At 67.7% G+C, this 57671-nt stretch carries 48 protein-coding genes (2 of these 48 only partly in view); 28 read left to right on the top strand and 20 right to left on the bottom strand.

Translation table 11 applies throughout. The features are described 5' to 3' along the window. The 5 genes in view from FHT98_RS23200 to FHT98_RS23180 are tightly spaced (at most 47 nt apart) and all read left to right on the top strand, a layout consistent with a single transcriptional unit that may run on beyond the window. Nucleotides 1-423, top strand: the 3' portion of a protein-coding gene (locus tag FHT98_RS23200; RefSeq protein ID WP_142115443.1) for a DUF4350 domain-containing protein. It extends 813 nt beyond the left edge of the window; the window shows 423 of its 1236 coding nt (coding positions 814-1236); the start codon falls outside the window, past its left edge; it ends in the stop codon at nt 421-423. Further along, the gene (locus FHT98_RS23195; RefSeq protein ID WP_142115442.1) at nt 392-1348 is read left to right on the top strand and encodes an AAA family ATPase; all 957 of its coding nucleotides are present in this window, start codon (nt 392-394) and stop codon (nt 1346-1348) included. The genes FHT98_RS23200 and FHT98_RS23195 overlap by 32 nt, the downstream gene beginning before the upstream one ends. Further along, the gene (locus FHT98_RS23190) at nt 1345-2658 is read left to right on the top strand and encodes a DUF58 domain-containing protein (protein ID WP_142115441.1); all 1314 of its coding nucleotides are present in this window, start codon (nt 1345-1347) and stop codon (nt 2656-2658) included. The genes FHT98_RS23195 and FHT98_RS23190 overlap by 4 nt, the downstream gene beginning before the upstream one ends. Before the next feature lie 47 nt (nt 2659-2705). Continuing rightward, nucleotides 2706-3692, top strand: coding sequence for a stage II sporulation protein M (locus tag FHT98_RS23185; protein ID WP_248309286.1), 987 nt, complete (start codon nt 2706-2708; stop codon nt 3690-3692). Between the two features lie 3 nt (nt 3693-3695). Further along, nucleotides 3696-4601, top strand: coding sequence for an RDD family protein (locus FHT98_RS23180; protein ID WP_091858988.1), 906 nt, complete (start codon nt 3696-3698; stop codon nt 4599-4601). Nucleotides 4602-4629: 28 nt separating this feature from the next. Here the strand turns inward: FHT98_RS23180 and FHT98_RS23175 are convergent, their stop codons facing one another. The 7 genes from FHT98_RS23175 to FHT98_RS23145 form a co-directional block, all read right to left on the bottom strand. Further along, nucleotides 4630-5376, bottom strand: coding sequence for a hypothetical protein (locus FHT98_RS23175; protein ID WP_142115440.1), 747 nt, complete (start codon nt 5374-5376; stop codon nt 4630-4632). 72 nt (nt 5377-5448) lie between these two features. After that, nucleotides 5449-6531 carry a hypothetical protein gene (locus tag FHT98_RS23170; RefSeq protein WP_142115439.1) on the bottom strand — a complete coding sequence of 361 codons (1083 nt, stop codon included), beginning with the start codon at nt 6529-6531 and terminating at the stop codon, nt 5449-5451. A gap of 1 nt (nt 6532) precedes the next feature. Next, nucleotides 6533-8062, bottom strand: a complete 1530-nt coding sequence (locus FHT98_RS23165; RefSeq protein ID WP_142115438.1) for a class I adenylate-forming enzyme family protein — start codon at nt 8060-8062, stop codon at nt 6533-6535. Nucleotides 8063-8084: 22 nt separating this feature from the next. Next, nucleotides 8085-9845, bottom strand: a complete 1761-nt coding sequence (locus FHT98_RS23160; RefSeq protein ID WP_142115437.1) for an ABC transporter permease subunit — start codon at nt 9843-9845, stop codon at nt 8085-8087. Beyond that, on the bottom strand, nt 9842-10900 hold the full coding sequence (locus FHT98_RS23155) for an ABC transporter ATP-binding protein (RefSeq protein WP_061968204.1): 1059 nt from the start codon (nt 10898-10900) through the stop codon (nt 9842-9844). The genes FHT98_RS23160 and FHT98_RS23155 overlap by 4 nt, the downstream gene beginning before the upstream one ends. A 23-nt stretch (nt 10901-10923) precedes the next feature. Beyond that, a complete protein-coding gene (locus tag FHT98_RS23150; RefSeq protein WP_142115436.1) occupies nt 10924-11991 on the bottom strand; it encodes an ABC transporter substrate-binding protein in 1068 nt (355 codons plus the stop codon). Nucleotides 11992-12045: 54 nt separating this feature from the next. Continuing rightward, the gene (locus FHT98_RS23145) at nt 12046-12819 is read right to left on the bottom strand and encodes an enoyl-CoA hydratase/isomerase family protein (protein WP_113584991.1); all 774 of its coding nucleotides are present in this window, start codon (nt 12817-12819) and stop codon (nt 12046-12048) included. A gap of 121 nt (nt 12820-12940) precedes the next feature. Between FHT98_RS23145 and FHT98_RS23140 the strand changes: the two genes are divergently transcribed. From FHT98_RS23140 to FHT98_RS23095, 10 genes are all read left to right on the top strand, one after another. Further along, nucleotides 12941-13765 (top strand): IclR family transcriptional regulator, encoded by an 825-nt coding sequence (locus FHT98_RS23140; protein ID WP_248309285.1) that lies wholly within the window; start codon nt 12941-12943, stop codon nt 13763-13765. A 142-nt stretch (nt 13766-13907) separates the two neighbouring features. Continuing rightward, nucleotides 13908-14168 carry a (2Fe-2S)-binding protein gene (locus FHT98_RS23135; protein ID WP_320409877.1) on the top strand — a complete coding sequence of 87 codons (261 nt, stop codon included), beginning with the start codon at nt 13908-13910 and terminating at the stop codon, nt 14166-14168. Further along, the gene (locus tag FHT98_RS23130) at nt 14161-15525 is read left to right on the top strand and encodes an FAD/NAD(P)-dependent oxidoreductase (protein WP_113584990.1); all 1365 of its coding nucleotides are present in this window, start codon (nt 14161-14163) and stop codon (nt 15523-15525) included. Before FHT98_RS23135 ends, FHT98_RS23130 begins: the two co-directional genes overlap by 8 nt. Further along, complete coding sequence (locus tag FHT98_RS23125) at nt 15522-16676, top strand: NAD(P)/FAD-dependent oxidoreductase (RefSeq protein WP_142115435.1); 1155 nt, start codon at nt 15522-15524, stop codon at nt 16674-16676. The genes FHT98_RS23130 and FHT98_RS23125 overlap by 4 nt, the downstream gene beginning before the upstream one ends. A gap of 47 nt (nt 16677-16723) precedes the next feature. After that, the gene (locus tag FHT98_RS23120) at nt 16724-18100 is read left to right on the top strand and encodes an ABC transporter substrate-binding protein (RefSeq protein WP_248309284.1); all 1377 of its coding nucleotides are present in this window, start codon (nt 16724-16726) and stop codon (nt 18098-18100) included. Next, nucleotides 18097-20040 carry an ATP-binding protein gene (locus tag FHT98_RS23115; protein ID WP_142115434.1) on the top strand — a complete coding sequence of 648 codons (1944 nt, stop codon included), beginning with the start codon at nt 18097-18099 and terminating at the stop codon, nt 20038-20040. Before FHT98_RS23120 ends, FHT98_RS23115 begins: the two co-directional genes overlap by 4 nt. Beyond that, nucleotides 20037-21392 (top strand): sigma-54-dependent transcriptional regulator, encoded by a 1356-nt coding sequence (locus FHT98_RS23110; protein WP_142115433.1) that lies wholly within the window; start codon nt 20037-20039, stop codon nt 21390-21392. The genes FHT98_RS23115 and FHT98_RS23110 overlap by 4 nt, the downstream gene beginning before the upstream one ends. A 191-nt stretch (nt 21393-21583) precedes the next feature. Next, entirely contained in the window at nt 21584-22921 is a 1338-nt protein-coding gene (locus tag FHT98_RS23105) for an ABC transporter substrate-binding protein (protein ID WP_142115432.1), read from the top strand. Nucleotides 22922-23087: 166 nt separating this feature from the next. Next, nucleotides 23088-24803 (top strand): ABC transporter permease, encoded by a 1716-nt coding sequence (locus FHT98_RS23100; protein ID WP_061968221.1) that lies wholly within the window; start codon nt 23088-23090, stop codon nt 24801-24803. 2 nt (nt 24804-24805) lie between these two features. Continuing rightward, nucleotides 24806-25903 (top strand): ABC transporter ATP-binding protein, encoded by a 1098-nt coding sequence (locus tag FHT98_RS23095; RefSeq protein ID WP_142115431.1) that lies wholly within the window; start codon nt 24806-24808, stop codon nt 25901-25903. 39 nt (nt 25904-25942) lie between these two features. Here FHT98_RS23095 and FHT98_RS23090 read toward each other — a convergent pair whose 3' ends face one another. Beyond that, nucleotides 25943-27547 carry a hydantoinase B/oxoprolinase family protein gene (locus FHT98_RS23090; protein WP_142115430.1) on the bottom strand — a complete coding sequence of 535 codons (1605 nt, stop codon included), beginning with the start codon at nt 27545-27547 and terminating at the stop codon, nt 25943-25945. Beyond that, nucleotides 27547-29598, bottom strand: a complete 2052-nt coding sequence (locus FHT98_RS23085; protein WP_142115429.1) for a hydantoinase/oxoprolinase family protein — start codon at nt 29596-29598, stop codon at nt 27547-27549. Before FHT98_RS23085 ends, FHT98_RS23090 begins: the two co-directional genes overlap by 1 nt. Before the next feature lie 227 nt (nt 29599-29825). Here FHT98_RS23085 and FHT98_RS23080 point away from each other — a divergent pair, with 227 nt between their 5' ends. Beyond that, the gene (locus FHT98_RS23080; RefSeq protein WP_465246939.1) at nt 29826-31151 is read left to right on the top strand and encodes an NAD(P)/FAD-dependent oxidoreductase; all 1326 of its coding nucleotides are present in this window, start codon (nt 29826-29828) and stop codon (nt 31149-31151) included. A 9-nt stretch (nt 31152-31160) separates the two neighbouring features. On the opposite strand, the gene FHT98_RS23075 is transcribed toward FHT98_RS23080, so the two are convergent. After that, nucleotides 31161-32687, bottom strand: a complete 1527-nt coding sequence (locus FHT98_RS23075; RefSeq protein WP_142115428.1) for an ABC transporter substrate-binding protein — start codon at nt 32685-32687, stop codon at nt 31161-31163. Nucleotides 32688-32957: 270 nt separating this feature from the next. On the opposite strand from FHT98_RS23075, the gene FHT98_RS23070 reads away from it, so the two are divergent. From FHT98_RS23070 to FHT98_RS23040, 7 genes are all read left to right on the top strand, one after another. After that, nucleotides 32958-33830 carry a transporter substrate-binding domain-containing protein gene (locus FHT98_RS23070; RefSeq protein WP_061968231.1) on the top strand — a complete coding sequence of 291 codons (873 nt, stop codon included), beginning with the start codon at nt 32958-32960 and terminating at the stop codon, nt 33828-33830. A 72-nt stretch (nt 33831-33902) separates the two neighbouring features. After that, nucleotides 33903-34571, top strand: a complete 669-nt coding sequence (locus FHT98_RS23065; RefSeq protein WP_061968233.1) for an amino acid ABC transporter permease — start codon at nt 33903-33905, stop codon at nt 34569-34571. Nucleotides 34572-34575: 4 nt separating this feature from the next. Continuing rightward, on the top strand, nt 34576-35211 hold the full coding sequence (locus tag FHT98_RS23060; protein ID WP_061968234.1) for an amino acid ABC transporter permease: 636 nt from the start codon (nt 34576-34578) through the stop codon (nt 35209-35211). Between the two features lie 12 nt (nt 35212-35223). Next, complete coding sequence (locus tag FHT98_RS23055) at nt 35224-36036, top strand: amino acid ABC transporter ATP-binding protein (RefSeq protein WP_142115427.1); 813 nt, start codon at nt 35224-35226, stop codon at nt 36034-36036. A gap of 7 nt (nt 36037-36043) precedes the next feature. Further along, nucleotides 36044-36532: a RidA family protein gene (locus FHT98_RS23050; protein WP_142115426.1), complete on the top strand. Its 489-nt coding sequence runs from the start codon at nt 36044-36046 to the stop codon at nt 36530-36532. Between the two features lie 59 nt (nt 36533-36591). Then, complete coding sequence (locus tag FHT98_RS23045; protein WP_142115425.1) at nt 36592-37791, top strand: aminotransferase class V-fold PLP-dependent enzyme; 1200 nt, start codon at nt 36592-36594, stop codon at nt 37789-37791. A gap of 214 nt (nt 37792-38005) precedes the next feature. Beyond that, the gene (locus tag FHT98_RS23040) at nt 38006-38848 is read left to right on the top strand and encodes an IclR family transcriptional regulator (RefSeq protein WP_142115424.1); all 843 of its coding nucleotides are present in this window, start codon (nt 38006-38008) and stop codon (nt 38846-38848) included. A gap of 41 nt (nt 38849-38889) precedes the next feature. On the opposite strand, the gene FHT98_RS23035 is transcribed toward FHT98_RS23040, so the two are convergent. Next, complete coding sequence (locus tag FHT98_RS23035; protein WP_142115423.1) at nt 38890-40200, bottom strand: amidase family protein; 1311 nt, start codon at nt 40198-40200, stop codon at nt 38890-38892. A gap of 299 nt (nt 40201-40499) precedes the next feature. Here FHT98_RS23035 and FHT98_RS23030 point away from each other — a divergent pair, with 299 nt between their 5' ends. The 3 genes from FHT98_RS23030 to FHT98_RS23020 all read left to right on the top strand — a co-directional run bounded on the left by FHT98_RS23030 (nt 40500) and on the right by FHT98_RS23020 (nt 45237). Then, nucleotides 40500-41960, top strand: coding sequence for an NAD-dependent succinate-semialdehyde dehydrogenase (locus FHT98_RS23030; RefSeq protein WP_142115422.1), 1461 nt, complete (start codon nt 40500-40502; stop codon nt 41958-41960). A 14-nt stretch (nt 41961-41974) separates the two neighbouring features. After that, on the top strand, nt 41975-42745 hold the full coding sequence (locus FHT98_RS23025) for a DeoR/GlpR family DNA-binding transcription regulator (RefSeq protein WP_142115421.1): 771 nt from the start codon (nt 41975-41977) through the stop codon (nt 42743-42745). A 74-nt stretch (nt 42746-42819) separates the two neighbouring features. Beyond that, complete coding sequence (locus tag FHT98_RS23020) at nt 42820-45237, top strand: GcvT family protein (protein ID WP_142115420.1); 2418 nt, start codon at nt 42820-42822, stop codon at nt 45235-45237. Between the two features lie 29 nt (nt 45238-45266). Here the strand turns inward: FHT98_RS23020 and FHT98_RS23015 are convergent, their stop codons facing one another. Together FHT98_RS23015 and pbfA are read right to left on the bottom strand one after the other, a co-directional pair. Next, the gene (locus FHT98_RS23015) at nt 45267-46280 is read right to left on the bottom strand and encodes an NAD(P)-dependent oxidoreductase (protein WP_248309283.1); all 1014 of its coding nucleotides are present in this window, start codon (nt 46278-46280) and stop codon (nt 45267-45269) included. A gap of 7 nt (nt 46281-46287) precedes the next feature. Beyond that, nucleotides 46288-47649, bottom strand: coding sequence for a (R)-1-hydroxy-2-aminoethylphosphonate ammonia-lyase (pbfA, locus tag FHT98_RS23010; protein WP_142115419.1), 1362 nt, complete (start codon nt 47647-47649; stop codon nt 46288-46290). 141 nt (nt 47650-47790) lie between these two features. Here pbfA and FHT98_RS23005 point away from each other — a divergent pair, with 141 nt between their 5' ends. Next, nucleotides 47791-48660, top strand: a complete 870-nt coding sequence (locus FHT98_RS23005) for a LysR substrate-binding domain-containing protein (protein ID WP_091858907.1) — start codon at nt 47791-47793, stop codon at nt 48658-48660. Nucleotides 48661-48665: 5 nt separating this feature from the next. Here FHT98_RS23005 and FHT98_RS23000 read toward each other — a convergent pair whose 3' ends face one another. From FHT98_RS23000 to FHT98_RS22970, 7 genes are all read right to left on the bottom strand, one after another. Continuing rightward, complete coding sequence (locus FHT98_RS23000) at nt 48666-49397, bottom strand: metallophosphoesterase family protein (RefSeq protein ID WP_170843450.1); 732 nt, start codon at nt 49395-49397, stop codon at nt 48666-48668. Nucleotides 49398-49407: 10 nt separating this feature from the next. Continuing rightward, nucleotides 49408-51123 carry a putative 2-aminoethylphosphonate ABC transporter permease subunit gene (locus tag FHT98_RS22995; RefSeq protein WP_091858901.1) on the bottom strand — a complete coding sequence of 572 codons (1716 nt, stop codon included), beginning with the start codon at nt 51121-51123 and terminating at the stop codon, nt 49408-49410. Next, the gene (locus FHT98_RS22990; protein WP_091859701.1) at nt 51120-52211 is read right to left on the bottom strand and encodes a putative 2-aminoethylphosphonate ABC transporter ATP-binding protein; all 1092 of its coding nucleotides are present in this window, start codon (nt 52209-52211) and stop codon (nt 51120-51122) included. The genes FHT98_RS22995 and FHT98_RS22990 overlap by 4 nt, the downstream gene beginning before the upstream one ends. A 120-nt stretch (nt 52212-52331) precedes the next feature. After that, the gene (locus tag FHT98_RS22985; RefSeq protein WP_091858899.1) at nt 52332-53351 is read right to left on the bottom strand and encodes a putative 2-aminoethylphosphonate ABC transporter substrate-binding protein; all 1020 of its coding nucleotides are present in this window, start codon (nt 53349-53351) and stop codon (nt 52332-52334) included. A gap of 108 nt (nt 53352-53459) precedes the next feature. After that, entirely contained in the window at nt 53460-54911 is a 1452-nt protein-coding gene (gene phnY / locus FHT98_RS22980) for a phosphonoacetaldehyde dehydrogenase (protein ID WP_142113989.1), read from the bottom strand. Between the two features lies 1 nt (nt 54912). Beyond that, on the bottom strand, nt 54913-56160 hold the full coding sequence (gene phnA / locus FHT98_RS22975; protein ID WP_142115855.1) for a phosphonoacetate hydrolase: 1248 nt from the start codon (nt 56158-56160) through the stop codon (nt 54913-54915). Between the two features lie 17 nt (nt 56161-56177). After that, nucleotides 56178-57323, bottom strand: coding sequence for a 2-aminoethylphosphonate--pyruvate transaminase (locus FHT98_RS22970; RefSeq protein WP_091855321.1), 1146 nt, complete (start codon nt 57321-57323; stop codon nt 56178-56180). 108 nt (nt 57324-57431) lie between these two features. On the opposite strand from FHT98_RS22970, the gene FHT98_RS22965 reads away from it, so the two are divergent. Next, nucleotides 57432-57671 carry the beginning of a LysR substrate-binding domain-containing protein gene (locus FHT98_RS22965; protein WP_061963444.1) on the top strand. 639 nt of this gene lie beyond the right edge of the window, so the window shows 240 of its 879 coding nt (coding positions 1-240); it begins with the start codon at nt 57432-57434; the stop codon falls past the right edge of the window.

Genomic DNA, 57671 nt, shown 5'->3' with positions numbered 1-57671 from the left:
CTCGTCCAGATCCTGGTCGCGGTCGCGCTATTGCTCTGGGCGGCGATGGGGCGTTTCGGCGCGCCGCTGCCGGCGCCGCGCCGGCTCGATGCCGGCCGGCATGCTCTGATCGGCAATGCCGCGGCGCTGGTCGACTATGCCGGGCACCATGCCGCGATCCTGCAGCGCTATATCGCGATGACGCTTCAGGACGCGGCGCGGGCGTTGCGAGCGCCGGCCGGGCTCGAAGGCGCCGCGCTCACCGAGTGGCTCGCGCGGGCCTCCGAGGCGCGCGGCATCGACCCGAAACCCCTCTCAGGGCTGGGCGACAGCCCTGCGGCCGGCCCCCGCAATCTCGCCTCGCTGCTTGCCGCGGCGCAGGCCCTCCATCACTGGCGCAAGGATCTGCCGCATGGAACTCCGCGACGTCTCGACGATCACTGAAGCGCTTCGCGGCGAGATCCGCAAAGCCGTCGTCGGCCAGGACGAGGTCGTCGAGCTGATGCTCGTCAGCCTGCTCTGCGGCGGGCATGTGCTGCTGGAAGGCGTGCCGGGCACGGCCAAGACGCTGCTGGCGCAGTCCTTCGCCGCCGGGCTGTCGCTGCGCTTCGGGCGTATCCAGTTCACGCCGGACATGATGCCGGGTGACCTGCTCGGCACCAATCTCTTCGATTTCCGCACCAGCAGCTTCAACCTGACGCGCGGCCCGATCTTCACCGACATCCTGCTCGCCGACGAGATCAACCGCACGCCGCCCAAGACGCAGGCCGCACTGCTGCAGGCGATGAATGAGCGCAACGTCACCATCGACGGCACGACCCATCCGCTGGGCGAGGCCTTCATGGTGGTGGCGACGCAGAACCCGATCGAGCAGCAGGGCACCTATCCGCTGCCCGAGGCGCAGCTCGACCGCTTCCTGTTCAAGATCAACCTCGCCTATCCGAGCCGCGAGGAGGAGTTCGCCATCGTCGCGCGGCACGGGCACCGCGCCGCCATGCCGAAGCTCGCGGAGTTCGGCCTTGCCTCTATCGTCTCTGAGCAGGACCTGCTGGCGGCGCGGGCGCTGGTCGGCGGGATCGCTCTCGGCGAGCCTCTGGTCGGCTATGTCGTCGACCTGATCCGCGCGACCCGCAACCATCCGGCGATCGAGACCGGCGCCTCGCCCCGCGCCGCGACGATGCTGGCCTCGGCCAGCCGGGCACGGGCCGCGACGCAGGGGCGCGACTTCGTCATCCCCGACGACGTCAAGGGCATCGCCCTGCCGCTGCTGCGGCACCGGATCGTGCTCGCCCCTAATGCCGAGATCGACGGGCTGGTCAGCGACAAGGTCATCGTGGAACTGATCGACCAGGTCGCCGTGCCGCGATGATCAGGCCGACACCGCGCGCCGTTCTGCTCTTCGGGGCGACCGTGCCGGTCGCCATTGGATTGCTGATCCATGACCAGACGCTCTGGCCGATCGCGCTCGATCTCGGCCTGTTCGTGCTGGCGCTGATCGGGCTCGACGCCCTGCTCTGCGCCCGGCCGTCGCGGCTTTCGCTGACGGTCGATGCGCCACCGCGCTTGTATATCGGCAGCGACGGCCAATTGAGCGTCAGCGGCGCCATCGAAGGCGCATCACGGGCCGTGTCCATCCAGGTCCTGCCGGAGCAGAGCGGCGATGCAGCCCCGCCCGAACCAGCCCGGCTCGATGTCCCGCCGGAGGCTGTCGGATCGGTCACGCTGCCGATCCGGCCACTGCGGCGCGGGCGGATCACGATCGAGGCGTTGTGGCTGCACTGGCGCGGGCCGCTGGGTCTCGCCGGCCGGAGCGAGCGCCGGCCGCAGGCGCTGACGATCGACGTCGTGCCCGATATCCGCGGCATCGCCTCGGCCGCCGTGCAGTTCTTCAGCCGCGATGCCGTCGACGGCATCAAGGTCCAACGCCAGAAGGGCGAAGGCACCGAGTTCGAAGCGCTGCGCGACCATGTCCAGGGCCTCGACAACCGCTTCATCGACTGGAAGCACTCGGCCAAGCATCTCAAGCTGCTGTCGAAGGAATTCCGGATCGAGCGCAACCACCAGATCGTGCTCGCCTTCGACACCGGCTACCTGATGGCCGAGCCGATCGACGGCCTGCCGCGGCTCGATCACGCCATCCATGCCGGCTTGCTGCTGGGCTGGGTCGCGCTGCGCAGCGGCGACCATGTCGGCTCGTTCGGCTTCGATTCACGCATCCGGCAATATCTCCAGCCTTCGCCCGGCCGAAACGCCTTCGCCAGGCTCCAGAATGCGTCCGGCCAGCTCGGCTACCGTGCCGAAGAGACCAATTTCACCCTCGGCCTCGCCGAGCTGAACAGCCGCCTGAAGCGCCGGGCGCTGGTGGTGCTGTTCACCGAGTTCATCGACACGACGACAGCGGGACTGCTGCTCGAAAGCCTGCAACGCATGGCCAACCGCCATGCCGTGATCTTCGTCACCCTGCGCGATCCGCTGCTCGCCGATATCGTCGATGCCGAGCCCGCCGGCTTCGGGCCGGTCGCCGAGGCGGTCATCGCGCGCGACCTGCAGCGCGAGCGCGCCGTCGTGCTGGAGCGGCTGGCGCGGATGGGCGTGCATTGCCTGGAAATCCCGCCGCGCGGCCTCGCCGTCGGCCTCGTCAACCGCTACCTCACGATCAAGCAGAGGGGGCTGCTATAGAACCGCTTCGCCCTTCCGCCGCTCCCCCACCGGCCCCGGTCGCGACCGTGACGCTGCGCAGCGCCGAATTCCGCCGCAGCCGCGAGACGGCCTGGCGGATGCTCGACGGTCTCGTCTCACGTGTCGAGAAGAAGGGCCTGTCGCGCCTCTCCGCCGAGGAGTTGCAGGAACTGCCCTTGCTCTATCGGACCGCGGCCTCTTCGCTTTCCGTCGCCCGCTCGATCGCGCTCGACCGCAACCTCATCCTCTATCTCGAAGGGCTGGTGCTGCGCGCTTTCTTCGTCGTCTACGGGCCGCGCATCGGCATCCTCGAAGCGCTCGGCGGCTTCCTGAAGCGCGGTTTCCCGGCTGCCGTCCGCGCGGCCGGCTGGCACATCCTGCTGGCGACGCTCGCCATCGCCGCCGGAATCGCCATCGGCTACCTGATGGTGCTGCCCAACGAAGCCTGGTTCGGCATGCTCGTGCCCGAGAGCATGGCCGGCGGGCGCGGGGCTGCAAGCACCGCCGACCAATTGCGCCGGACCGAAATCTTCGCGCCCTGGCCCGGTTTCGTCGATTCTTTCGTCGTCTTCGCCAATTTCCTGTTCCGGCACAACGCGACGATTGGAATCATGACCTTCGGGCTCGGCGTGCTCGGCGGCGTGCCGACATTGCTGCTGCTCGGCTATCAGGGTCTCATACTCGGCGCTTTCCTCGCCCTGCACTACAATCGCGGGCTGCTCGTCGATTTCATCGGCTGGATCTCGATCCATGGCGTGACCGAGATCGGCGCATTGATCCTGTGCGGCGCCGGCGGGCTCGTCATCGCCGAGAAGATCCTGTTTCCGGGTCGCTACAGCCGCCTCGACAGCCTGGCCATGGCCGGCAAGGCGGCGGCCGGGCTCGCCGGCGGAGCTGTGCTGATGCTCTTCGTCGCGGGGATCATCGAGGGGGGCTTACGCCAACTCATCGCCTCGACGCCCTGGCGGCTGGCGATCGGTGCGGCGACCGGCGCCCTGTGGACCGCCTATTTCCTCCTGAGCGGCAGGCGCTGAAGCATGGCCCAGCGACTTGACCGCATCAACCGCCTGCTCGACGGCACCACCCGCAACCGGCGCGAGATCAGCACGCCGGAGGGCGTGACGCTGGAGGTCGACATCGCCAACCATGGCGAGCGGCTCGTCGCCTTCCTGATCGACTTCCTGTTCTGGATGCTGGCGACCGCCCTGCTCTTCCTCGTGCTGGGCCTGACCCTGCTCCACGGCGTCACCGGCTCGGTGACGGTCACGGTCGTGCTGTTTCTGTCCTTCCTGCTCCGGAACCTCTACTTCATCCATTTCGAGCTGCAGAGCCAGGGCGCGACGCCGGGCAAGCGCATCGTCAACCTGAAGGTGATCGACCGCAGCGGCGGCCCGCTGCTGCCCGGCGCGATCGTCGCCCGCAACCTGACGCGCGAGGTCGAGATCTTCCTGCCGCTCGGGCTGTTCTTCGCCGTGCCGAAGATCGGGGCCGGCGCGGAATTCTGGACGGCGGCGAGCTATTTCGGCTGGGCGGTCGCCCTCTCGGCCCTGCCCTTCTTCAACCGCGACCACCTGCGGGCCGGCGACCTGATCGGCGGGACCATGGTCATCTCGGTGCCGCGGCGGGCCCTGCTGGCCGAACTCGCGGAGGCGCAGAGCCGCTTCGTCTTCAGCCGCAAGCAGCTCGACGCCTATGGCGCCTTCGAATTGCAGGTTCTGGAGGAGCTGCTGCGCCGCCCGTCCTCACCCGACACGCACAGCATGCAGCGTCAGGTCTGCGAGAAGATCCGCCGCAAGATCGGCTGGACGGAAGAGGTTCCGCCAGTCGAGACGCTCGATTTCCTCAGGGCCTTCTACACGGCCGAGCGGGCGCATCTCGAAGGCGAGCAGCAATTCGGCCGCTACCGCGCCGACAAGCACGAGCCGGCTGCGACCGGCCCGTGAGGGCCTGCCGCAGTTCGGCAAGCGTGCGTCAGTCGAAGACGCTCGCCAGCGTATCGAGGTCGATACCTTCCTTGGCCATGCGCAGATCGTGATAGATCACGGCCGAGAGCACGGCACCGAAAGCGGTCGAGACGACCTGCCAGGCAAAGCCGAGAATATCCCCGATCAGGCCGCCGCCACCGATCCGCGCCAGCACGAGAGCGCCGACCAGGGCGATGACGATGACCAGCAGGAAGAGCCCGAAGATCTGCCAGCGATAGCCCTTGGTCAGCGCGACGCTGCGGCTCATGCTCGCCGTCACCCCGGTCTTCTCGATGACGCAGGCGGGGATCGCGACATAGAGCATGCAGCCGATGATGGCGCCCGGCACGACGAAGAGCAGGAAGCCTAGACCGGTCGCGAGACCGACGAGGATGCCGACACCGATGACGGGAACGGCACGTGCGAGCCCGATCCGCAGGGAGTCGCCGATGGTGAAGGGCTGCTGGCGCATCTCCTGGAAGGCACCGTAAAGGCTCGTCGCCTGCGCCACGGTCTGGAGCACGAAGGTCAGGAGCCCGGTCAGCACCGCACCGAAGGCGATGCCCGACGGCGAGGGGGCACCCGACGACAGCGCGCCCAGCGTCAGCAGGAAGATCGGGATCATCGGCACAAGCGCCAGCAGGGCGAACTTGCCGAACTGACGTCCGAGGATCGCGAAAGTCTTGTTCATGACCGAGCCGATGCGAAACTGCCCGGGCGCGGCGGTAAATCCGCCGGTCGATGTGTTGCTCATAAGGAACCCCGCCGCGAATGAGGCGGAATAGTGGCACGCCCCGTATAGCGGCACAATCCGCGGCAACGCGGGCTACGCGCTTCGCATCAAGGTCTCGCGCAAGCCGAGAAGCGTTTCGCACACGGCTTCCAGCTCGCGGATGTCGAACCCATCCCGCAGCTCCGGAATGTGACCCGCGACCCTGCCGCCGAGGATGCCGGTAAAGCTCGCCCTCCCCTCGGACGACACGACGAGGCCGTTGGCTGCCTCGAAGGACGCGTTCCAGGCGATGGCGTCCTCGCGCTTCAGCCCCGGCGGCAGATCGAGTTCGAGCCTGCCGCCCGCGAGCCGGACCGGATAGCCTCCGGGCAAGCCATCCGGGCCGGGCACATGCCCCTGCCAGGGCCGGCCCGCCGCCATGGCGAGCAGCATCGGCACGCCGCTCGCGCCGGAAATCTCGATCACCGGCTCGGGCGTGAGCTGGATATCGGCGAAGCGGGCATAGACGTCGGCGACCTCCTCGCCATCCAGCCAGACGCGCGGGGCACGTCCGTCGCGTTCCTCGGGACGGCGCCGCCAGGCTGAAAGGTTCTGGTAATGCGCGAGGACCTTGACCTCGGTGCCGGCAGGCACTGCGGCCGAGCCGGCGAAGACGTTGGACAGGATCGCGACATTTCCCATGCCGCAGGCGACCTCGTGCCCCATCGCGCGGATCATGCCGTTGACCACATCGGGGAAGCTGCAATTGACCAGGGTCACCGGCTTGCGGCTGCGCGTGATGGCGGCAGCGACGCGGGCGCTGATCAGCGCCTGAAAGACGGCCGTCGCGCTCAGGCCGCCCTCCGCGACGAGGCGCGTCCAGGCATTGCCGCTCTGGGCGATCACCTGCGAGGTCTGGATCGAGGCGGCCTGCACGACGATGCGCGGGCCGGTCGCCGCGAGCAGCGTGTCTGAGGCGTCCGGAGCAAGCAGATCGATCGCATGGGTGGTGAAGCGCGCCTTCGCTCCGAAGAGCGCGGCGCGGGCATTGGCGGCCGTGCGCAGCCAGTTCAGCCGTTCGAGATTGCGACCGGCAATGACCACATCGACCGGCTCGCGGGCCGTGGCGGCGATGTCGAAGGCGATCCGTGCGGCGAAACCGCCGGTGCCCGAAATGAGGATGTCGCAGCCGGCCATGTCAGCGCCCCGTCCCGGCCCGGTCCCAGCAATCGTCGAGCCGGGGCGAGAGCCTGTGCTTCATGATGCGCTGGCTCGCCGTGCGCTCGAACTCGTCGACCAAGGCGATGTAGCGCGGGTTCTGGTAGGGCGCGAGCCGCTGGCCGAGCCAGCCGGACAAGGCCTGCGGATCAATGATCGCGCCATGACGCGGCTTGACGAAGAGCTTGATGTCCTGCTCGCCGATATCGGCGGCAACGCCGATCATGGCGCAATCCTCGACCGCGTCGTGCTCGGCGGCGACATGCTCGACCTCCCAGGCCGAGACGTTCTCGCCGCGGCAGCGCACGCTGTCGGTCATGCGGCCGTGAAAATAGAGATTGCCATCGGCGTCGAAGGAGCCGAGGTCGCCGGTATGGAGGGCGCCGTTGCGCAGGGCCTTCGCGGTCGCTTCGGGGTTGTCGAGATAGCCGGGGAAGATCGCGCCGGGGATGCTGGTCTCGACGACGATCTCGCCGCGCTCGCCCGCCGCGACGGGCTTGCCCTCGCCATCGAGCAGCCTGACGGCGAACCAGGGCATCGGGCGCCCGACCGAGCCGACCACGCCGCTGGTATTGCAGGTGGTCAGGCTGGAGGCTTCGGTCATGCCGTAGCATTCGCGAATCTCGGTGCCGAAGCGATCGCGGAACTGCGGCCAGATATCGGCCGGGCAGCCGCCGCCCCAGGCGATGCGCACGCCGTGCTCGCGATCTCCAGCGGAAGGCGGCTGCTTCAACAGGATCTGCAGGATGCCGCCGAGATAGTGGATATGGGTCGCGCCCTCCTCCCGGACCTGCGCCCAGAAGCGGCTGGCGCTGAAGCGCTCGACCATGGCCAGCGTCACGTCGCGGATCATCGGCAGCGGCAGAAGCTGGGCGCCGCCGATGTGATAGAGCGGCTCCCAGACGAAGAAGACATCGCCCGGCTTTGCATCGGACAGGCGGACGACGCTTTCGGCCGCCAGCCGCAGCATGCGGTGCGAGACGATCACGCCTTTCGGCCGCCCGGTCGTGCCGGAGGTGTACATGATCGCGAACACGGCATCGGCTGCCGGTGCCGGTTCGTCGAAACGCGCGGGCGTGGCGAGCACGGCGTCGAGCGCGCCGTCCGGCGCATGGAGCAGCACCGGCAGGGTCGCATCCGGCCCCATCGCCTCGGCGATCTGCGGCGCGAGCTCGGCATCGGCCACGACGAGGCGCGGGCTCGAATGCGTCAGGAGATAGTTCAGCCCCTCGCCGCGCTGCTGGGCATTGACCGGCACCCAGGCGACGCCGGCCCTTGCGAGACCGAAGACCACGGCGATGGTCGCGATGGAATTGCGCATCATCACCGCGACGCGGTCGCCCGCGACGATGCCCTGCGCCCGCAGATGCGCCGCGAAGGCGGCCGAGCGCCGCTCGATCTCGCCATAGCTCACCGGCTCTCCGCCGAAGCGGGCATAGATGCGGTCCGGCTCGGCGGCTGCGCGCGCGGTCAGGAGGCCTACGAAGCCGTCTTGGTCTGGGGAGGTCATGGTTGCGCTTCGGTCGACAGGATCAGGAAGAAGAGGAGGAGCGGAAGCGTTCGGCCAGGAGCAGCATCACCGTCACCACCACGAAGACGACGACCGAAACCGCGGCAAGCGTCGGGTTGAGCTGCAGGATCATGTCGTCCCACATCTGCTTCGGCAGGGTCGTCTTAACGCCGCCCGAGATGAAGATCGCGATGGTCAGTTCGTCGAAGGAGGTGATGAAGGCGAAGAGGAAGGCCGCGACGAGGCCGCCCTTCACCAGCGGGATCGTCACGCCCGTGAGGGTGCGGACACGGTTGGCCCCGAGGGTCGCTGCCGCCTGGTCGAGCCGCTGGTCATAGGTCTTGAGCACGGCGGCGATGGTGACGAGCGTGAACGGGATCGCGAGCACCGTATGGCCGATGATCAGGCCGAGATCGGTGGCGACGAGACCGATGCGGGCGAAGAGATAGAACAGCCCGACCGCAATGACGATGCGCGGCACGATCATCGGCGCGAGGAAGAAGGCGAAGATCAGCCCGCTCCAGCGCGTGCGGCTATGGGCCAGCGCCAGCGCCGCGAAGCCGCCGATCGCGGTCGCAGCCAGCGCCGTGGCGAAGGCGACCATGAAGGAACGGATCGTCGCCTGAATCCAGAGCGGCGATTCGAAATAGGTGCGGAACCAGCCGATTCCGTAGCCCGGCGGCGGGAATTCGAGGAATTGCGAGGAGGTGAAGGCGAGCGGGATCACCAAAAGCGTCGGCAGCACGAGGAAGCCGATGACGAGCCAGCAGAAGCCCGGCAGCAGCGCGGCACAGACGCGCTTGCCTAGTACGCGCTGTGCTAAGGCGGCGGCGCGCCCGGCAATGTTGCCCACGACCCCGAGAATGGCGAGGCCGAGATCGCGGATGCGCCCGGCTCCGGCCTGCGCTGAGCCGCCGGCAATCGTCGAGATGCCGAAGAGCCGGTCGTAGATCCAGCAGGAGACCAGCGCCGCCGCCAGCATCATCGCGGCCAGCGCCCCGGCGAAGGACCAGTTCAGCAGCTCCTGGACCTGGGTGATGATGAGCTGCGCCAGCATCGTCTCCTGCCGTCCGCCGAGGAAGGCCGGCACGATGAAGAAGCCGAGCGAGGAGATGAAGACGAGCAGGCCCGCCGCGGCGACGCCCGGCAGCGAGAGCTTGAAATAGACCAGCCAGAAGGCTCGCGCCGGCGCGGCGCCCAGCGTCTGCGCGGCCTGGACGAGGCGGCGGTCGATGCCGGTCATCACCGGCAGCATGGTCATCACGGCGAGCGGCACCATGGCATGGACCATGCCGACCATCACGCCGAACATGTTGTGCAATAGCGGCAGGGGCTGGTCGACGAGGCCGGAGCCCGTCGCCAGCGAATTGATGATGCCGCTGCGGCCGAGCACGATCATCCAGGCGAAGGTCTTGACGAGATAGCTCGTCCAGAACGGCACCATGACGAAGAGCAGCATGCGACCGCGGAACATGTCCGGCAAACGCGCCAGCCAATAGGCCAGCGGATAGCCGATCAGGAGCGACCAGAGCGCAGTCCAGCCGGCGATGCGGAAGGTGATGCCGAGCACGCGCAGATAGACGTCGGTCGCGGCGATGCGCCGATAGGACTCGGTCGACAAACCGCCATTCTCGGGATCGACGACGCTGAGGCCGAGCAATTGCGCCACCGGCCAGGCGAAGAAGACCGCGAGGAAGAGGAGCCCGGGGACCGCGAGCCACAATGGGCCGAACCGGAACCCGCTCCGGCGCGCCGGAGCCGCTCGTGCCGCGACCGCGCTCATGCGACCAGCACCGCCTTGTCGCGGGCCCAGCCGGCGACGATGGCCTGATCGATGGCGGGCACCGGATCGTCCGGCCCGAGCCGCAGCACGAGCGGGCTGCCATCGCCGAGCGCGGCGATCACGCGCGTCTCCGAGCCGGCATAGACGATCTCGCTGACCCGGCCGCTGACGGCGTTGCCGTCGCGCTCGCCGAGATGGAGGTTCTCGGGCCGGATGACCAGCGCCGCATCCTTGCTCTGGCAATGGGCGCCACGCGGCAGGGCGAAGCGGCCATGCGGGGTATCGAGCGCGCCGTTGCCGTCCCAGCTGCCGCGGAAGATGTTGGAGATGCCGATGAAATCGGCGGCGAAGGCCGTGCGCGGGCGCTCGTAGATCTCGCGCGGCGTGCCGAGCTGCTCGATCTTCGCGTGGTTCATCAGGCAGATGCGGTCGGACATCGCGAGCGCCTCTTCCTGATCGTGCGTGACGTAGACGATGGTGGCGCCGCTCTCGCGGTGCAAACGCTTGATCTCGATCTGCATGTGCTCGCGCAGCTTCTTGTCGAGGGCGCCGAGCGGCTCGTCCATCAGGATGATCGAAGGCTGGTAGACGAAGCAGCGCGCCAGCGCGACGCGCTGCTGCTGGCCCCCGGACAATTCGCGCGGGAAGCGCCCGGCGAGATGGCCGAGATGGACCATGTCGAGCGTGGACGCGACCCGGCCGGCGATCTCGGCCGAGGGACGCCCACGCATCTTGAGCGGAAAGGCGATGTTCTCCGCCACGGTCAGGTGCGGGAACAGAGCGTAGTGCTGGAAGACGAGGCCGATATCGCGCTGGTGGACCGGCATGTTCGACTGGTCGCGCCCGTCGATCACCACTCGGCCCTCGCTGGCCTCGACGAGGCCGCAGATGAGCTGGAGCAGCGTCGTCTTGCCGGAGCCCGAAGGCCCCAGCAAGGTGAGGAACTCGCCCTCGGCAACGCTGAGCGAGCTGGGCTCGAGGGCCGTGGTCGCGCCATAGCGCTTGCCAAGTCCTTCGATGACCAGCTTGCCCGTGTTCGGCTCGCGCACAGCCATCCCGGCCCCCGCCCCCGTCACCATCAGGCCAGCAGCCAGGCGTTGAAGCGCTCGGTGACCTTGGAGCGGTTGGCACTCCACCAATCCTCGTTGGCGATCGCCATCTGCTTCAGGTTCTCCGGCGAGGTCGGCAGGACCTTGGCACGATCCGCTGCGATCGTCTGGTAGGCGTCGAGATTGGTCGGGCCGTAGGCAAGCGCCTCGGTGAAAGCGGCCTGCGCCTTCGGATCGGAGCAGAAGCGGATGAACTGGCGCGCGACATCCGCCTTCGGGCCGCCCTTCGGCAGGCCCCAGCCCTCGATCGAGTAGAGGCCCTGGTTCCAGACGATCTTTGCCGGCGTGCCGCCGTCGATCGCCGCCTGCAGGCGGGCGTTCCAGCCCGGCAGCATGTCGACCTCGCCGCTCTGCAGGAGCTGCGTCGACTGTGCGCCGCCCGTCCACCAGACCGCGACATGCGGCTTGATCTTGTCGAGCACCTTGAAAGCGCGCTCGATATCGAGCGGATAGAGCTTGTCGAGCGGCACGCCGTCGGCGAGCAGCGCCTGCTCGATCGTGTCGATCGGGTTCTTGCGCAGCGCGCGCCGGCCGGGGAACTTCTCGACATTGAAGAAGTCGGTCCAGCTCGCCGGTGCGTTCTTCACGCGGTCGGTGCGATAGGCGAAGACGGTCGAGTAGACGTCCGTGCCCATGAACTCGGCCGAGATCGCTTCCGGCATCAGCTTCGGCACGTCGGCATGCGAGAAGCCGATCGGGTCGAGCAGGCCCTGCTTCTTGAGGATGTCGCGGGCCGAAAGCGTCAGCGTGCAGACGTCCCAGGTATAGGACTTGGTCTCGACCATCGCCTTGAACTGGGCGGTGGGCTCGGCCTCGCGGGCGACGTTGACGACCTTGTTGCCGGTCGCCTTCTCGAACGGGTCGTAGAAGGCCTTGCGAAAGGCCGGGCCGAACGGTCCGCCGGGATCGGCGACGGTGATCTGGGTCGCGGCGCGCGCCGTGTCCGACAGGTAAGGCGCGGCGACCGCGCCGGCAGCAACGCCGCCGGCAAGTTGCAGCAGGGTGCGCCGGGTCGGCTTCGTGGTCAGGTTCGTCATCGTCTTCTCCCCTTACAAGCGGTTTTCCGCATTTCCCCGTGGGTGGTCAGATGGTCAGGCGGTCTTGCGCGCCCCGCGCTTGGCGAGGAATTCCTCCATCATCCGGGCCGGTTCGCCGGTGGCGTAGGCCGCGCGCTGGTTGCGGATGCCGGCGGCGAGGCACTCGCGGAAGCTCTCCTCGGTGACCTCGCGGAAGCGGGCCTTGTTGAGGCGCATGGCGACCGGCGGCTTGCCGGCGAGCTCCTCGGCCAGCGCGAGCGAAGCCTGCATCACCTGCTCCTTCGGCACGATCCGGTTGATCAGGCCGATGCGGAAGCACTCGTCGGCATCCATCATCCGGCCGGTCAGGGTCAGATCGATGGTGCGGGCGATCCCGATCATCTCCTTCATGATCCAGGGGCCGGTGACCGAGGCGATGCCGGAATTGATCTCGGGCTGGCCCATGGTGACCCCGGCATGGCCGATGCGCAGGTCGCAGAGCAGCGCCACCTGGAAGGCGGAACCAGCAGCGACGCCGTTCAGCGCCGCGATCAGCGGCTTGGAGAGCGAGCGCATGCGGTCGTAGAGCCGCTCCCATTCCCCCATCCAGAGCTCGGCGCGATCAGGGTCGAAGGTCTTGGTCTCGTTGAGGTCCTGGCCGGCGCCGAAGGCGCGCTCGCCCGCACCCGTCAGGACGATGGCACGGACCGCCTCGTTCGCCTCCATCTCGTCGAAGCAGGCGACCAGGCGCTCGCGCATCGGTGCGTTCCAGGCATTCAGGATCTCGGGGCGATTGAGCGTGATGATGCCGACCGCGCCACGCAGCTCGACCAGAACAGAGTCCTTCATAGCGCTCTCCGATGAGTTTTTATTGCAATGCGATAATTTCTATTGCTTATTCTGCGCGAACGACCCAGCTTGTCAAGATCGTTAGCCGCAGCCATTGATCGCGCCGAGGAGAGCAGGCCCGATGACGATGCCCGAAGAGACACAGACCGGCCGCAAGCGCGCGACGCAGCCGCCAGATCACGCCGGCCGCAAGGACGACGCCCTGATGGTCAATTCGGTCGAGAAGGCGTTCCGGGTGCTCTCCGCCTTCGGCCGCCAGCACCCAACGCTCAACCTGTCGCAGGTCGCCTCCGAGACGGGGATGGATGTCAGCGCGGCTCAGCGCTTCACCCATACGCTCACCAGGCTCGGTTACTTGCGCAAGGATGCGCAGACCAAGCGCTTCGAGCTGACGGCGAAGACGCTCGATCTCGGCTATCATTTCGTGCGCAGCAGCCGCCTGCTCGACCGGGCGATGCCCTATCTCATGCATCTCAGCAAGGAGACGGAGGAGACGGTGAACCTCACCGTGCGGGAAGAGACCGAGATCATCTTCGTCTCGCGTTTCCTGAGCCGGCACGTCCTCAACACCGACGTCATCATCGGCACGCGCATGCCCGCCTATGCCACCGCACCGGGCATCGCGATGCTGTCGCGCCTGCCCGAGAGCGAGGCGATGGCGATCATCGATGCGTCCGACCGCAGGGCGCATACGCCCTCCACGACCTGGGAGCGCGAGGCCCTGCGCGAGAAATTGCGCCAGTCGGCCGCCCAGGGCTACGCGACCGCCTTCGAGGAGGTCTATCTCGGCGATGCCTCGATCGCCGCGGTGGTGGTCGACCATCACGGCCGCCCGGAGGCCGCCGTCAACATCGCGACCTCGACCTCGCGCTACAGCCATGAGGAGGTCGTCTCGCGCTTCTCCTCGCTGGTCATCGCCGCCGCCCACGCCATCTCGCGCGTCTGAGGAAACCGGGCCGATGGCCTTGACAGGATATCGTTTGATTTATCAAAATACACGAACTTCTATTGCATTGAGATAAATCTGAGGTCGCATGGACCGTTCGCAGGCCCAGTTCCGCCGCGTGGCATTTCGGAGCGGAGCGGCAGTGACCCTCAGCTTCGACGGCCTGCCGATCCGCGCGACCGCCGGTGACAGCGTGCTCGCCGCGCTTCTGGAAAACGGCGCCCTCATCCGCCATCTCGAATTCGGCGGCGAGCCGCGCGCCGGCTTCTGCCTGATGGGGGCCTGCCAGGATTGCTGGGTCTGGAGCGCCACGGGCGGCCGGATCAGGGCCTGCACCACGCCTGTGAGCGAAGGCATGGAGCTTTTCGCCGAACCGCAGGCGATGGCCGGCGCCCATGGCTGAGATCGTCATCATCGGAGCCGGGCCGGCCGGGATCAGCGCGGCCGAAATCCTCGTCGCGAACGGGCTGAGGCCGATCCTGATCGACGAAGGCGCGCGCGCCGGCGGACAGGGCTATCGTCGGCCGGCCGACGACCTCGCGCTCGACATGAACAAGCTGATGGGCTCGGAAGCCGGCCGATACGCCGCGCTGCACGCACGCTTCGCGGCGCTCCGTCCCCAGATCGATTACCGGCCCCAGACGCTGGTCTGGGCGATCGACGGCAAGCGTCTGCATCTGCTGCGCGATGGCCGGGCCGAGACGCTCGATTGCGACAAGCTACTCATCGCCAGCGGCGCGATGGACCGGATCGCCCCTTTGCCCGGCTGGACCCTGCCCGGCGTGTTCACACTGGGCGGGGCGCAGGTCGCACTCAAGGACCAGGGCTGCCTGATCGGCAGCCGCGTCGCCTTCCTCGGCTCCTCGCCCTTGCTGGCGCTGGCCGCGAAGCAGTATCGCGCGATGGGGGCCGAGATCGCGGTGATCGCCGATACGACGCCATTCTCAGCCAAGCTCGCGGCGATGCCGGCCTTGCTCGGCGCGCCGCGCACGCTGCTGCGCGGCCTCTGGTATATGGCCACGGCCCTGCGCGCGGGCATCCCGATGCTGAACGGCGTGACGCCGGTCGCCGTCGAGGGAGACGGCCGTGTCGAGGCTCTCGTCCTGCGCGACGGCAGCGGGCGGGAACGGCGCTTCGCCTGCGATGCGGTTGCGCTCGGCTATGGCCTCAAGCCCGAGACGCAGCTCGCCGATCTCGCCGGAGCGGACTTCGCCTACGACCCGGATTTCCGGCTGTTCCTGCCGAAGATCGACGGCTTCGGCCGGGCGCGGCCGGGGCTCTACCTCGCCGGCGATGGCGTGCGGATCGGCGGCGCCGATGCAGCCGAAGCCAGCGGGGCGCTCGCTGCCCATGCCATCCTCTCCGATCTCGGCCGGCCGCAGGATATTGCGGCGATCAGGCCGCTGGCACGACGGGTCGCGCGGCTGCGTGGCTTTCAACGCGGGCTGGCGCAGGTCTTCGCCTGGCCGAAGCAGCAGATCGCCGCCCTGCCCGATTCCGTCACGCTCTGCCGCTGCGAGAACGTCACCATCGGCGAGGCCCGCGCCGCCATGGCGCAAAGCCTCGGCCCGGTCGAGGTCAACCGCGTCAAGGCGATGACCCGCTGCGGCATGGGGCGCTGCCAGGGCCGCGTCTGCGGACCGGCTCTGCAGGAGATCGTCGCGGCCGGGGCCGGGCAAGGCGGCGACGCCGCCGGGCGCCTGCGCGGGCAGGCGCCGGTCAAGCCGATCGCACTCGCCGCCGCGGAAGAACCGGCATGAGCGCGCGGACCACGGACGTCGCGATTATCGGCGGCGGGCTGATCGGCGCCTGGACCGCCTTCTTCCTTGCCAGACGCGGCCAGCGCGTGACGCTGATCGAGAAAGGCGTCGTCGGCGCCCAGTCGAGCGGCGTCAATTTCGGCAACCTGCGCCTGCAGGGTCGCTTTCCCGGCCAATACCCGCTGTCGCTGCGCTCGCAGGCGCTGTGGGAGGATTTCGACGCGCTGATCGGCGAAGGCTGCGAGTTCGAGCAGACCGGTCATCTCTACCTCGCCTATGACGAAGAGGAGCACGCGAAGCTCGAAGGCTACGCCAAGGTCTCCGAATCCTACGGGCTCGCGATCGAGCGGATCGGGCCCTCCGACCTGCGCCGGCGCTGGCCCTGGCTCGGCGAGCGCGCCATGGCCGCGACCTTCTCGGCACGCGACGCCACCGCCAATCCAAGGCTCGCCACCCCGGCCGTGGCACGGGCAGCAGCGAGACATGGCGCCACCATTCTTGAGAACACGCGCGTCACAGCCGTGGACCGCGGAGGTGACGGTTTTTCGCTGACGCTGGCCGATGGCACCAGGCTGAGCTGCGGCGCGCTGGTCAACTGCGCCGGGGCCTGGGCGCTGGAGATCGCCGAGCGATTCGGCGAGACCGCGCCAGTCTTTCCGGCCGGGCCACCGCAATTCGTGACCGAGCCTTTCCCCTATCGGATCGAGCCTTCGGTGCAGGCGATCGACGGCTCTGTGATCTTCCGCCAGATCCCGCGCGGCAACATCATCCTCGCCGGCTATCCGCGCACCGCCGCGGATCCGCAGGCGAACCGCGCACCGGTGCCCCCAGCCAAGACGCTTGCCGCGATGCGGGCGCTCGCCCGCGTCGCGCCGATGCTGGCGCAGTGCCATGTCATCCGTGTCTGGTCCGGCATCGAGGCCTATCTGCCCGACATGATCCCGGTGATCGGCCCGAGCGGGACGACGCCCGGCCTGTTCCATGCCTTCGGCTTCTGCGGCCACGGCTTCCAGATCGGTCCCGGCGTGGGCCTGTGCCTCAGCGAGATGATCGTCGACGGCGAAACAGCGACGCCGCTGGAACCGTTCTCGATCGAACGCTTCCGCACCGCCACAACCGTCAGCGAGAAGTTCAGGAAGGAATTCGACTGACGCGCGGCAGCCTAGCCGGACCGTCGAGCCGGCTATATGACGGATTCATGGCCCGCTTCGCCGCAGAGATCAGGCTTGTCGTCATCGCCGTGCTGGCCTTCGGCTGGCCTGCCATCGGCATGGCCGAGGGACGGCGCGTCCAGATCATCACCTCGTTTCCGCCCTCGTTCTTCGAGCCCTTCCGCAACGCGTTCCGCAACCGGCATCCCGACATCGCGGTCGAGGTCGTGCAGCGCAAGACCACGGCGGCCGTCATCGATATCCGCACGCAGAAGCGACCGGATGCCGACCTGTTCTGGGCGTCCGCGCCCGACGCCTTCGAATTGCTGAAGCGCGCGAACCTGCTGGCGCCGTTGCAGCCGCGGGCGACCGGCGCGCCGGAGACCATCGCCGGCTATCCGGTCAACGACCCCGATCATCGCTATCTCGGCTTCGCCGTCTCGGGCTACGGGCTGGTCTACAACCCCGCCTACCTCGCGGCGCGCGGCCTGCCGGTGCCGCGCAACTGGGCCGATCTCGCCGCGCCGGTCTATGCCGGGCATATCGGCCTGACCTCGCCTGCCCGCTCCGGCACCACGCACCTCATGGTCGAGGCGCTGCTGCAATCGCTCGGCTGGGAGCGCGGCTGGGCCCTGTGGTCGGCGATCGGCGGCAATCTCGCGACGATCACGGCGCGCAGCTTCGGCGTCACCGCCGGGGTCGCCCGCGGCCGCTTCGGCATCGGCATCTCCATCGATTTCCTGACGGAGGCCAGGACGACCGAGGGCGAGGGCAACCGCTTCGTACTGCCCGGCGAGACCTTGTTCGCGCCTGCGAGCATCGCAAGGCTTGCGACCTCACCCAACCCGAAGGAAGCCGAGCTCTTCATCGATTTCGTGCTCTCGCCCGAAGGGCAGAAGATGCTGCGTGAGCCCCGGATCGGCCGCCTCGCCGTCTCGCCGTCGGCCTATGGGCCGGACGAGACGCCGCCGCATCTTTCGGAGACCGAAGGCATCTTCAATCGCACTGGCTTCGACGCCGGGCTTTCTGCCGGGCGCTACGAGCTGGTCAACCTGATCTTCGACGAGTGGATCACCTTCCGCCGCACCGAGCATGCCAGGCTCTGGCGCAGCCTGCAGGCGATGGAAGCGGCCCTGCTTACGCGCCCCGACGAGCAGGCCGCCAAGCTCCTGACCCGGGCGCGAGCCGCCCTGACGCAGCCGCCGGTCTCCGCTGCCGAACTCGGAGAGCCCGGGCGTTTCCAGAATATCGTCCGCGTGCCGCGCGGCCTGCCCGTGCCCGAGGAGCAGGCGCGGATCGAGGCCGCACTCCGGAACGCGATCGTGACTCACGCAACCGAGGCCGGCGACAGCCTGCAGCAGGCGGCCGAGCGGCTGACCGCGCTGGGCTGGCGCGACGAGAGCCTGACCGGGAGCAGGCCATGACGCCTGCCTTATCCAGGCGCCGCTTCGGCATCGGCGGACGGTTGATCGCGGCCTTCCTCGGCGTCGGCCTCTTTGCGGTCGGCGCCGGCATCGTAGGCGTCATCTCCTATGAGCGATTGAGCAAGGAGCTGGCGGCGATCGCCCGCGAGCATCTGCCCGGCCTCGCTTCCGCTGCACGGCTGGCGGAAGCCAGTGCCCGCGTCATTGCCGGCATGCCGGAACTCGCCAACGCCGAGCGACGCGACGGCTATGAGCGCGGCCGGCGCGTGGTCGGCGAGCGCTTGGGCGAACTCGACAAGGTGCTGTCTGAGCGTGCCGGCAGCGGCTTCGACGCACCGGCCCTGACAGCCGTGGCAGCCGAGATCCGCCGCAATCTCAATGCTATCGACGACGTCTCGGGGCGGCGTTTCACGCTGGCCGAGCGCATCCGCGGCGTCAGCGAGGAATTGCGCTGGCTCCAGGCCGATCTCATCGACGAGATCGAACCGCTGACCGACGATGCCCGCTTCAATATCGAGGCAGCGCTGGGCCAGAGCGGCAACGAGGCCTCGACCTCGGCCAAGCCGAACACGATCCGCGAGGAAACCCGCAAGAGCGAAGCACTGATGACGCTCAACGCCCAGGCCAACCTGATCGTCGGCCTGTTCGGACGGCTCGGCACGGTGCAGACCCGCGAGGACATGGAGCAGACCGGCCATGTCATCGGCGAGGCGGTCGACCAGCTCGAAGTCGAGGCCAAGGCGCTTGCGGGCTGGGCCGACACGATCACGGTCCGGCAGATCACGCAGCGCCTGATCGGGCTTGCGGACACCACGACCGGCCTGCCTGGCCTCAAGCGCTCCGAGCTTGCTGCGCTCGCCGATGCGCAGCGCCTGATCTCGGAGAGCCGTCGCCTCGTCACGGAACTCGGCACGCTGGTGTCGCAGGAGGTGCAGCGGACCGAGGCGGTGGCGAAGGAGGCCGCCGACCGCTCGGCCGAAGCGATCCGGCTCGGCCGCAACCTGCTGCTCGCCATCGCGGCCGCCTCACTATTAGGCGCGCTGCTGATCGGTTGGTTCTATGTCCGGCGCCATCTGGTGGCGCGCCTGCGAGTCCTGACCGAGGCCGCGACCAGCATCGCCAGCGGCCAGTCCTCGGCGCTACTGCCGAAGGCGGGCAATGACGAGCTCGGCGACCTCACCCGCGCGCTCGCGGTCTTCCAGCAGACCCGCGACGACCTGATCCAGGCGGCCAAGCTCGCGGCGCTGGGACAAATGGCGGCGGGCCTGAGCCATGAGCTGAACCAGCCGCTCGCGGCGATCCGCTCCCACGCCCATAACGGCGCGCTGCTGCTGGAGCGGGGCCGGCCCGAGGAGGCCCGAAAGGCGATCGGCCGCATCCAGGCGCTGACCACGCGCGCGGCCGACCTGATCGCGCATCTGCGCCGGTTCGCCCGCAAGCCCGGCGTTGTCCTGGCGCCGGTTGCGGTCGGCGATGTCGTCGAGACCGCGCTGTCGCTGTTCGGGCCGCGCTTCGAGGCTGAGCGCGTGACGCTCCAGCGGGGCCTGCCGGCGGGGCGCCTCCATGTCCATGCCGAGGAAATCCGGCTGGAGCAGGTGCTGGTCAATCTGATCGCGAACGCGCTCGACGCCGTCGCCGGCATGGAGGATGCGACGATCGCGATCGGTGCGCGGCGAAATGGCCACAAGGTCGAGATCTGGGTCTCGGATAGCGGCCCCGGCATCGACCGGGCGCATCTGGAGCGCATCTTCGACCCGTTCTTCACCACCAAGCCGGTGGGCTCGGGGCTCGGCCTCGGGCTCTCGCTGTCCTACAACATCATCAAGGACCTCGGCGGATCGCTCGTGGTCGCCGAAACCGGCCCCGAAGGCACCCGCTTCCTGATTACCCTCGAAGGGACGACAGCCCACGTCATGGCACCGCTGGAAATCGACGCATGAGCGCTCCGACAATCGTCCTCGTCGATGACGATGCCGAGGTGCTCGAAGCCTGGCGGCTGACGCTGGAGCTCGAAGGCTTCGCGGTCACCGCGAAGCGCTCGGGCGATGCCGCGCTCGCCGAGCTTGGCCGCGACGCCTCCGTCGTGCTGGTCAGCGATGTCCGCATGCCCGGCCGCGATGGGTTCGGGCTGCTTTCCGCGGTGACCGCCGTCGATGCGGAGATCCCGGTCGTACTGATCACCGGCCATGCCGATGTTCCCATGGCGGTGAAGGCGATCCGCGAAGGTGCCTGGGATTTCGTCGAAAAGCCGGCCGATCCCGTCCGCCTGATCGAGACGATCCGGCGCGCCAGCGAATACCGCCGGCTGATCATCGAGAATCGCTCGCTCAGGGCGGGTGCGAATCGCGAAGACCCATGGTCGACCCGCCTCGTCGGCCATTCGCCGACAATGGCAAAGCTGCGCAGCCGGCTCGCCCTGCTCGCCGATGCCGATACCGACGTGCTGCTCTTCGGCGAGACCGGGACCGGCAAGGAGGTCGCGGCGCGCGCGCTGCACGATCTCGGCAATCGCCGAGCCGGGCGCTTCGTCGCGGTGAATTGCGGGGCGATCCCCGAGACCATGATCGAGAGCGAGCTGTTCGGCCACGAGGCCGGCGCCTTCACCGGGGCGCGCGAGCGCCGGATCGGCAAGATCGAGCATGCCAGCGGCGGCACGCTCTTCCTCGACGAGATCGAGTCGATGCCGGTGGCGGCGCAGGTGCGCCTGCTGCGCGCCTTGCAGGAGCGGCGGATCGAGCGTCTCGGCTCCAACAAGGAGGTCGCGGTCGATATCCGCATCGTCGCGGCGACCAAGAGCGACCTCGCCGCGCTCGCCAAGGCCGGCGGCTTTCGCGAGGACCTGGTCTATCGGCTGAACGTCGTGACCCTGCGCCTGCCGCCTTTGCGCGACCGTCGCGAGGATATCCCGCTGCTGTTCCAGCACTTCCTCGCGCTCGCCGCCGCGCGCGTCGGCCGCTCGGCCCCGCCGCTCGGGCGCGACCTCTTGCAGCGGCTGACGCGGCAGGACTGGCCGGGGAACGTGCGCGAATTGCGCAACGCCGCCGAGCGCAGCCTGCTCGGCATGGATGAGGATTTCGAGGATGAAGATGCCGGCGCCTCAGCCTCCGATGGTGCAGAGCGCACGCTGGAGGAGCTGGTCGCCATCGCCGAGGCGGAGGCGATCGGCGCCGCCTTGAAGCGTCATGGCGGGCGCATCGGCGTCACCGCGTCGGCGCTCGGCATCACCCGCAAGACGCTCTACCTCAAGATGCGCCGCTATGGCCTGAGCGGCGCGACGGCGCTCGCGGACTGAGCGGCAATGTTACCGCAATGACCCATCGGGGATGTTGGTCGGTTACCGCCATGCCCCCGAAATTGGGTATCTGAGGACCCTTCCTTCCGAATTCCGCAAGGAAATCAAAGCCGCCGAAACTTGGCATCACCGTTGCTGAGAAGAAGCCATCGACCTCGACGTCGAACAGAAAAAACGCTTCGGAGGAAATCATGCTCAATCGCAGGCTCGCGCTCGCGGCCACCCTCGGCCTGTCGCTCAGCGCCTCGTTTACGGCCATCGCGCTGGCGCAGGCGCCAGCCGGCAAGGTCACGGTGGTGACCTCCTTCTCCAAGGACGTCACCGATCCGATCAAGAAGGCCTTCGAGAAGGCGGTTCCGGGCGTCACGCTCGAAGTGCAGAACCGCAACACCAATGCCGGCGTGAAATACGTCGAGGAGACCAAGGCCAATAACCAGGTCGACTTGTTCTGGGCCTCGGCGCCCGATGCCTTCGAGGTGCTGAAGGGCAAGAAGCTGCTCACCGCCTACAAGCCCAAGGCGACCGGCATCCCCGAGAAGATCGGCTCCTATCCGATCAACGATCCCGCCGGCTTCTATTTCGGCTTCGCGGCCTCCGGCTACGGCATCATGTGGAACGACCGTTATGCCAAGGCCAACAAGCTGCCCGAGCCCAAGGACTGGCAGGATCTCGCCAAGCCCGTGTTCTATGACCATGTCTCGATCGCGGCGCCCTCGCGCTCCGGCACGACGCACCTGACGATCGAGACGATCCTGCAGGGCGAAGGCTGGGACAAGGGCTGGCGCACCATCAAGGAGATGGCCGGCAATTTCCGCTCGATCAACGAGCGCTCCTTCGGCGTGCCGGAGCAGGTCAATTCCGGCCAGGTCGGCGTCGGCATCGTCATCGACTTCTTCGCCTTCTCGGCCCAGGCCTCCGGTTTCCCGGTCAAGTTCGTCTATCCGAGCGTGACGACGGTGGTTCCGGCCAATGTCGGCATCATCGCCAACCCGCCGAACAAGGCTGCGGCTGAAGCCTTCATCGAGTTCCTGCTCTCGCCGACGGGCCAGGAAGTGCTGCTCGAGCCCGGCATCCGCCGCCTGCCGGTCAACCCGGCCGTCTATGCCAAGGCCGGCGCCGACTATCCGAACCCCTTCACCGATCCGCGCTTCCAGAAGATGATCGGCTTCGACGTCGACAAGTCGGAGCAGCGCACGGCAGTGGTCGACACGCTGTTCGACCAGATGATCTCCTTCCAGCTCGACGGGCTGAAGGGTGTCACCAAGGTGCTGCACGAGGTCGATGCGGCGCTGGCCAAAAAGCCGAACGACAAGGCGAAGGCGCTGGCCGATGAGGCCCGCGTCCTGATCGCCGCCATGCCGGTGAGCGAGGCGCAGGCCGCTAGCCCCGAGCTGCGCGGCGCCTTCACTGGCGGCAAGGAGAAGGGCGCCCGCCAGGCCGAGGTCGAGGCGCAGTGGGCGAGCTTCGCCCGCGACAACTACGCCAAGGCCAAGGCCAAGGCAGAAGAGGCGCTCAAGGCGGCGAAGTAAGCGCGCGTTGTCCTGCGTATCTTCCCATGCGCGCTGCAGCGTGAAACGCTGCGGCGCAGACACGGGACCGCGCGACCAGTCGGCGCCTTTTCCTGAAAACGGTCCCGTGTCTGCGCAGCGGCATTTGCATGCCGCAGCGCGCACGGGATGACACCCGGCCGCACCCATGACAGCCATTCCGACCTCGGTTCCCCGCCCCCGTCGCATCGCCGGCACGCCCGGCCAGATCGCGCTGGCGCTGGCGATCGCCGCCTTCCTGCTGATGTTCCTGGTGCTGCCGGTGGCGACGGTGATCTATGTCGCCTTCACCGAGAAGGGCACATCGACCTTCACTCTGGTCAATTTCTACGACTTCGTCCGCACCGAGCTATTCATGCGCTCGTTGTGGAACTCGTTCTATGTCTCTGCGATGTCAGTGGTCTGGGCCTCGGTCTTCGCCCTGCCGCTGGCCTATCTGACGACGCGCTTCGTCTTCCGCGGCGCGGCCATCGTGCAGACGCTCGGCTTCCTGCCATTGATCATGCCGCCCTTCGTCGGCGCGGTGGCGATGCAGCTCTTCTTCGGCCGCAACGGCTCGGTCAACCTGCTGCTCGACGACTGGTTCGGCTTCAAGATCGACTTCATGGAGGGGCTGAACGGCGTCATCTTCGTCCAGTCGGTCCATTATTTCCCGTTCATCCTGATCAATCTCTCGGCGGCGCTGCGCAATGTCGACCGCGCCATGGAAGAGGCCGCGCAGAATCTCGGCTCCTCGGGCTTCCGGCTGTTCCGACGCATCGTCTTTCCGCTCGCCATGCCGGGCTATCTCGCCGGCGCCTCACTCGTCTTCGTCAAGGTCTTCGACGATCTCGCGACGCCGCTCCTGCTCAACGTCAAGGACATGCTGGCGCCGCAGGCCTATCTCAGGGTGACCTCGATCGGCATCGCCGACCCGATGGGCTATGTCATTTCGGTCGTGCTGATCATCGCTTCGGTCCTGGCGATGTGGCTCTCCGCGAGGGCGCTCAAGGGCCGCGACTATGCCACGACGCAGCGCGGCGGCGGCGGCCTCGCCAAGCGGGTGATGACGCCGATGGAGGCCGTGTTCGGCTACGGCATCGTCATCCTGATCCTGGCGCTGGTGCTGGCGCCGCATCTGGGCCTGCTGCTGCTCTCCTTCGCCACGATCTGGTCGTTCTCGCCGCTGCCCGATGCCTTCACCACGGCGCATTACGCCCGCGTCTTCGGCGAGAGCTCGGTCTACATCAAGAACACGCTGATCTATGCCTCGATCGCCGGCGGCATCGACGTCGTGCTCGGCGTCGCCATCGCCTATCTGGTGCTGCGTACCAAGCTGATCGGCCGCGAATGGCTCGACTGGATGGCGTCGGCCGCGCTCGCCATCCCCGGCGTGGTGCTCGGCATCGGCTATCTCAGGACCTTCTACGGCATCACTCTGCCGGACGGGACGCCGCTCGCGGCGCTCTGGATCACCATCGTGATGGCGCTGGCGATCCGGCGCCTGCCCTATGCCCTGCGCGCCTGCTATGCCGCGCTCCAGCAGATCTCGGTTTCGCTCGAGGAAGCGGCCGAGAACCTGGGAGCCACCAAGGCGCGCACGGTTCGGCGCATCGTCGTGCCGCTGATGGCGGGCGGCATCCTTGCCGGCTTCGTCACCTCGTTCTCGACGGCGGCGGTGGAGCTCTCGGCGACATTGATGCTGGTGCAGTCCAATTCCGACGCGCCGCTGGCTTACGGGCTCTATGTCTTCATGCAGTCGGCGGCGGGGCGCGGCCCCGGTGCCGCGCTCGGCGTCGTCGCGGTGATCCTCGTCGCGGCCTGCACCTTCCTCTCCCATCTCATCATCGAACGCAGCCAGAAGGCCAAGGGAATGGGCCACTGATCATGAACGCGACCGTCTCCCTGACCACGCCCGCCGTCTCCGTCGACATCGAAGGCGTCAACCTGTCCTACGGCACCAACCATGTGCTCAAGAACGTCAACCTCGCGATCGAGCCGGGCGAGTTCTTCGCCTTCCTCGGCCCGTCCGGCTGCGGCAAGACCACGCTGCTGCGCCTGATCGCCGGCTTCAACCATGCCGATACCGGCGAGGTCCGGATCGGCGGCAAGCCGATCACCGACCTGCCGCCGTGGAAGCGCGATGTCGGCATGGTCTTCCAATCCTATGCGCTCTGGCCGCATATGACCGTGCGCCGCAACGTCGCCTTCGGGCTGGAGGAGCGCGGCGTGAAGCGCGCCGAGGTCGAGCGGCGCGTCGAGGCGGCGCTGGGGCTCGTTGGGCTCGCCCATCTCGCCGAGCGGCGGCCCTCGCAGCTCTCGGGCGGCCAGCAGCAGCGCGTCGCTGTGGCGCGCACCGTCGCGGTCGAGCCCAAGGTGCTGCTGCTCGACGAGCCGCTCTCCAATCTCGACGCCAAGATGCGCGTGCAGGTGCGCCGCGAATTGCGCGACCTGCAGCAGCGGCTGGGGCTGACCACGATCTTCGTCACCCACGACCAGGAGGAGGCGAACACGATCTGCGACCGCATCGCCGTGATGAACGATGGCATCGTCCAGCAGGTCGGCACGCCGATGGAACTCTACGAGCGGCCGGCGAACCTGTTCGTCGCCGGCTTCCTCGGAACGGCGAATATCCTTGGCGGCAAGCTTTCCGGCAACGGCGGGACCCGAGTCTTCGAGATCGAGGGCGGGACGCGGGTTCCGGTTCCGGCCGATGCTCAGGTGCCGGAAGGCGCCAAGTTGGTCTTCCGGCCGCAGCATGCCAGTCTCGGTGATGCGGGCCCGGCCAGCGATGGGATGCTGGCCCTGCCCTGCACCGTCGCCAATCGCGAGTTCCTCGGCGCGAGCGTGCGCTATGGCGTCCGGATCGGTACGACGGAAGTGGCGGTCGACGTGCCGTTCCAGTCCGGCAGCGGCCTGTTCGAGGTCGGCAGCGGGGCGACGCTCAGGCTGTCGCCGCGCTCGTTGTTGTGGCTTGCCGCCTAAGCGGCGCAGAGCGAGGGCCGCAGCCCTCGCCAACCCATCTCACCCCCGCTGCTCGGCCTTGTCGCGTGCCCGCGCCTCGGCGCTGCGCTCCGCGGCCGGGCCGTAGCCGCCGGCGCCGGGCGTGATGATCTCGACGATCTGGCCCTTCTCCAGCGCGCCATCGCCCTTGAAGAAGGGGACGACGCCCTCGCTGAAGGAAAACGATCCGCCCTGCCCTTCGCCGCCACCGGCGAGGCCCCAGGGCCGCGAGGTCAGCCGCGAGTTGTCGACGCTCAGGCGGCATGGCGCCTCGGCGCGGTAGACGCGGCGCAGGCCCATGCCGCCGCGCTGGCGGCCGTCCCCGCCTGAACCGTCGACCAGCTCGTAGCGCAGTAGGGTCAGCGGGTATTCGAGCTCCAGCGCCTCGACCGGCAGGTTCGAAGTGTTGGTCATGTGGACGTGGACGCCGTGGAGCCCGTCCTTGTTCGTGCGGGCGCCGGAACCGCCGCCGATCGTCTCCAGATAGACCCAGAGTTCGCCGCTGCCGGGCTGCTCGCCGGCGAAGGTCGCTGAGGCGACCGCGCCCGAGCAGGCCGCGATCACGCGGTCGGGCACGGCCTGCGCGAGCGCGCCATGGATCAGGTCGACCACGCGCTGGCAGGCGGCGATGCGGCCGTTGACGGCGGCCGGATGCACGCAGTTCAGGACCGTGCCTTCCGTCGCGGTGACCGTAAGCGGCCGTGCCAGTCCGGCATTGGGCGGGATGGTCGGGTCGGCCACGGTCTTGACCGCGTAATACACGGTCGAGAGCAGCGCGGTGTAGACCATGTTGAAGCCGGCCCGCATCTGCGGCGGCGAGTCGAAGGCGAGCGTCATCTCCTCGCCCGCGACGGTGATCGCGACCGAGAAGGTCAGTGGCTCGTCGATCTCGGGATTGTCGAAGGAATCGGAGAAGCGATAGGTCCCGTCGGGAATCGAGGCGATGCCGGCGCGCATCTTGCGCTCGGCATAGTCCTGCAAGGCCTTGCCGGCGGCGAGCACGGTGTCGCGGCCGTATTTGTCGCAGAGCGCGCGCAGGCGCTCGACGCCGAGACGGTTCGCCGCCATCTGGGCGCGCAGGTCCGAGAGGCGCTCGCGCGGCACCTGACAGTTGAGCAGGATCAGCTCCTGCACGTCCTTCATCAGCACGCCGCCATCGTAGAGACGGATCGGCGGGATGCGCAGGCCCTCCTGATAGATATGGGCGTGGCCGCGATCGGCGAAATCCGAATGATGCGCGGTGTTGACCGCCCAGGCGATCATCACGCCTTCGTGGAAGACCGGCTCGGCCAGCACGATATCGGGCAGATGGGTGCCGCCGCCCTCATAGGCATCGTTGCCGATGAAGACGTCGCCCGGCTTCATCTCCGCGACGGAGTGGCGCTTCAGGATATGCGGGATGATGCCGATGAAGGAGCCGAGATGCATCGGGATGTGCTCGGCCTGGCAGAGCGTCTGGCCTTCGACATCGAAAAGCGCGGTCGAGCAGTCGCGGCGCTCCTTGATGTTGGTCGAGTAGCTCGCCTTGACCAGAGCTTCGCCCATCTCCTCGGCGATCGAGGCGAAGGAGGAGCCGATGACCTCGACGGTGATCGGGTCGACGCTGACGGATGCGGGCGCGGTCATCACGGCATCTCCAGGATCAGGTTGAGATAGGGCTCGACCGTCGCGGTCATGCCCGGCAGCAGAACGGTCGTCGAATCCATCTGCTCGACGATGGCCGGGCCGGCGAAGCGGTTGCCGGATTTGAGCTTGTCGCGGTCGTAGATTGGGCAGGCGACGAAGCCGCCGGCCTCGGGGAACCAGACCTCGCGGCTGCCGATGACGGCGTGGGACGCACCCGGCCCGGCATCGGGCTCCGGCCGGAACGCGGCCTTGGGCACGAGGCCGACCGCCTCGACACGATAGGTCACGAGCTGGACCGCCTCGCCCTCGGCGACGAAGCCGTAGAGCCGCTTGTGCGTGGCGGCGAAGCCCTCCGCCAGCGCAGCCACGGTCGCCGGCGTGATCGGCCCGTCCGGCACGTCGATGCCGAGTTCGTAGTTCTGGCCGTGATAGCGCAGGTCGGCGGTGCGCTTCAGCCGGCGGTCGGCCGATGCAACGCCCTCCTCTTCGAACCAGTGATCCGCCTGCTCCTGCAGGGCGACGAAGATCTCCGCCATGTCGGGGACCAACGCGTCAGAGAGCGTCGCGAGCCGGGTCGTGGCGAAATTGGCGCGCAGGTCGGTGAGCAGCAGGCCGAGCGCGCAGCCGATACCGGGATTGCGGGGCACGACGATGCGCTTCATGTCGAGCTCGCGGGCGAGCCGCGCGGCATGCAGCGGCCCGGCCCCGCCGAAGGCGACCAGCGCGTAATCGCGCGGATCATGGCCGCGCTGGACGCTGATGACGCGGATCGCCTTGGCCATGTTGGCGGTGACGACCGAGATGATGCCCTGCGCCGTCGCCATCACATCGAGGCCGAGTTCGTCGGCGAGCCGGCCGATCGCCTGTTTCGACAGGCTCTGGTCGATCGGCATGCGGCCGCCGAGCAGATGCGTCGGATTCAAGGTCTGGAGCACGACATTGGCGTCGGTGACGGCAGGCTCGGTCGCGCCGCGCCCATAGCAGACCGGGCCGGGATCAGCGCCGGCCGAGCGCGGCCCGACCTTGAGCAGGCCGCCGGAATCGATCGCGGCGAGCGAACCACCGCCGGCGCCGACCGTATGGATATCGAGCATCGGCGCCTTGATCGGGTAGCCGTGGACATTGGCTTCCGAAGCGAGCTTGGCCTCGCCGTCATCGAGCAGGGCGACGTCGGAGGAGGTGCCGCCCATGTCGAAGGTGATGAGGTTCGGGATGCCGATCATGGCGCCGATCGCCTGCGCCGCAACAACGCCGGTCGAGGGGCCGGAGAGCACCGTGCGCACCGGCAGGCGCGCCGCCATGTCGAAGCCGATGACGCCGCCATTGGACTGCGTCAGATGCGGCACCGCCTTGAGGCCGAGTTCTTTCAATCGGTCGGCGAGGCGGCGGATATAGCTCTGCATGACCGGGCCGAGATAGGCGTTGACCACCGCGGTCGAGATGCGCTCGTACTCGCGGAACTCGGGCGCGACCTCATGCGAGGCGCAGATGAAGGCCTCGGGGAATTCCTCGGTGACGATGCGCTTGGCCGCCTCCTCGTGCTCCGGCCGGACGAAGCCGTAGAGGAAGCCGATGGCGACCGCCTTGACGCCCTCTGCCTTCAGCGCCCGCGCGGCCTGCCGCACGGCCTCTTCGTCCAGCGGCGTCTCGACCGTGCCATCATGGCGGACACGCTCGGCGACGCCGAAGCGCAGGTCGCGGGTGACCAGCGGCGGGGCCTTGTCGGCCTGGAGGTCGTAGAGGTCCGGCCGCTTCTGCCGGCCGATCTCGATCAGGTCGCGGAAGCCTTCGGTGGTGATCAGTCCCGTCTTCACGCCGCGGTGCTGGATGAGCGCATTGGTGCCGACCGTGGTGCCGTGTCCGAAATAGACGATGTCACCAGGGCCGGCGCCGACGCGCTCGACGCCTTCCTGCGTGCCGCGCGCGATGGCGCGGGAGGGATCGTCAGGCGTCGACGGCACCTTCCAGACCGCGACCATGCCGGTCGCATCCTCGAACAGGCAGACATCGGTGAATGTGCCCCCGGAATCGATCCCGATCCGCCACGCCATCTCTGCCTTCCTCCCGTTACAGCATCGCCGCCTCGGCAGGCTGCGACGCCGGCTCCCAGTATGGCAAGCGAAGCGGCGGCGATGAAAGCGCCGTCGACGCCGAACATCTCTTCGATCAGCGCAGGACTGGCTCTGCGGAGGGCTCCTCGGGTTTACGAAGGGTGCCGCGCTTGGTCTATCATCGTGCCGCCGACCGCCTGCCCCTTCCCGCCACCGCCGGAGCCTTCGTGATGGGCATCACCATCGAGACCATCGAGCCGGACCCGTCCCTTCCCGCCGCCAGCGATGTCGTCGTCATCGGCGGCGGCATCATCGGCATCACCACGGCGCTCTTCCTGGCGCGCGAGGGCATCTCGGTCACCGTCTGCGAGAAGGGCGAGGTCGGCCATGAGCAGTCCGGGCGCAACTGGGGCTGGGTGCGCGTCATGGGGCGCGATCCAGGCGAAATCCCGCTCGGGCTCGAAAGCATGCGGCTCTGGGAGGATATGGACCGGCTCGTCGGCGGCGATACCGGCTTCACGCGCTCCGGCATCGTCTATGTCGCCGACACGGCAGCGAAGTTCGCCGAGCAGGAGGCCTGGCTCGAGCACGCGAGGACCTATCAGCTCGACTCCCGGCTCCTGATCAAGCGCGAGATCGAGGCCGTCCTGCCCGGGGGGAAACGCGCCTATGCCGGGGCGATGTTCACCCCGAGCGATGCCCGGGCCGAGCCGCAAAAGGCCGTTCCGGCGATGGCGCGGGCGCTGCGCCGCCATGGCGGCACCGTGCTGACGCGCTGCGCCGTGCGCGGCATCGAGACGGCCGGGGGACGCGTCAGCGGCGTCGTCACCGAGCGCGGGCGGATCGCCTGCCAGCGTGTCGTATTGGCAGGCGGCGCCTGGTCGCGGCTGTTCCTCGGCAATCTCGGCATCGACCTGCCGGCGCTCAAGATTCTGGGCTCGGTGTTCCGGACCGAACCGCTCGACGGCCCGCCGACCCATGCCGTGGGTGCTTCCGATTTCGCCTTCCGCAAGCGGCAGGATGGCGGCTACACGATCGCTCATCGCGGGGCGAGCGTCGCCGAGATCGTGCCGGACAGCTTCCGGCTGCTCTTCGATTTCCTGCCGTCCCTGGCCAGGCAGCGCCATGAATTGCGGCTGCGGCTCGGCGGGCGCTTCCTGGAGGAGGCCCGCACGCCGAAAAGCTGGTCGCTCGATCAGGAAACGCCGTTCGAGCGCACGCGCATCCTCGACCCCAAGCCGTCCGAGGGCATCCTGCAGGAAGCGCGGCGCAACCTGATCGCCGCCTTCCCCGCCTTTGCCGGCCTCAGAATCAGGGAAAGCTGGGGCGGCTTGATCGATGCGACGCCCGATGCCGTGCCGATCATCGGTGAGGTGCCACGCCTGCCCGGCTTTTTCCTTGCGACGGGCTTCTCGGGCCATGGTTTCGGCATCGGCCCCGGCGCCGGCCGCCTGATCGCCGACCTGGTCAGCGGCCGCACACCGCTGATCGATCCCAAGCCCTTCCGGCTGGAGAGGTTCGCGCGGCTGGAGCGGACGACACGGGCGAGGTGAAGCGGGCGCTCAGGCGAGCGCCGCCTCGTCCAGTGAATAGGCCGAGAAGAAGTTCGTGCCGCCCGGATAGCATTTGAAGCCGCTGAGGCCCGTCACCATGGCATAGCCCTGCGAGCGCCAGGCGAGGCCGACGAGCGGCGCCTGCTCCAGAGCGAGCTTCTCCAGCTCGGCATAGATCGCCTTGCGCTTGGCCGGATCGAACTCGGCGCGGCCCTTGGCGAAGAGCGCATGGATTTCGGGTGTGGGAATCTGCCAGCTTCGGGCCATATTGGGCGGCAGGTCGCCGTCGATCAGCGGGGCAAGGCCGTCGGGGTCGTTATTATCAGCGGTCGTGCCCTGCACCATGAAATCGTAACGGCCCTTGCCGGCCAGATCGACGCGGGCCGCCCAGTCCGGCAGGTTCAGCGTCACCTGGATGCCGATCTCGGCCAAATTAGCCTGCACGACCTCGGCGGTCGATTTGTGCATGCCGTACTGGGCGGTCGAGAGCAGCGTACAGGTGAAGCCGTTCGGCACGCCGGCTTCGGCCATCAGCTTCTTGGCCTTGGCCGGATCGTAGTTCCAGAACTCGGAGCGGCCCTTGTCGAAATAGGGGCTGCTCGATGCGATCGGGATGCCTTGCAGCTTGCTGCCGCGACCGAAGAAGGCCGCCTGCACGATGTCCTCGCGGCGGATGGCGTGCGCCACCGCCTGGCGCAGACGGACATCCTTGAACGGCCCGGCGCCGCCATTGAAGTTCAGCCCCATGAAGGGCCCGTCGACCGCGACCAGCCGTAGGCGCGAATCCTTCTCGATCGTGCCCATGGATTGCCAGGGCACGTATTCGATCAGGTCGACATCGCCGGCCTGGAGGGCTGCGACACGCAGGTTCTCGTCGGCATAGGCGACGAGCCTGATGCCGTCGAGCTTCGGCAGGCCCGGCTTGTAGTATTTGTCGAATTTCGCGACCTCGATCAAGGCGCCGCGCTCCTGCGCCTTGATCATGAACGGACCGGCGCCGACGCCGAGCCCGGCCCGCCCCTCGATCGAGTCCTTGGCGATGATCGGCATATGCGGGCTCGCGAGCCAGATCGGCAGCGTCACGGTCGGCTGCTTCATGACGATCCGGACGGTGCGGGCATCGGGCGTCTCGATGCGCTCCACACCGCCGAACTCGGCCTTCATGAAGGCGGTCGAATTGGGCGCAGCGACCTGCTCCAGCGTCCATTTCACGTCTTCGGCGGTGACCGGCTTGCCGTTCTGGAAGGTCGCCTGGCGCAGCTTGAAGACCCAGGTCGTCTCGCCCTCGCGCGCCCAGGACTCGGCGAGCTCAGGCCTGACCTCGCCCTTCTCGTCGAAGCCGGTCAGCCCCCGGAAGATCAGGAGCTTGACCGTGAGCGCCGCCGTGCCGGTGTGAAGCCAGGGCTGGAGGCTCGGCGGAAAGCTCGACAGACCGAAGCGGAGCACCTTGCCCGCGGCCTGGGCACGAGCGCGCAAGCCCAGGAGAGGCAGGGTTGCACCGGCGGCGAGCACGGTACGGCGAGAGACCGGCACCATCGAATACCCCTCCCTGTTTTTGGCGGCTCGAACGGCCGAAGGGAAAGAATGATTTCGTGTGCGAGCTTGTCAATGCCTTCCGTGGCTCGCGAAACTCCGGCGCAGCCCGCCGAAGTTGCAGGCACGATGCTGCGGCGCGACCCTGTGCCGCCCCGGCGCGGACGCCCGCCGGCCGGGCGCTTGACTTCCGGGCGAAAGACTCTCTAGCATCCTTAATTACAAGATATATTCTCTAATTATGGATTATTCTTGCAAAGAGGGGAAACGCCGATGAGCGAGACGGATGAAGGCAAAAGGCTTCTGCTGAAGGGTGGACTGGTCGGCGGCCTCGCGCTGGCTGCGGCTGCGAGCACCGCCCGCGAGGCCGCGGCCCAATCGGCGCCCAACAGCCTGCTGCGCACGGTGCTGGATCGCGGCAAGCTGATCGTCGGCACGGGCTCCACCAATGCGCCCTGGCATTTCGAGGACGAGAAGGGCCAGCTCGTCGGCATGGACATCACCATGGGCCGCATCCTGGCCAAGGGGCTGTTCGACGACGCCAGCAAGGTCGAATTCGTCCGGCAGGACGCGGCCCAGCGCATCCCCAACATCAATACCGGCAAGGTCGACATCGTCATCCAGTTCATGACGATGTCGCCGGCCCGCGCCCAGTTGATCGCTTTCTCGCGCCCCTATTATGTCGAGGGCATCGCGCTCCTGACCCGGCCGGACAGCGACAAGAAGAGCTTCGACGCGCTGCTCAAGGCCGGCTCCTCGGCCCGCGTCTCGATCCTGCAGAACGTCGATGCCGAGGCTTCGGTGAAGAAGGTGCTGCCGCAATCGACCGTGATGCAGCTCGACAGCCAGGCCAATGTCATCCTGGCGCTCGACTCCAAGCGAGCGGATGCCGCTGCGGTCGATCTCTCCACCGTCTGGTGGCTCGCCAAGCGCCATCCCGACAAATACGCCGATGCCGGCAAGTCCTGGAACACGATGCTCTACGGCGCCGGCATGAAGCAGGGCGACCCGGACTGGGTGCGCTTCGTCAACACCACCTTCGACATCGCGATCTTCGGCCACCAGAACGAGCTCTACGACGCGGCGGTGAAGGATTATTTCGGCGCCGAGCCGCCGCAGCGCCAGCCCGGCCTTCCCCGGTTCTGAGCGTTCCACGCTTCGCAAGCGGAAGGGCGCCCGGCGCCCTTCCGTCCCTGTCGCCCGGCTGATCGCGGGACCATGGCGAACTACCATTTCAACTTCGCGATCGTCTGGCGCTATGCCGGCAAGCTGTTCGAGGGGCTCTGGCTCAGCCTCGAACTCGCCGCCGCGAGCATCGCGATCGGCATGGCGATCGGCCTCGTACTGGCGCTGATCAGCCTGGACGGCCCGAAATGGGCGCGCCCGCTGATCGCGGCCTATGTCGAATTCGTCCGCAACGTGCCGCTGCTGCTGCTGGTCTATCTCGTCTTCTACGGCATCCCCAGCGCCATCGACCTGCAATATGACGCGGTGACCTCCTTCGTCGCGACGCTGTCGATCTATTCCGGCGCCTATCTGGTCGAGGTGATGCGGGCCGGGCTGGAGGCCGTGCCGCGCGGGCTGATCGAGGCCGGCAAGGCGATCGGGCTCACGCCGATGAAGGTGCTCTGGCATGTGCGCCTGCCGACGGCGATGCGCATCGCCCTGCCCTCGCTCTCCAACACCTATGTCTCGCTGTTCAAGGACACCTCGATCGCCTCGGCCATCGCCGTGCCCGAGCTTGCCTATGGCATGCGCTGGATCGAGACCCAGACCTTCCGCACCGTCGAGGTCTATCTCGTGGCGACGCCGATCTACCTGATCACCAGCTATGCCATCCTGCTGCTGCTTCGGCTCGCCGAGCGGCGCTACGCGATCGCGCGGTGACGGCATGGCGACGCTGATCCAGACCCTGCCCTTCCTCGTCGACGGCCTGCTGACGACCCTCTTGGTCTCGGCCTGCGTGATCGTTCTGTCGCTGATCGTCGGCTTGCCGCTCGGCTGCGTGCTCGCCTTCGGGCCGCTCTGGGCGCGTGCGCCGATCCGGCTCTATGCCGATTTCGTCCGCGGCGTGCCGATCCTCGTGCTGCTCTATTTCGTCTATTACGGCCTGCCGGCGATCAAGGTGAACCTGCCGAGCCTGCTCGCCGCGATCGTCGCGCTGACGGCGTTCAAATCGGCGCAGATCATCGAGATCACGCGCGGCTCGTTCCAGTCGATCCCGGCCGGCCAGACCGAGGCCGCCAAGGCGATCGGCCTCACGATGTTCGACCGCTTCGCGCATGTGCTGGCGCCGCAGGCCGTGCGCCGTTTTCTGCCGCCCTTCGTCAACAGCGTCGTCGACACTGTGAAGGGCTCCTCGCTGGTCTCGCTGCTCGGGATCGTCGACCTGATGCTGTCGCTGCAGCAGGTGATCGGGCGCACCCATGTGGCGCTGCCGCTCTATCTGATCGGCGCGCTGATGTATTTCGCCATCAACTTCCCGCTCTCGGCGCTCAGCCGCCGGCTCGAGAAGCGCTTCGTCTGAAAGGAGGCATCCATGGCCGAGACGGATGCCCGTCCCTCCGCCGCGCAACCGGTCATCGCGATCGAGGGCCTGACCAAGTCCTTCGGCGCCAACCAGGTGCTGAAGGGCGTCGACCTCTCCGTCGGCAAGGGCGAGGTCGTCGCGATCATCGGCCCCTCCGGCAGCGGCAAGACCACGCTGCTGCGCTGCATCAACTTCCTTGAGGAGTATGACGGCGGCTCGATCCGGATCGATGGCACCGAGGTCGGCTATCGCGATGGCACTGGGGGCCGCAAGCGCCGCAACGACCGGGAGCTTGCCGCGATCCGCGTCGATGCGGCCATGGTGTTCCAGCAGTTCAACCTGTTTCCGCATCTCACCGCCGCGCAGAACATCATGCTCGGCCTGATGAAATCGCGCGGGCGCCCCAAGGCCGAGGCACGCGCCACCGCCGAGAAATGGCTCGCGCGCGTCGGACTTGCCGCGAAGGTCGATGCCTTGCCAGCGCAGATGTCAGGCGGCCAGCAGCAACGCGTCGGCATCGCGCGGGCCGTGGCGATGGAGCCGAAGGTGCTGTTGCTCGACGAGATCACCTCCGCGCTCGATCCGGAACTCGTCGGCGAGGTTCTGGCCGTGGTGCAGGAGCTCGCCTCCGAGGGCCGCACCATGATCCTCGTCACGCATGAGATGGCCTTCGCGCAGGAGGTGGCGGACCGCGTCGTCTTCACCGACCAGGGCCGGATCGTGATCGACGCGCCGCCCGCGCAGGTTTTCGGCGAACAGCCGCATGAGCGGTTGCGGTCCTTCCTGTCGCGCTTCGCCGGCTTCCGCCCCAACGCGGCGTGAGGAAACCATGAGCGCCGCCCTGTCCACCCTGCCCGACACGGCACCCTACCGGCGCCTGGGGGAGCTCGGCCTCACGCTACCCGACCTGCCGCGGCCGATCGGCAATTTCGCGACCCATATCCGCGAAGGCGACCTGATCTATCTCTCCGGCCAGGGGCCGACGCATGAGGACGGCCGGCTCCATACCGGCAAGGTCGGCCGCGACGTCAGCGTCGCCCAGGCCTATGACCATGCCCGGCTGACCGGCCTCAACCTGCTCGCCGTGCTGCATGGTGCGCTCGGCGACCTCGGCCGCGTCCGGCGTATCGTCAAGCTGCTCGGCATGGTCAATGCCGAGCCGGATTTCGGCGATCACCCGGCCGTCATCAACGGCTGTTCCGACCTCTTCGTCGCCGTCTTCGGCGAAGCCGGCCGGCACGCCCGCTCGGCTGTCGGCTTCGGCTCGCTGCCACGCCAGATCACCGTCGAGATCGAGGCGATCGTCGCCGTGTCCTAGAGCATCGAGCCGATGCTCTAACCGGGGCCATCGCCCCGCCCGCCCTCCAGGAGAAACCGATGACTGCCCCCGATATCCGCCCCTCCCTCGGCCTGCGCCCCGTCATCAATGTCTCGGGTACGATGACCGCACTCGGCGCCTCGATCGTCGTGCCGGAAGCGGTCGCGGCAATGACGGCGATCCTGCCGCAATTCGTCGAGATCGACGATCTCCAGCGCAAGGCCAGCGCCGTCATCGCGCGGCTCTGCGGCAGCGAGGCCGGCTTCGTCACCGCCTCCTGCTCGGCCGGGATCACGCTGGCGATCGCCGGCGCGATGACGGGCGACGACCTCTACGCCGTCGAGCAACTGCCGGATGCCAGCGGCCTCCAGGACGAGGTCGTGGTGATGATGGGGCATATGGTCGGCTATGGCGCGCCGGTCGAACAGGCGATCCGGCTTGCGGGCGCGACGCCGATCGTCATCGGACAGGCCACCAGCGCCCGCGCCTACCAGCTCGCCGGTGCGATCTCGGAGCACACGGCGGCCGCGCTCTACGTCGTCTCGCACCATACGGTCCAGTACGGGCTGCTGCCGCTCGACGAGTTCGCAGCGATCTGCCACGAGCGCGGCGTGCCGGTCATCGTCGATGCGGCCTCCGAATACGACCTGCGTGGCTTCCTCGAAGCCGGCGCCGACATCGTGCTCTATTCCTCGCACAAGTTCCTGGGCGGGCCGACCGGCGGCATCGTGGCCGGGCGCAAGGCGCTGGTCCGTGCCGCCTTCATCCAGAATGGCGGCATCGGCCGCGGCATGAAAGTCGGCAAGGAAAGCGTGCTCGGCACGATGGCGGCGCTCGAAGCCTGGGAGAAGCGCGACCATGCCGGCATCAGGGCGCGCGAGCAGCGCGCGCTCGACCTCTGGCTTTCCCGTTTCACCGAGCGGCCCGGCGTGACGGCCGTCATCGAGCCCGATCCGACCAACAATCCGCTCGACCGGATGAAGCTCTCCGTCGATCCCGAGCAGGCGCATATCACCGCCTGGGACCTCGCCGACGCGCTGGCGCGCGGCACGCCGCCGGTCATCGTCAGGGATCACGAGGTCGAACACGGCCATTTCTTCCTCGATCCCTGCAACCTGCATCCGGATGAGGAAGAGATCGTCGCCGCGCGCATTGTCACCGAACTGGAGACCGCGCGGCGCAGCAACACGATCATCGCAAGCCCGCTGATCGAGCGCCGCAACCGGCGCGCCGCCTCGCTGGCGAAATGGCCGGACTAGAGTATCGGACTGAATATCGTATTCAGTCCGATACTCTAGCTCTTTGATCTTGCATCGGCTTTGCCCGAAAACCGGATGCCACTTTTCGGGCCGATGCTATAGGGACCGACGTTGACGAAACGGGCGGCAAAGCGGAGAGGTTCGCGGCCCCGACGGAAACCACTGCGGGTCACCGCCGTTTGAGTCGATACGCGGCAGGGATGAAAGCCCGGACATGACCAAAGCCACGACGACGGAAGCCAGCGGAGACGAGCCGGAGCGCGCGCCGCAGCGACGCTCGCGCGTCAGCGGCATCGACCGCGCCGTGCAGATCCTCGACCACCTCCAGCAGGAGGGCCGGGCCCAGACGGCCTATGAGGTCGCCCGCGCGATCGGCGCGCCGCTTTCGACCGTCTATGCCATCGTCGAGGATCTGCTCGACAAGAGCCTGCTGGCGCGCTCCGGCGATGGCGGCGTCTGGCTCGGTCCCCGGCTCTACCATTACGGCCTCGCCTATGCCCGTGACCTCCAGGTCATCAATGTCGCGACGCATGAGATGCATGTGCTGGCGCGCGAGGTCGGCGAGACCGTGCAGATCTGTGGCCGTGACGGCGGCATGATGGTGGTCGAGGCGATGGCCGAGGGTCCCGGCCATTTCGTGATCACCTCGCGCGTCGGCACGCGCGTGCCGCTGAACTGGACCGCGTCCGGCCGGTTGCTGGTCGCCGGGCTGGACGATGCCGAGCGGTCCGCGCTCTTCCGCAGAAGCGCCAAGGCGTCGCCGACCGGGCGCGCCGTCACCGATCCCGCCACCCTGCTCGCACAGGCGCGCGACGCGCTCGCGGCGGGCGTGTCGATTCAGGCCGGCGAGTCCGACTACGCGGTCGCCTGCATCGCGGCGCCGGTGCTGGACGAGGCCGGCGCTTGCCCGATCACCGTCTCGATCGTCCTGCCCGAATTCCGCGTCAACGAGGAGCATGCGAATTTCGTCGAAGCCGTGAAGGCTGCGGCCCGGCGCATCGAGGACAAGCTCGGCTGGCGCGTCGGCCCCTTCGCCAACGGGCGCAGATACGGCTAGACCGCCACGCCTCCAGGCGAGCGCGAACCGACCGATTCCGCTCACACGCGGGCGAGCGCGGCCTCGGCACTTGCAGCCATCGCCAGCAGCGGGCGATCCGCGCCGCGCCGGCCGATCAGCATCATCCCGACCGGCAGCGCGCCGGCCGGGACCGGCAGGGGCAGCGAGAGCGAGGGGGTGTCGAGCAGGTTACCGATGCGGGGGTTGCGCAGCACGAGGCCGTTGGCATGGTGGAAGCCGGCATCGCCGGCGACCGAGGCGAGGAGCGGCGCCCGGATCGGGGTCGTCGGGACGAGATAGACGGTATCCTCGGTCATCGCCGCCGCGAAAGCCACGACAGCCGCCGCGCGCCGGCGCTGCATACGGACATAATCGACGCCGAGGATGCCGGCGCCGGCCTCGATGCGCACGCGGGTCTTGGGATCGACCTCGTCGAGGCCGTCGACGCCGAGATCGCGCAGGGTCGCGCCGAGCTCGATCGACGGGAAGCCGCCGATCTTGTCGAGCGCGGCCAGAGCATCGAGACTCGGATCGAGCGAACCGTCCTCGACGCTCAGGCCGGCGCGCCGCAACCGGTCCAGACCCGCTTCGAACGCCTCGGTGACCTCGGCCTCCATCGCATCGAACAGGCGCCCACGTGCGACCACGAAGCGGGCCTGCGGCCGCGGCGCCAGCGGCGATGGCGCCTGCCCTGCCAGAACGGCATCGGTCATGGCGCAATCGGCGACGGATCGGGCGATCGGGCCGACCGTGTCGAGCGTGCTCGAAAGGGAGAAGGCGCCGGTCGTCGGAACGCGGCCGGAGGTCGGCTTGAAGCCGACCGCGCCGGTCAGGGCAGCCGGAATGCGGATCGAGCCGCCCGTGTCGCTGCCGATCGCGATCTCGGCCATGCCGTCCACCACCGAGACGACGGCGCCCGAGGACGAGCCGCCAGGCGCGCGGCTGCGATCATGCGGATTGCCTGCGACGGGGTCATGGGCGTTGGTGCCGAGCGCCGAAAAGGCGAATTCGGTCATCTGCGTTTTGCCGACGATGACGACGCCGGCAGCACGCAGACGCTGGACGATCGGCGCATCGGCCGCGGCCGGCGGCTGGCGGCGCAGGACGGCTGCGCCGGCGCGCGTCGTCTCGCCGGCGACGTCGAACAGGTCCTTGATCGAGACGATCCGGCCATCCAGCGGCCCCAACGGCTTCCCGGCCGCGATCCGGGCATCGGACGCCTCGGCCTCGCGCCGCGCGGAGGCTTCATAGAGCGTCGTGAAGACCTTCCCCCCTTCGAGCTTCGGATCGCGAATCCGGCCGAGCGCCTGGTCAAGGCGCTCGGTGGCGGACGGACGGAGGCTTTCGGTCATCGGAACACCTTTCTCGAGCAACGACCCGGCGCAGGTGGAAAGCGGCGGGAATCGTGGCGAGCCTATCCATTGCAGGCGCGGCGTAAATGGCCTCCGACGCCTGGGGTGCAGTGCACGGCCGCCGCAGCGGCATGGACCACCGCAACCCTATCGCAGCGAGCTTCGGGCCGCTGCGTGTTCACATGGCGACGGCCGCACAGTAGAACGGATGCATGACGCCATTCTCGTATCGCCTTGTCGCCATTGGGCGCCATGACGGCATGAGGCAGCGACTCTCCAGATTTCTGAAAGGCTGAATCATGTCCCAGTGGAGCGATTTCAAGCGCGACGCGATCTTCGTCGGCGGGCGCTGGCTGGAGAAGGCCTCTGGCGGGACGATTCCCGTGATCGACCCGGCGACCGGCAAATCGATGGGTTCGGTTCCTTCGGCCGGGGTCGAGGAGACGCGCGCCGCGATCGAAGCCGCGCATGCCGCCTTCCCGGCCTGGGCTGCCAAGACCGCGCAGGAGCGCGCCGTGCTGCTGCGCAAGCTCGCCGACGAGATCATGAAGCACCAGGACGCGCTGGCCGAGCTCCTGACCCGCGAGCAGGGCAAGCCGCTGGCCGAGGCGAAGGGCGAGGTCGGCATGAGCGCGGCCTATGTGCTGTGGTTCGCCGAGGAGGCGCGGCGCGTCTATGGCGACGTCATCCCCTCGCCCTGGGCCGACCGGCGCATCATCGTGACCAAGCAGCCGCTTGGCGTCGTCGGCGCGATCACGCCCTGGAACTTCCCCTCCTCGATGCTGGCCCGCAAGATCGGCCCGGCGCTGGCCGCCGGCTGCACCGTTGTCGCCAAGCCGGCGTCGCAGACGCCCTATTCGGCACTGGCCTGGGGCATCCTCGCCGAGAAGGCCGGCATCCCGGCCGGCGTCGTCAATGTCGTGACGGGTGATGCCCGCACCGTCGGCGGCGAGCTCACCGGCAATCCGCTGGTGCGCAAGATCACCTTCACCGGCTCGACCCCGGTCGGCAAGGTGCTGCTGAAGCAGGCGGCCGAGACGGTCAAGAAGGTCTCGATGGAGCTCGGCGGCAACGCGCCCTTCATCGTCTTCGACGACGCTGATCTCGACCGGGCGGTCGAAGGCGCGATCGCCGCAAAATTCCGCAATTCCGGCCAGACCTGCGTCTGCACCAACCGCTTCTACGCGCAGGCCGGCATCTACGACGCCTTCGTCGAAAAGCTGACCGCGGCGGTGAAGAAGCTCAAGCTCGGCTCCGGTCTCGAGACCGGCGTGACACAGGGTCCGCTGATCGACGACAAGGCGATCGCCAAGGTCGAGGAGATGGTGGCTGACGCCAAGGCCAAGGGCGGCACCGTGGCAACCGGCGGCAAGCGCTCGGAGCTGGGCCTGAGCTTCTACGAGCCGACCGTCATCGCAGGCGCGACCAGCGCCATGCAGTTCGCGCGCGAGGAGATCTTCGGCCCGGTCGCCCCGGTCTTCCGCTTCGAGACCGAGGAGGAGGCGCTGCGCCTCGCCAACGACACCGAATACGGGCTCGCCTGCTATTTCTACACGCGCGATCTCGGCCGCACCTTCCGGGTCTCGGAGGCGCTGCAATACGGCATCGTCGGCGTGAACGAGGGACTGGTGACCACCGAGGTCGCGCCCTTCGGCGGTGTCAAGGAATCCGGGCTCGGCTCGGAGGGCTCGAAATACGGCCTGCAGGACTATCTCGACGTGAAATACACCTGCATCGGCGGGATCGGGGCCACGGCCTAGCTGGCTCCGCTGCCATGACACGCGACATCGCAGCACGACGGCACAACGCCATTCTGGCGAAGCTCGATGAGACGGGCTCCGTCACGGTGGAGGAGCTGGCGCAGGCGCTCGACGTCTCGCGCGAGACCGTCAGGCGCGATCTCAAGGCGCTGTCGGCGGGCAGCCTGCTCGCGATCGTCCATGGCGGCGCGATCCGCAACGAGCGCTCGGAAGCCTCCTTCGCCAGCCGCCGCACCGTGAACCGCGCCGGTAAGGAGGCGATCGCCGATCTCGCGGTCTCGCTGATCGGCGACGGCATGACCATCCTGCTCGATTCCGGCACGACGACCGAGGCCTTGGCCCGCGCCTTGGCCCGGTCCGACCGCAAGCGCCTGATCGTGCATACGACCTCGCTGGAGAATGCCCGGCTCGTCAGCCGGCTGGCCGGCGCCCGCGTCTTCCTGATCGGCGGCGAGTTCGATCGCAACGAGGATGCGACCACCGGCGCGGAGACGCTCAGGGCAATCGCGCGGCTCTCCGCCGATTTCACCTTCGTCAGCGTCGGCGGCGTCGATCCGAACGGCCACCTCACCGATTACACCCGCGCTGGCGCCGCGACCCGCACCGCCCTGCTGAACGCGGCGGAACAGGGCTTCCTGATGGCGGACCACAGCAAGTTCGGGCTCGTCCTGCCCAGCCGCATCGGCGGCGACCGACCTTTCGCCGGGCTTCTGGTCGATCAGGCCCCGCCCGCGCCGCTCGCCACGAAACTGGCGGAACAGGGGGTTCGCGTCCTCGCTTCCTGATATGACTGTTTTTGTGGTTTTTTGTTGTTTTATGAAATTCCGTCGCTAAGCTGCCTTCCATCGTGGAGGCGCTCATGTCCATTCCCACCCAATCCCGTGTCGTCATCATCGGCGGCGGCATCATCGGCTGCTCGGTCGCCTATCACCTGACCAAGCTCGGCTGGCGCGACGTGCTGCTGCTGGAACAGGGGCGCCTCTCCTCCGGCACGACCTGGCATGCGGCCGGCCTCGTCGGACAGCTCCGCAGCCAGTCCAGCATGACGCGCCTGATCCGCTACTCGACCGAGCTCTACGCCTCGCTGGAGAGCGAGACCGGGCTCGCCACTGGCTGGAAGCGCTGCGGCTCGGTCTCTGTCGCCCGCACGCAGGAGCGCATGACGCAACTGCGCCGGACGATCTCGGCTGCACGCGCGCAGCGCGTCGAGATCGAGGAGCTCAGCCCGCAGGAGGCCGGCGATAAATGGCCGGTGATGCGCACCGACGATCTCGTCGGCGGCGTCTGGCTGCCCGGCGACGGCAAGGCCAACCCCTCCGACATCACACAGGCGCTGGCGCGCGGCGCCCGCAGCGGCGGCGCGATCGTCCGCGAGGGCATCCGCGTCACCGGCATCGAGACGGAGAAGGGCCGGGTCAAGGCGGTCCAGACCGATCAGGGCCGGGTCGAATGCGAGGTGCTGGTCATCTGCGCCGGACAGTGGTCGCGCACTATTGGCCAGATGTGTGGCGTCTCGGTGCCGCTGCATTCGGCCGAGCATATGTACATCGTCACCGGCAAGATCGCGGGCGTCTCGCCCGATCTGCCGGTGATGCGCGATCCCGACGGCTATATCTACTTCAAGGAGGAGGTCGGCGGGCTCGTCATGGGCGGGTTCGAGCCGGATGCGAAGCCCTGGGGCATGGACGGCATCCCCTACCCGTTCGAATTCCAGCTCCTGCCCGACGATTGGGACCAGTTCGGCATTCTGATGGAGAACGCGCTGCAGCGTGTGCCGGCGCTGGAGACCGCCGAGATCAAGACCTTCCTCAACGGCCCCGAGAGCTTCACGCCGGACAACAACTTCCTGCTCGGCGAGGCGCCGGAGGTGGCCGGCGTTTATGTCGGCGCCGGCTTCAACTCGATGGGCATCGCGTCGGCCGGCGGCGCCGGCCGGGCGCTGGCCGAATGGATCGTCGAGGGCGAGGCGACGAGTGACCTCTGGCCGGTCGATATCCGTCGCTTCGCCGATTTCAACAACAACCCGGCCTGGCTGAAGGACCGCATCAAGGAAACGCTCGGCCTGCATTACGCCATGCCCTGGCCGAACCGCGAGCTCGACACCGCCCGCCCCTTCCGGCGCTCGCCGCTCTATGACCGGCTCGCCGCCAAGGGCGCCGTCTTCGGCTCGAAAATGGGCTGGGAGCGCGCCAATTATTTCGCCCGCACCGAGGCAGAGCGCTCGATCGGCTATTCCTTCGGTCAGCAGAACTGGTTCGAGACGGTCGCGGCCGAGCATCGCGCCTGTCGAGAAGCGGCCGGGCTCGTCGACATGTCGAGCTTCGCCAAGTTCCTGCTGCAGGGGCCGCAGGCCGAGACCGCCCTGCAACGCCTCGCCGCCAATGATGTCGCGGTTCCGGTCGGTACCTCCGTCTATACCGCGCTGCTCAATGCCCGAGGTACGTTCGAAAGCGACCTCACCGCCGCCCGGATCGCGCCCGACAGCTATCTCCTGCTCACCGGCACCGCCCAGGCGACGCGCGACGCCCATTGGATCAGGCGGCAGCTTCCGCAAGGCGTGACGCTGACCGACGTGACCTCGTCCTATGCCGTGCTCTCGCTCGCCGGGCCAAAGGTGCCCGAGATCCTGGCCCGGCTCTCGCCGACCTCCTTCGACCTCGCCGATTTCCCGGCCAATGCGATCCGCAAGATCACGATCGGCTATGCAACGACCTGGGCCTGCCGCCGCTCCTATCTCGGCGACGGCTTCGAACTCTATGCGCCCGTCGAGTTCACCGCCGCGATCTACGATGCGCTGCATGAGGCCGGGGCCGATCTCGGACTGGTCGATGCCGGCTATTACGCCGTGGACTCGCTGCGCATCGAAAAGGGTTTCCGCGCCTGGGGCCGCGAATTGACGCCGGACGTCAGCCCTTACGAGGCCGGGCTCGGCTTCGCGGTGAAGCTCGACAAGGGCGACTTCCTCGGCCGCAAGGCGCTCGTCGCCGCCAAGGCCGCGCCGCGGACGAAGCGCCTGATCGCCCTTGTCGGGCCGCGCCCGGACGGGCAGATGGCCTGGGGCGGCGAAGCGATCCTGGCGGATGGCAAGCCGGTCGGCGAGATCACCTCGGCCGCTTTCGGCGCGAGCCTCGACGGCATCGTGGCTCTGGGCTGGGCCTCAAGCGACCAGCCGATCGACCAGGCCTGGCTCGATGCACGGAGCTGGTCTATCGACCTCGCCGGCACCACCGTTCCGGTCAGCGCGAGCCTCGCGGCGCCACTCGACCGCAAGAGGTGAGCAGCGCCCTGATCCTCGCCTGAGTCCGCTCAGGCGAAAGCGACGTTCCGCGTTTGCGCGCGCAGACGCGGATCGTAGGAGCGGATTTCGACCAGCCTGCCGTCGAGGATTTCGAAGCAGCGGGCTAGCGTGTCGTCCGAAAGCCGCCGCATCGCCTCGGCCGTGAAGAAGGTCAGGTGCGGGAACAGGATGACGTCGTCACAGCCGAACAAAGGGCTGAGCGGATGGCCCTGCCGGGCGAGCGGCTCCTGGCTGTAGACGTCGAGCCCGACACCGCCGAGCTTCCCCGCCAGCACCGCCTCGACCAGCGCCGCCTCGTCGATCAGCGCGCCGCGCGAGACATTGACGAGGATGGCTCCGGGCTTGAGGCAGGCGAGCTCGGCCCGTCCGATGATGTGGCGCGTCGCGTCGTTCAGGACGCTGTGCAGCGAGACCAGATCGCATTGCCGGAGCATCGCGTGGAGGTCGTCGACCTTCTCGATCCCGGCCGCCGCCATGGTCGCGGCATCGACATGCGGATCGTAGCCGAGAACGCGCGCCCGGAACCCCTGCCCCGCCATCCGCGCCATGCTGCGGCCGATCTTGCCGGTACCGACCAAGCCCAGCGTCGCCCCGGCGATGTCGCGGCCGAGCCAGCGCGCAGCCGGCCAAATCCAGCCCTCGCTTTGCACGGCTTGGCCGATCTCCGGCAGGCGCTTGGCCAGCGCGATCATCAGAGCGAAGGCGCCCTCCGCGACCGTCTCCTCGGCATATTCGGGCACGTTGACCACGGGGATTCCGCGCGCGATCGCGGCGGGGATGTCGATCGCATCGATGCCGACGCCGTATTTGACGATGCCCTTGAGCCTGGGCGCCGCCGCGATTACTCGCGCCGTGACGGGCGTGTAGCACATCAATAGCAGGTCGGCGTCGGCGACCTCCCGCATCAGCGCCTCCTCGGGAATCCCGTCGGGGAGCGTGACGAGGTCGACGCCCCGCGCACGCAAGCCGGCGTCGATCTCCGGGCATTCCAGTTCCCGGTCGGTGCGGACGGCCTTCATCATCGTTCCCTCAGCCGGCCAGGATCGCCTGCTCGACAATGCCGAGCGCGCGTTCGAGATCGGCCCGCGCGATCACCATCGGCGGCGACAGGGTCAGCACATTGCCCTGGCTGATCTTGAAGCTCAGCCCGGCTTCGAGGCAGCGGTAATAGACCCGCTCGGCGAGCGTATTGTCGGGCGTCCAGGCATCGCGATCCGCGACAAGCTCGACCCCGAAGAGTAGGCCGCGTCCGCGCACGTCGCCGACGGCCGGGCAGCTCGCGCCGAAATTTCGCAGCCGCTCCATCGCATAAGCGCCGAGCTCAGCGGCGCGTTCCGCCAGCCCCTCCTCGCGGATGATGTTGATCGTGGTCAGCGCCGCACGGGTGGTGACCGGGTTCTTCTCATGGGTGTAATGGCCGATCGCATAGCCGCCGGCGACATCGAGATCGCGCCGCGCGATCACCGCGGCGATCGGCAGGATACCGCCGCCCAGCGCCTTGCCGAGCACGACCATGTCCGGCTGCACATCGTCATGCTCATGGGCGAAGAAGCGCCCGGTCTTGCCGAGTCCGGTCGGGATCTCGTCGAAGATCAGCAACGTGCCATGCCGGTCGCAGGCCTCGCGCACGCTTTTCCAGAAGCCGGGCGCCGGTGGATAAGGCGTCGCCCGCATCGGCTCGGCGACGACGGCCGCGACGTCCCCTTCCCGCGCCAGCACATAGGAGATCATGCGGGCACAGGCGCGCGCCGAATCCTCCAGATTGTCATGGCCATAGGCGCAGTTGCGGGTGCCCCAGGGCGCGACATGCTCGGCGCCCGGCAGTAACGGCCCAGCGATGCCGGAGCGGAAAGTCGCCTCGCCGCCGACGCTGGAGGCGCCGAAGCCGGCACCATGGAAGGCATCCCAGAAGGACAAGGTCTTGAAGCGGCCGGTCGCGGCGCGGGCGAGCCTCAGCGCGACCTCGATCGCATCCGAGCCGCCGGTGGTGAACAGCACCTTGCCGAGGTCGCCCGGCGCCATCTGCGCGAGCGTCTCGGCCAGTTCGACCGCCGGCTCGCAGGTGAAGCGGCGCGGCGCGAAGCAGAGCTCGTCGAGCTGCGCCTTGATCGCCTCCTTCAGGCGCGGATGGCCATAGCCGATATGGTGGACGCTGTTGCCATGGAAATCCATGTAGCGGCGCCCCATCGTGTCCTCGATCCAGATGCCCTCCGCCTTGGCGATGGCGGTGAGGCAAGGACTCGACAGGCTCTGGTGCAGGAAGGCGGCGGAATCGCGCGCCAGCAATTCGCGGGTTCCAGCATCGCCGATCCCCGCAGACCAGTCGCTGCGTGCCGCGGAGGTGTTGGATTCGCCTTCGGTATGAACGATGGCAGCGGTTTCGGCGCGCATGGCAAGGCCTCGGTTCGCGCCGGTGCAGCGCTGTCGAGGTCACAATGCCTGCGCCTTATCAATCTGAAAAATCGCTATTTCATATCCAGGTATAAATTTCAGCGATATCGTCGCGCATCGATTTTCGAGGCTTCGTCCGTCATGCGTCATGTCCAGCTCCGGGCCTTCCATCAGGTCGCGCTGTCCGGCGGCTTCTCGAAAGCGGCGCTGGCGCTCAACCTCACCCAGCCGGCGATCTCGGATCAGGTCCGCAAGCTGGAGGAGGAATACGACGTCGCGCTGTTCAGCCGCCGCCATCGCCAGGTCGTCCTGACACCGGCCGGTCAGAGGCTTCTCGCGGTCACGCATCGCCTGTTCGGGGCCGAGGGCGAGGCGCTGGAGCTTCTGCAGGAGGAGCGCTCGCTGCGTACCGGCGCACTCCGGATCGTCGCCGATTCCGTGCATCATGTGCTCGACGTGCTCACCGCCTTCCGCAAGCGCCATCCCGGCATCCAGGTCTCGATCGCGCAGGGCAATACCGGGAGCATCGTCGAGACGTTGATCGGCTACGATGCCGAGATCGGCGTGCTCGGCGAACTTGCCGACGAGCGGCCCTTCGAAGTGCTGCCGCTCAACGTCTCACCGATCATCGCCTTCGCGGCGAAGGGCCATCCCGCGGCAGCGCGTCCAGCGCTTTCATTGCAGGAGCTGGCGACATGGCCGCTGGTCATGCGCGAGCGTGGCTCACGCACGCGGCAATTGCTGGAGCAGCGGGCGGCGGAACAGGGTGTTGCGCTAAGTTACGCCGTCGAAGCGGAAGGCCGCGAGGCGGTGCGCGCCATCGTGGCGGCAGGCGGCGGCATCGGCTTCGTCTCGGCGGCCGAATTCGGCGAGGACGATCCGCGGCTCGTCCGCATCCCGCTCGGCGGGCCGCCGCTCCTGATGCACGAGAAGCTGATCTGCCTGCACGAGCGCCGCAACAGCAAGATCATCCAGGCCTTCTTCGCGCTGGCGCGATCCCTGCGTGGATGACAGCGCTAGGGCAGCGCCCTTCCCGTCCGCAGAGCGTGCGCCCAATCCGTTCGCCCGCTCTCCTCGGCACGCCGGGCCGAGCGCTCCCAGTCATAGGCGACGAGGTGATGCTCGATTGTGATCTCCGTCCCGAGCGTGACGACGGCGAAGCGAGCGTGCGGCATGCCGCTCTCGGACACATGGGGCGGCTTGGCGTCGCGATAGGCCGGATTGCCGGCGCTGCCGGGATTGAGGACCACCGCACCGGAGCTCAACCGCGCCGTGCGCGTTTGATGGCTGTGCCCGCAGAGCATGAGGGGCGCCGTCCGCCCGGCGAGGCGCTGTTCGATCGTCGGGATCGGAGACGGCACGAGATACCCGTTCTGGACCTCCTCCATCAGATAGGTCGAGTCGTTGCCGGGACAGGCGTGGAAGCAGAGCGCGCCTTCCACCGTGATCTCGACAGGCAGGCCGGCGAGCCAGGCACGGGACTCCGGATCGAGCGCCTGCCAGGCGTAGCTGTCCGAGGTGCCGAGTTCGTCGGGCGAGGCCGCGCCCATCGCCCGGTCGTGATTGCCCCGGACATGGCTCATCACGCGTGACCGCAGCAGCGCGACGGTCTCGACCGGCCAGAGCGGGCTTGAGGCGCAATCGCCGAGATTGACGATGCGATCCGGCGCGAGCGCATCGAGTTTGGCCAGTACCGCTTCGAGCGCGGGCAGGTTGCCATGGATGTCGGCGATCACTCCAAGACGCACAGTCGATATCCTAACGCTGGCGCCATTGCTGCAGGCGGCCGAAGACCAGATTGTCGAGACCGACATGAAGGAGCTTCACGGCGATCGCGGTGGCCATGATGACGCTCGCCATGCCCGCGGCCGAGGCCATGGCGCCCGCCTCGTCCATATGGACGATCGCGATCGAGGCGAGCTTGGTGTCGGCCCCATAGAGGAAGATCACGGCGGAGACCGTGGTCAGCGCGTTGACGAAGACATAGACCGCGATGTCGAGGATCGCCGGCAGGCAGATCGGCGCGGTCACGCGGCGGAAGGTCGACCAGAACGGCACCTTGAGCGAGGCGGAAACCGACTCGAACTCGCCGTCGAGCTGCTTCAGGCTGGTCAGCGCCGTGATGTGCCCGACCGTGTAGAAATGCGCGACGGTGTTGATCACCAGGATCGCCAGCGTCCCATAGAGGAAGCCGAGCGGGTTCCAGCCGGCATTGTAGAAGAAGACATAGCCGAGGCCGAGCACGAGGCCGGGCACCGCCATCGGCAGCATCGCCAGGAACTGGGCGAAGGCGCGCAGCCGCGGGAACAGCTTCACCTTCTCGATCAGGTAGGCGCCGGTGAAGATCAGCGACGTGCCGATCACCGCCGTCAGCGAAGCCAGCAGCAGCGAGTTGCGATACGGACCCCAGCCATCGGGCTCGACTGCCGAGAAGTCGTAATTGCCCAGCGTCAGCGACAGGTTGTACGGCCAGTATTTGACGAAGGAACCCCAGAAGGCGATCGCATAAGGGCCGACGATGGCGAGCGCGACCAGGCTGACGAAGCCGAGCAACCCGAGGTCGCGGCGCCGCTCCGGCTTGGGAACATAAGGCACGGCACGGGCCGAGAGCATGGCGCTCTGGCGCCGCTGCACGACACGGTCGACGAAGAAGGCGAGCACGGCCGGCACCAGCAGGATGATGCCGACGACCGCGCCCATCGGGAAATTCTGCTGGCCGACCACCTGCCGGTAGGCGTCGGTCGCCAGCACGCTGAACTGCCCGCCGATCACCTTGGGAATGCCGAAATCGGTGATGACCAGCGTGAAGACGACGAAGGTCGCGCTGATCACGCCGTAGCGCGCACCCGGCAGGGTGATTGTGTGGAAGATGCGCCAGCGCGAGGTGCCCATCGCGTCCGCCGCCTCGCGCAAACGGCCGTCGGAGAGTGCCAGCGCCGTGACGAGGATCAGCATCGCATGGGGGAAGCAGTAGAGCACCTCGGCCGCAATGATGCCGACGGGGCCGTAAAGCGAGGCGCCCATCATCCAGGATTTCAGAATGCCCTGGTTGCCGAAGAGGTAGATCAGCGCCAGGCCCGAGAGCAGCGAAGGCGCAAAGACCGGGACCATCGCGGCGGCGTAGAAGGCGCCCTTGGCCGGGATGCAGCTGCGGCGCAAAGCATAAGCGTAAAGGAAGGCGAGCGGCACCACGATCGCGGTCGTCACGCCGGCGACGAGCAGGCTGTTCAGCAGCGAATAGAACAGCGAGGGCGTCGTCGCATAGCTGACGAAATTGGCGAGGCCGACGAACTTGCCGTCCGTGTTCTCCAGGCTCTTGGAGAGCAGCGCCCAGAGCGGCAGGGCGATGATCAAGACCAGCACGGCGCAGAGGGCCAGGATGAGCGCGCCGGCGACGTGACGCTCGCTGACCCGCAGCGGTGCGACTTTCACGGGGGTATCGGTCATCGGCAGGGGCTGTACGAGATCGCTCATCGTCCCTCCCCGGCAAAGACGTGCAGGGCCTCGGGCGGAAAGGCGACTGTGCGCACCTGCCCCGGCACGATCCCGAGATCGCGCATCGCGTTGGACGAGAAATCGGCGGCGATCCGGGTCGCGCGCGAGCCGGTCGGTTCAAGATGCGCCCGGCAATAGGAGCCGAGGAAGGCGAGATCCCCGATCGTCGCCTCGAAGCGGTTCGGCGTCTCCGCGCCGATGCCGCGGGTGCGGACCTCCTCCGGCCGCATCGCCAGACGCACCGGCGTGCCCGCGGCGAAGGGCGCGGCATTGGCGACGACGAGGTCGAGCTCGTCGACGCGGACCTTGCCCGGCCCGGTCACGATCGCGTCCATGAAAGTCATGTGCCCGACGAAATCGGCGACGAAGGGCGTCGCCGGGCGACGGTAGATCTCCTCGGGCGAGCCGACCTGCTCGACCGCGCCATCCCGCATCACGACGATGCGGTCGGCCATGGCGAGCGCCTCCTCCTGGTCATGCGTCACCATGATCGTGGTCACACCCAGTCGCTGCTGCAGCGAGCGCATCTCGCCGCGCAGGCGCTCCCGGACCTTGGCGTCGAGCGCCGAAAGCGGCTCGTCGAGCAGGAGCAATTCCGGCGCGGTGGCAAGCGCACGCGCCAGCGCCACGCGCTGCTGCTGGCCGCCCGAAAGCTGGACCGGATATTTCCTGCCCTGCTCCGGCAAGCCGACGAGCGTCAGGAGTTCATTGACGCGCTTGGCGATCTCGTCGCGGGTGCGGCGCCGGTTGACCAGCCCGTAGCCGACATTGTCGGCGACGGTGAGATTGGGAAAGAGCGCATAGGACTGGAAGACGATGCCGAAATCGCGCTCGGACGGGCTGGCATGCGAGACGTCGCGCCCACCCATATGGATCGTGCCGCTATCCTGGAGATCAAGGCCGGCGACCGCCCGCAGCAAGGTGGTCTTGCCGCAGCCGGACGGGCCGAGGAAGCAGACGAATTCGCCGCGATGGATATCGAGATCGATATCGTGAAGCGCCCGGAACGCGCCGAAATTCTTGGCGAGATTGCGGACCGAGAGGAACGGGGTCGTGGTGGTGGACATCGGGCCGGCCTTCATCTGAACGGGCAGAGATCCGTCCCGCGGACAACGGCGGGACTTCTCTAGACGTCTTGCACAGACCATGCCGCCGGCCGCCCGAGCGGCCGGCGGCATGGCAAAGGCTCAGTTCTTCGGCGCCGCCTTGGACTCGTAGCGCTTCGACCATTCGGCGAGCACGCGGTCGCGGTTATCGGCCATCCAGCCGAGATCGTTCTTGATCATGCCGGCTTCGGCATTGGCGGGATAGTTGGCCGGCTTGGTGCCGACGCCTGGCGCGGCGACGATCGCGTAGGTCTTCGAATAGAGCTCGTTGGCGTCCTTGGTCGTCGACCAGTCGGCGATCTTCTTGGCGAGAGCGAGGTTCTTGGAGCCCTTGACGATGGCGCTGGCCTCCATCTCCCAGCCCACGCCCTCCTTCGGGATCACGACCTCGATCGGTGCGCCCTTGCTCTTCTCGGAAGCGCCGCGCATGTCGAGCGCGAGCCCGATCGTGCGCTCGCCGCGCGCCGCCTGGACGCAGGGCGCCGAGCCGGAATGCAGGTAGGCGCCGATATTCTCGTGCAGCCCGTCCATGAACTTCCAGCCCTCGGCCTCGCCCATGCTCTGCAGCCAGCCTGCGACCATCAGATAGCCGGTGCCCGACGAAGCCGGGTGCGGCATCACGATCTTGCCCTTGAAGGCCGGGTTGAGCAGGTCCTTCCAGGAACTCGGGACCGGCACGCCCTTGGCCTCGGCCGTATTGTAGCAGACGACGCCGAGATAGGCGTCCATGCCGGTCCAGGTGTAGGGCTCCTTGCCGTCGCGGAAGACCGGTTTCAGCGCATCGGCTCCGGCGGGCTTGTAGGTTTCGAGCAGGTTCGCCTTCTCGAACATCAGCAGGCTCGAGGCGGCCAGGCCCATCACCATGTCGGCGCGGGGATTGTCCTTCTCGGCCAGGAATCGGGCGGTGATGACGCCGGTGGAGTCACGGACCCAGACGACCTCCACCTCGGGCACGGCCTTCTCGATCGAGGCCTTGAACGGCGCGAGCTGATCGTTCTCAAGGGCCGTGTAGACGGTGACCTTGGTCTTCTGCGCCTGGGCAACGCCCGGAAGCGCGAGCGCGATGGCCCCGATGACGCAGGAAGCAAGCCAGTTCTTCATATTCTCATCCCCTGTTTTTCGATTGGTTTGAACGCTCTTGCGACGTTTTCTTCCCCTGACAGACGAAAACGCAGGCGGATCGCTCCGCCTGCGTTGGCTTTTCTTGTTTCACGCGGTCCAGGGCATCGACCACGTCTTGACGTTTGTGAAGGATTTCATGGCCTCGACGACGCCCTCCTTGTAACCGAGGCCGGAATCCTTGATACCGCCGAAGGGAGACATCTCGATCCGGTAGCCCGGGACTTCCCAGAGATTGACCGTGCCGACCTCGAGGTCAGCGACGAAACGCTGGATGTAATCGTAGCGGTTCGTGCAGATGCCGGAAGAGAGACCATAGGCGGTGGAGTTCGAGATCCGGATCACCTCGGCGATGTCGTCGGGCACGCGGATGATCGGGATCACCGGGCCGAAGGTCTCCTCATGCACCAGCTCGCAGGTGTAAGGGATCTTGTCGACCACGGTCGGGTGGAACAGCGCCCCTTCCGCCCGCTTGCCGTAGAGCACCTCGGCGCCCTTGCTCACGGCATCGTCGACGCGAGCCTGGAAGAGCGCGGCCGAGCGGGCATTGATGACGCAGCCGACATCGGTGGCGGGGTCCATCGGATCACCACATTTCAGCTTCTTCGCCTTCTCGACGACGAGCCTGGAGAAGGCGTCGGCGACGCTCTCGACCACCAGGATGCGCTTCACCGCCGTGCAGCGCTGGCCCGAGTTCTTGGTCGCGCCGGTGACGGCGAGCTCGGCCGCCTTGTCGAGATCGGCATCCTCCATGACGATCAGCGGGTCGTTGCCGCCCAGTTCCAGCACGATGCGCTTGTAGCCGGCGGTCGCGGCGATGTGCTTGCCGACGCGGACCGAGCCGGTGAAGGTCACCAGATCCGCGTCCGGGTCGGTGATCATCGCATCGCCCATGGTCGAGGGATTGCCGGTGACGACCGAGAGCATCTCCGGCGGCAGGCCGGCCTCGTAGAGCACGTCGGCGAGCGCCAGCGCGGTCAATGGCGTCAGCTCGGTCGGCTTCAGCACGAGGCGGTTGTTGGTCGCGATCGCCGGGGCCAGCTTGTGGCTGACCATGTTGAGCGGGTGGTTGAACGGGGTGATCGCCGAGATCACGCCGAGCAGCGGCTGGCGCGTCGTGAAGATCTTGCGCGCCTTGCCGTTCGGCGAGATGTCGCAGGAGAACATCTCGCCATCGTCCTTGATGGTGAGCTGCGCCGCGAAGGACCAGACGTCATAGGCGCGGCTGGCCTCATAGAGCGAGTCCTTCCAGCACAGGCCGGCTTCCGCCGTGATCAGCTTGGCGAAGAGTTCCTTGCGGTCCCGCAGCAGCTCGGCCGTCTTCTGCAGGATCTGCTGGCGCTCGTAGCGCGAGAGCGTCGGCTTGAACGCCTTCGCCTTGGCGAAGGCCTCGCGGACATGCTCGGGCCGGGCGGCCGGGATCAGGCCGACGATGCTGTCATCATAGGGGTTCCTGACCTCGACCATGTCGTCGGTCGTGACCAGCTTGCCGGCGATGCGCATCGCCTCGCGCCGCACCGGCGGCTTCACCGCAGCGTTCATCTCAGTTCACCAGGTTCAGGGCGACGTCGAAGACGTCGAAATTGCGAAGCGTGCGACCCATCGGCACCGTGATCGGCCGGTTGGCGATCATCGGCACGCGCTGCTCGGTGATGCCGCCATGCGAGCGCAAAGGCTCGGTCAGGCCGGAGAGATCATGCCTGTCCGGCGAGGTGCCGATCACCTTCTGGCGGGTCGAGACGACCACGACATCGCCGATCCGGTCGGCCGGCAATTCGAAGCGCTCGCAGGCTTCCGCCGAGGTCACCGCCAGCGCGATGCCGTCCAAACCGGAGATGCGGGCCGCAACCTCTTCCTGGCTCACGCCATCGGGCAGATAGACCGTGGCGAAGGAGCCGAGCGCGCCGTGATGGACCACGTAAGGGTCGGTGATCGGCAGGATCACGCGCATCGTGCCCTTGCCGTACCATTCATCCATCAGGCTCTGGAGATAGACGACATCCGGCTCGCCATTGGCGAGGTGCTTGTCGTTCATGCCGTGATCTGCGGTGATGACCAGCGTGCAGCCGAGCGCGTCGAGCTTGCCGACGTAACCGTCGAACATGGCGTAGAACGAGTCCGCCATCTCCGAACCGGGCGCCGCCTTGTGCTGCACATAGTCGGTGGTCGAGAGATACATCAGGTCGGGCTTGAAGGTCTCCAGCAGCTTGACGCCGGCGGCGAAGACGAATTCCGACAGATCGGCCGAATAGACCGACGGCACGGGCATGCCGACGAAATCGAGCACGTCCGCAATGCCGTTCTCAGGCCTATTGGCCTTGTCGGCCTTCTCCGAGGAGAAAGCGATGGCGCTGCCGGAGGCGAAGTCGAGCCCCTTGCCGAGCAAAGTGCGCAACTTGTCCTTGGCGGTGACCATCGCGACCTTGAAGCCGGCCTTCTGGAACTCGGCCAGGATGGTCGGCGCGCGCAGGAAGCGGGCGTCGTTCATCATCACCTCTTCCTTGGCCTCGCGGTCATAGAAGAAGTTGCCGGCGATGCCGTGCACGGCCGGCGGGCGGCCGGTGATGATCGAGAGGTTGTTCGGGTTGGTGAAGCTCGGGATCACCGAATAGGCGTGCGTGCTGGCGCCGGTCTTCATGATCCGGTCGAGGTTCGGCGTCAGGCCTTTGGCGCTGGCCGCCTCGATATAGGCCGGCTCCGAGCCGTCCATGCAGATCACCACCGTCGGGCGCTGCGGGCGGGCATAGTTGCGACCGTTCGCAACAACATCCGAGCCGATCTTCGTGTGCATTGTCATCTCAGGGCTCCTTACGCGGCCGACTTCAGGCCGACGCCCATTTCATCAAGGACATCCGACACCGTGGCGACGAAGGCGCGCATGTCCTGCGCGCCGAGCGCACCGATACAGCCGATGCGGAAGCTGTCGGCGACCGTCAGCTTGCCGGGATAGATGACGTAGCCGGCATCCTTCAGCGCGTCGTAGAAGCGCTGGAAGACGAAGTTCTTGTCCTCCGGCATGTGGAAGGTGACGATGATCGGCGCCTGGCGCGCGGCCGGCAGCAGCGTGCGGAAGCCGAGGCCTTCCATGCCCTCGATCAGGATGCGGGCGTTCTCGGCATAGCGCTCGCCGCGCCCGGCGACACCGCCCTCGGCCCAGAACTCCTGCAAGGCCGCGTGGAAGGCGACGATGACATGGATCGGCGGGGTGAAGCGGTACTGGCCGGTGCGCTCGAAGCCGGCGTTCTGGTCGTGGAGATCGAGCACCAGCGTGGTGGCGTTGCCCTTGGTCTCGGCGAGCGCGCTCTTGCGGGCGATGACGAAGCCGAGGCCGGGAACGCCCTGGATGCACTTGTTCGAGGAGGCGGCGACGGCGTCGAAATAGACCTCGCGGCTGTCGAGCGGCAGGGCGCCGAAAGCGCTCATCGAGTCGACCAGCAGGCGGCGGCCATGGCGCTTGGCGAGCGCGGCGATCGCCTCGACCGGGTTGCGGATGCCGCTGGTCGTCTCGCAATGGACGGTAAAGATGTGGGTGATGGCGGTGTCCGCCACCAGCATGCGGTCGATCTCGGCGAGATCCGGCGGGGTGTCTTCCGCGGTCTCGTGGACGGCGACGGCGCGCCCGGCGATCTCGACGATGCGCTTGGCGCGCTGGCCGTAGGCGCCGTTGATCAGGATCAGGATCTTGCCGTCACGCGGCACGAAGGTCGTCAGCATCGCCTCGACCGCGAAGGTGCCGGAGCCCTGCATCGGCACGGTCACGAAATCCTCGCCGCCATGGATGATCTTCGGAAGCTCTTCCAGGACCGCCTTGTTGATGCCGACAAAGGTCGCGTCGCGCGAGCCCCAATCATGCACCATCGCTTCCTTGATGGCCTTGCTCGTGGTCAGCGGGCCGGGGGTCAGGAGGAGCGGATCACCGGTTTCGGAGGAGGCAGGGCGGCGGGCCTGGGCCATGATGGTCTCGCGATGTCGTTGCGGCGGATGATCGCGAAGCTAGGAGAGCCGTTGACATAGGTCCAATACATCGTTTCCATATCTACTATAGATAGGATCTATATAAATATGGCCATCAGTTATTCCGGCCTTGCGGCCTTCCATGCCGTCGCCGAGGCGCAGAGCTTCACCGGCGCAGCGAAGACGCGCCATGTCAGCCAGCCCACCCTCTCCGCCCAGGTCCGCGGGCTGGAGGATGCCTATGGCGTCAGGCTGTTCGACCGCGCCGGGCGGCAGGTGAAATTGACCCCGCTCGGGCAGAGCCTGTTCGTGGTCACGGCGCGGCTGTTCGCAGCCGAGGATGAGGCG

This window comes from Allobosea sp. AK1 (assembly GCF_006714945.1).
In the GTDB taxonomy this organism is placed as follows: domain Bacteria; phylum Pseudomonadota; class Alphaproteobacteria; order Rhizobiales; family Beijerinckiaceae; genus Allobosea; species Allobosea robiniae.
This window is presented reverse-complemented; position numbering and strand designations above follow the sequence as displayed.

Bases quoted from the DNA above. Each gene is read 5' to 3' on its own strand.
- FHT98_RS23195 (WP_142115442.1), top strand. From the start codon at position 392: ATGGAACTCCGCGACGTCTCGACGATCACTGAAGCGCTTCGCGGCGAG.
- FHT98_RS23190 (WP_142115441.1), top strand. From the start codon at position 1,345: ATGATCAGGCCGACACCGCGCGCCGTTCTGCTCTTCGGGGCGACCGTG.
- FHT98_RS23180 (WP_091858988.1), top strand. From the start codon at position 3,696: ATGGCCCAGCGACTTGACCGCATCAACCGCCTGCTCGACGGCACCACC.
- FHT98_RS23175 (WP_142115440.1), bottom strand. From the start codon at position 5,376: ATGAGCAACACATCGACCGGCGGATTTACCGCCGCGCCCGGGCAGTTT.
- FHT98_RS23170 (WP_142115439.1), bottom strand. From the start codon at position 6,531: ATGGCCGGCTGCGACATCCTCATTTCGGGCACCGGCGGTTTCGCCGCA.
- FHT98_RS23165 (WP_142115438.1), bottom strand. From the start codon at position 8,062: ATGACCTCCCCAGACCAAGACGGCTTCGTAGGCCTCCTGACCGCGCGC.
- FHT98_RS23160 (WP_142115437.1), bottom strand. From the start codon at position 9,845: ATGAGCGCGGTCGCGGCACGAGCGGCTCCGGCGCGCCGGAGCGGGTTC.
- FHT98_RS23155 (WP_061968204.1), bottom strand. From the start codon at position 10,900: ATGGCTGTGCGCGAGCCGAACACGGGCAAGCTGGTCATCGAAGGACTT.
- FHT98_RS23150 (WP_142115436.1), bottom strand. From the start codon at position 11,991: ATGACGAACCTGACCACGAAGCCGACCCGGCGCACCCTGCTGCAACTT.
- FHT98_RS23145 (WP_113584991.1), bottom strand. From the start codon at position 12,819: ATGAAGGACTCTGTTCTGGTCGAGCTGCGTGGCGCGGTCGGCATCATC.
- FHT98_RS23140 (WP_248309285.1), top strand. From the start codon at position 12,941: ATGACGATGCCCGAAGAGACACAGACCGGCCGCAAGCGCGCGACGCAG.
- FHT98_RS23130 (WP_113584990.1), top strand. From the start codon at position 14,161: ATGGCTGAGATCGTCATCATCGGAGCCGGGCCGGCCGGGATCAGCGCG.
- FHT98_RS23125 (WP_142115435.1), top strand. From the start codon at position 15,522: ATGAGCGCGCGGACCACGGACGTCGCGATTATCGGCGGCGGGCTGATC.
- FHT98_RS23120 (WP_248309284.1), top strand. From the start codon at position 16,724: ATGGCCCGCTTCGCCGCAGAGATCAGGCTTGTCGTCATCGCCGTGCTG.
- FHT98_RS23115 (WP_142115434.1), top strand. From the start codon at position 18,097: ATGACGCCTGCCTTATCCAGGCGCCGCTTCGGCATCGGCGGACGGTTG.
- FHT98_RS23110 (WP_142115433.1), top strand. From the start codon at position 20,037: ATGAGCGCTCCGACAATCGTCCTCGTCGATGACGATGCCGAGGTGCTC.
- FHT98_RS23105 (WP_142115432.1), top strand. From the start codon at position 21,584: ATGCTCAATCGCAGGCTCGCGCTCGCGGCCACCCTCGGCCTGTCGCTC.
- FHT98_RS23100 (WP_061968221.1), top strand. From the start codon at position 23,088: ATGACAGCCATTCCGACCTCGGTTCCCCGCCCCCGTCGCATCGCCGGC.
- FHT98_RS23095 (WP_142115431.1), top strand. From the start codon at position 24,806: ATGAACGCGACCGTCTCCCTGACCACGCCCGCCGTCTCCGTCGACATC.
- FHT98_RS23090 (WP_142115430.1), bottom strand. From the start codon at position 27,547: ATGACCGCGCCCGCATCCGTCAGCGTCGACCCGATCACCGTCGAGGTC.
- FHT98_RS23085 (WP_142115429.1), bottom strand. From the start codon at position 29,598: ATGGCGTGGCGGATCGGGATCGATTCCGGGGGCACATTCACCGATGTC.
- FHT98_RS23075 (WP_142115428.1), bottom strand. From the start codon at position 32,687: ATGGTGCCGGTCTCTCGCCGTACCGTGCTCGCCGCCGGTGCAACCCTG.
- FHT98_RS23070 (WP_061968231.1), top strand. From the start codon at position 32,958: ATGAGCGAGACGGATGAAGGCAAAAGGCTTCTGCTGAAGGGTGGACTG.
- FHT98_RS23065 (WP_061968233.1), top strand. From the start codon at position 33,903: ATGGCGAACTACCATTTCAACTTCGCGATCGTCTGGCGCTATGCCGGC.
- FHT98_RS23060 (WP_061968234.1), top strand. From the start codon at position 34,576: ATGGCGACGCTGATCCAGACCCTGCCCTTCCTCGTCGACGGCCTGCTG.
- FHT98_RS23055 (WP_142115427.1), top strand. From the start codon at position 35,224: ATGGCCGAGACGGATGCCCGTCCCTCCGCCGCGCAACCGGTCATCGCG.
- FHT98_RS23050 (WP_142115426.1), top strand. From the start codon at position 36,044: ATGAGCGCCGCCCTGTCCACCCTGCCCGACACGGCACCCTACCGGCGC.
- FHT98_RS23045 (WP_142115425.1), top strand. From the start codon at position 36,592: ATGACTGCCCCCGATATCCGCCCCTCCCTCGGCCTGCGCCCCGTCATC.
- FHT98_RS23040 (WP_142115424.1), top strand. From the start codon at position 38,006: ATGACCAAAGCCACGACGACGGAAGCCAGCGGAGACGAGCCGGAGCGC.
- FHT98_RS23035 (WP_142115423.1), bottom strand. From the start codon at position 40,200: ATGACCGAAAGCCTCCGTCCGTCCGCCACCGAGCGCCTTGACCAGGCG.
- FHT98_RS23030 (WP_142115422.1), top strand. From the start codon at position 40,500: ATGTCCCAGTGGAGCGATTTCAAGCGCGACGCGATCTTCGTCGGCGGG.
- FHT98_RS23025 (WP_142115421.1), top strand. From the start codon at position 41,975: ATGACACGCGACATCGCAGCACGACGGCACAACGCCATTCTGGCGAAG.
- FHT98_RS23020 (WP_142115420.1), top strand. From the start codon at position 42,820: ATGTCCATTCCCACCCAATCCCGTGTCGTCATCATCGGCGGCGGCATC.
- FHT98_RS23015 (WP_248309283.1), bottom strand. From the start codon at position 46,280: ATGATGAAGGCCGTCCGCACCGACCGGGAACTGGAATGCCCGGAGATC.
- pbfA (WP_142115419.1), bottom strand. From the start codon at position 47,649: ATGCGCGCCGAAACCGCTGCCATCGTTCATACCGAAGGCGAATCCAAC.
- FHT98_RS23005 (WP_091858907.1), top strand. From the start codon at position 47,791: ATGCGTCATGTCCAGCTCCGGGCCTTCCATCAGGTCGCGCTGTCCGGC.
- FHT98_RS22995 (WP_091858901.1), bottom strand. From the start codon at position 51,123: ATGAGCGATCTCGTACAGCCCCTGCCGATGACCGATACCCCCGTGAAA.
- FHT98_RS22990 (WP_091859701.1), bottom strand. From the start codon at position 52,211: ATGTCCACCACCACGACCCCGTTCCTCTCGGTCCGCAATCTCGCCAAG.
- FHT98_RS22985 (WP_091858899.1), bottom strand. From the start codon at position 53,351: ATGAAGAACTGGCTTGCTTCCTGCGTCATCGGGGCCATCGCGCTCGCG.
- phnY (WP_142113989.1), bottom strand. From the start codon at position 54,911: ATGAACGCTGCGGTGAAGCCGCCGGTGCGGCGCGAGGCGATGCGCATC.
- phnA (WP_142115855.1), bottom strand. From the start codon at position 56,160: ATGCACACGAAGATCGGCTCGGATGTTGTTGCGAACGGTCGCAACTAT.
- FHT98_RS22970 (WP_091855321.1), bottom strand. From the start codon at position 57,323: ATGGCCCAGGCCCGCCGCCCTGCCTCCTCCGAAACCGGTGATCCGCTC.